The 55,018-nt window shown below is 64.3% G+C and carries 59 protein-coding genes and 1 tRNA gene (1 of these 60 cut by a window edge); 34 read left to right on the top strand and 26 right to left on the bottom strand.

The genetic code is table 11. The features are described from left to right. The first annotated feature begins 115 nt into the window (after window positions 1-115). Together P8934_RS05865 and P8934_RS05860 are read left to right on the top strand one after the other, a co-directional pair. A complete protein-coding gene (locus tag P8934_RS05865; RefSeq protein WP_278033353.1) occupies window positions 116-1,447 on the top strand; it encodes a sulfite oxidase in 1,332 nt (443 codons plus the stop codon). 9 nt (window positions 1,448-1,456) lie between these two features. Next, a complete protein-coding gene (locus P8934_RS05860; protein WP_278033352.1) occupies window positions 1,457-1,837 on the top strand; it encodes a hypothetical protein in 381 nt (126 codons plus the stop codon). Between the two features lie 79 nt (window positions 1,838-1,916). On the opposite strand, the gene P8934_RS05855 is transcribed toward P8934_RS05860, so the two are convergent. From P8934_RS05855 to P8934_RS05820, 8 genes are all read right to left on the bottom strand, one after another. Next, window positions 1,917-2,915: a zinc-dependent alcohol dehydrogenase family protein gene (locus P8934_RS05855; protein WP_278033351.1), complete on the bottom strand. Its 999-nt coding sequence runs from the start codon at window positions 2,913-2,915 to the stop codon at window positions 1,917-1,919. A gap of 52 nt (window positions 2,916-2,967) precedes the next feature. Further along, window positions 2,968-3,819 (bottom strand): DUF2797 domain-containing protein, encoded by an 852-nt coding sequence (locus P8934_RS05850; RefSeq protein WP_278033350.1) that lies wholly within the window; start codon window positions 3,817-3,819, stop codon window positions 2,968-2,970. Beyond that, window positions 3,803-4,087, bottom strand: a complete 285-nt coding sequence (locus P8934_RS05845; RefSeq protein ID WP_133636146.1) for a DUF1315 family protein — start codon at window positions 4,085-4,087, stop codon at window positions 3,803-3,805. The genes P8934_RS05850 and P8934_RS05845 overlap by 17 nt, the downstream gene beginning before the upstream one ends. Window positions 4,088-4,098: 11 nt before the next feature. Next, window positions 4,099-4,950, bottom strand: coding sequence for a rhomboid family intramembrane serine protease (locus P8934_RS05840; protein ID WP_278033349.1), 852 nt, complete (start codon window positions 4,948-4,950; stop codon window positions 4,099-4,101). Window positions 4,951-5,128: 178 nt separating this feature from the next. Then, window positions 5,129-6,127 (bottom strand): metallophosphoesterase, encoded by a 999-nt coding sequence (locus P8934_RS05835; protein WP_278033348.1) that lies wholly within the window; start codon window positions 6,125-6,127, stop codon window positions 5,129-5,131. Window positions 6,128-6,146: 19 nt separating this feature from the next. Continuing rightward, window positions 6,147-7,028: an NAD(+) kinase gene (locus P8934_RS05830; protein ID WP_106229054.1), complete on the bottom strand. Its 882-nt coding sequence runs from the start codon at window positions 7,026-7,028 to the stop codon at window positions 6,147-6,149. Window positions 7,029-7,091: 63 nt separating this feature from the next. Next, the gene (locus P8934_RS05825; protein WP_278033347.1) at window positions 7,092-7,961 is read right to left on the bottom strand and encodes a DMT family transporter; all 870 of its coding nucleotides are present in this window, start codon (window positions 7,959-7,961) and stop codon (window positions 7,092-7,094) included. A gap of 84 nt (window positions 7,962-8,045) precedes the next feature. Continuing rightward, entirely contained in the window at window positions 8,046-8,573 is a 528-nt protein-coding gene (locus P8934_RS05820; RefSeq protein ID WP_278033346.1) for a YqaE/Pmp3 family membrane protein, read from the bottom strand. 271 nt (window positions 8,574-8,844) lie between these two features. Between P8934_RS05820 and P8934_RS05815 the strand changes: the two genes are divergently transcribed. The 6 genes from P8934_RS05815 to rnhA all read left to right on the top strand — a co-directional run bounded on the left by P8934_RS05815 (window position 8,845) and on the right by rnhA (window position 14,713). Continuing rightward, window positions 8,845-9,252, top strand: coding sequence for a CBS domain-containing protein (locus tag P8934_RS05815; RefSeq protein ID WP_133636152.1), 408 nt, complete (start codon window positions 8,845-8,847; stop codon window positions 9,250-9,252). A gap of 367 nt (window positions 9,253-9,619) precedes the next feature. Further along, window positions 9,620-9,693, top strand: a tRNA-Gly gene (locus P8934_RS05810). A gap of 150 nt (window positions 9,694-9,843) precedes the next feature. Further along, a complete protein-coding gene (locus P8934_RS05805) occupies window positions 9,844-11,169 on the top strand; it encodes a tyrosine-type recombinase/integrase (protein WP_278033345.1) in 1,326 nt (441 codons plus the stop codon). A 52-nt stretch (window positions 11,170-11,221) separates the two neighbouring features. Beyond that, window positions 11,222-11,809 carry a hypothetical protein gene (locus P8934_RS05800; RefSeq protein WP_278033344.1) on the top strand — a complete coding sequence of 196 codons (588 nt, stop codon included), beginning with the start codon at window positions 11,222-11,224 and terminating at the stop codon, window positions 11,807-11,809. Between the two features lie 1,036 nt (window positions 11,810-12,845). Further along, complete coding sequence (locus P8934_RS05795) at window positions 12,846-13,598, top strand: hypothetical protein (RefSeq protein WP_278033343.1); 753 nt, start codon at window positions 12,846-12,848, stop codon at window positions 13,596-13,598. Between the two features lie 521 nt (window positions 13,599-14,119). Then, on the top strand, window positions 14,120-14,713 hold the full coding sequence (rnhA, locus tag P8934_RS05790; protein ID WP_347403453.1) for a ribonuclease HI: 594 nt from the start codon (window positions 14,120-14,122) through the stop codon (window positions 14,711-14,713). A gap of 651 nt (window positions 14,714-15,364) precedes the next feature. Here the strand turns inward: rnhA and P8934_RS05785 are convergent. Next, window positions 15,365-15,982 carry a recombinase family protein gene (locus P8934_RS05785; protein ID WP_278033342.1) on the bottom strand — a complete coding sequence of 206 codons (618 nt, stop codon included), beginning with the start codon at window positions 15,980-15,982 and terminating at the stop codon, window positions 15,365-15,367. A gap of 326 nt (window positions 15,983-16,308) precedes the next feature. Here P8934_RS05785 and P8934_RS05780 point away from each other — a divergent pair, with 326 nt between their 5' ends. Then, entirely contained in the window at window positions 16,309-17,025 is a 717-nt protein-coding gene (locus P8934_RS05780) for a hypothetical protein (protein ID WP_278033341.1), read from the top strand. A 354-nt stretch (window positions 17,026-17,379) separates the two neighbouring features. Here P8934_RS05780 and P8934_RS05775 read toward each other — a convergent pair whose 3' ends face one another. Then, entirely contained in the window at window positions 17,380-17,835 is a 456-nt protein-coding gene (locus P8934_RS05775; protein ID WP_278033340.1) for a hypothetical protein, read from the bottom strand. Between the two features lie 659 nt (window positions 17,836-18,494). Between P8934_RS05775 and P8934_RS05770 the strand changes: the two genes are divergently transcribed. From P8934_RS05770 to putP, 7 genes are all read left to right on the top strand, one after another. After that, the gene (locus tag P8934_RS05770) at window positions 18,495-18,935 is read left to right on the top strand and encodes a TIR domain-containing protein (RefSeq protein ID WP_347403452.1); all 441 of its coding nucleotides are present in this window, start codon (window positions 18,495-18,497) and stop codon (window positions 18,933-18,935) included. Beyond that, window positions 18,932-19,807, top strand: a complete 876-nt coding sequence (locus P8934_RS05765) for a DUF4231 domain-containing protein (RefSeq protein WP_278033338.1) — start codon at window positions 18,932-18,934, stop codon at window positions 19,805-19,807. Before P8934_RS05770 ends, P8934_RS05765 begins: the two co-directional genes overlap by 4 nt. 624 nt (window positions 19,808-20,431) lie before the next feature. Next, the gene (locus tag P8934_RS05760) at window positions 20,432-20,797 is read left to right on the top strand and encodes a hypothetical protein (protein ID WP_133636153.1); all 366 of its coding nucleotides are present in this window, start codon (window positions 20,432-20,434) and stop codon (window positions 20,795-20,797) included. A gap of 74 nt (window positions 20,798-20,871) precedes the next feature. After that, window positions 20,872-21,672 (top strand): AraC family transcriptional regulator, encoded by an 801-nt coding sequence (locus P8934_RS05755; protein WP_278033337.1) that lies wholly within the window; start codon window positions 20,872-20,874, stop codon window positions 21,670-21,672. Window positions 21,673-21,859: 187 nt separating this feature from the next. After that, on the top strand, window positions 21,860-25,051 hold the full coding sequence (gene putA / locus P8934_RS05750) for a bifunctional proline dehydrogenase/L-glutamate gamma-semialdehyde dehydrogenase PutA (protein WP_278033336.1): 3,192 nt from the start codon (window positions 21,860-21,862) through the stop codon (window positions 25,049-25,051). A 40-nt stretch (window positions 25,052-25,091) separates the two neighbouring features. Then, a complete protein-coding gene (locus P8934_RS05745) occupies window positions 25,092-25,214 on the top strand; it encodes a hypothetical protein (protein WP_278033335.1) in 123 nt (40 codons plus the stop codon). A gap of 15 nt (window positions 25,215-25,229) precedes the next feature. Next, entirely contained in the window at window positions 25,230-26,720 is a 1,491-nt protein-coding gene (gene putP, locus P8934_RS05740) for a sodium/proline symporter PutP (RefSeq protein WP_278033334.1), read from the top strand. Between the two features lie 179 nt (window positions 26,721-26,899). Here putP and P8934_RS05735 read toward each other — a convergent pair whose 3' ends face one another. Continuing rightward, a complete protein-coding gene (locus tag P8934_RS05735) occupies window positions 26,900-27,193 on the bottom strand; it encodes a hypothetical protein (RefSeq protein ID WP_278033333.1) in 294 nt (97 codons plus the stop codon). A gap of 300 nt (window positions 27,194-27,493) precedes the next feature. Between P8934_RS05735 and P8934_RS05730 the strand changes: the two genes are divergently transcribed. Further along, window positions 27,494-28,102, top strand: a complete 609-nt coding sequence (locus P8934_RS05730) for an OmpW family outer membrane protein (RefSeq protein ID WP_278033332.1) — start codon at window positions 27,494-27,496, stop codon at window positions 28,100-28,102. Between the two features lie 184 nt (window positions 28,103-28,286). Continuing rightward, window positions 28,287-28,919, top strand: coding sequence for an OmpW family outer membrane protein (locus tag P8934_RS05725; protein ID WP_278033331.1), 633 nt, complete (start codon window positions 28,287-28,289; stop codon window positions 28,917-28,919). Between the two features lie 66 nt (window positions 28,920-28,985). On the opposite strand, the gene P8934_RS05720 is transcribed toward P8934_RS05725, so the two are convergent. Both P8934_RS05720 and P8934_RS05715 read right to left on the bottom strand, forming a co-directional pair. Further along, window positions 28,986-29,486: a gamma-glutamylcyclotransferase family protein gene (locus P8934_RS05720; RefSeq protein ID WP_278033330.1), complete on the bottom strand. Its 501-nt coding sequence runs from the start codon at window positions 29,484-29,486 to the stop codon at window positions 28,986-28,988. Window positions 29,487-29,504: 18 nt separating this feature from the next. After that, window positions 29,505-29,837 (bottom strand): YqcC family protein, encoded by a 333-nt coding sequence (locus tag P8934_RS05715; RefSeq protein ID WP_278033329.1) that lies wholly within the window; start codon window positions 29,835-29,837, stop codon window positions 29,505-29,507. Between the two features lie 286 nt (window positions 29,838-30,123). Between P8934_RS05715 and P8934_RS05710 the strand changes: the two genes are divergently transcribed. The 4 genes from P8934_RS05710 (at window position 30,124) to P8934_RS05695 (ending at window position 33,107) form a co-directional block, all read left to right on the top strand. Continuing rightward, window positions 30,124-31,149, top strand: a complete 1,026-nt coding sequence (locus tag P8934_RS05710; protein ID WP_278033328.1) for a DUF3549 family protein — start codon at window positions 30,124-30,126, stop codon at window positions 31,147-31,149. Window positions 31,150-31,174: 25 nt separating this feature from the next. Further along, a complete protein-coding gene (locus P8934_RS05705) occupies window positions 31,175-31,612 on the top strand; it encodes a RimK/LysX family protein (protein WP_106229338.1) in 438 nt (145 codons plus the stop codon). A 31-nt stretch (window positions 31,613-31,643) separates the two neighbouring features. Then, window positions 31,644-32,552, top strand: a complete 909-nt coding sequence (gene rimK / locus P8934_RS05700) for a 30S ribosomal protein S6--L-glutamate ligase (RefSeq protein WP_133636163.1) — start codon at window positions 31,644-31,646, stop codon at window positions 32,550-32,552. A gap of 108 nt (window positions 32,553-32,660) precedes the next feature. After that, a complete protein-coding gene (locus tag P8934_RS05695; RefSeq protein WP_133636164.1) occupies window positions 32,661-33,107 on the top strand; it encodes a hypothetical protein in 447 nt (148 codons plus the stop codon). On the opposite strand, the gene P8934_RS05690 is transcribed toward P8934_RS05695, so the two are convergent. The 7 genes from P8934_RS05690 to P8934_RS05660 form a co-directional block, all read right to left on the bottom strand. Beyond that, on the bottom strand, window positions 33,028-33,810 hold the full coding sequence (locus P8934_RS05690) for an ElyC/SanA/YdcF family protein (protein WP_278033327.1): 783 nt from the start codon (window positions 33,808-33,810) through the stop codon (window positions 33,028-33,030). The two genes, P8934_RS05695 and P8934_RS05690, sit on opposite strands and share 80 nt — an antisense overlap. A gap of 20 nt (window positions 33,811-33,830) precedes the next feature. Beyond that, entirely contained in the window at window positions 33,831-34,403 is a 573-nt protein-coding gene (gene sufT, locus P8934_RS05685) for a putative Fe-S cluster assembly protein SufT (RefSeq protein ID WP_133636165.1), read from the bottom strand. Window positions 34,404-34,421: 18 nt separating this feature from the next. Beyond that, on the bottom strand, window positions 34,422-35,663 hold the full coding sequence (locus P8934_RS05680) for a cysteine desulfurase (protein ID WP_278033326.1): 1,242 nt from the start codon (window positions 35,661-35,663) through the stop codon (window positions 34,422-34,424). 3 nt (window positions 35,664-35,666) lie between these two features. Continuing rightward, on the bottom strand, window positions 35,667-37,028 hold the full coding sequence (sufD, locus tag P8934_RS05675) for a Fe-S cluster assembly protein SufD (protein ID WP_278033325.1): 1,362 nt from the start codon (window positions 37,026-37,028) through the stop codon (window positions 35,667-35,669). Then, complete coding sequence (gene sufC / locus P8934_RS05670; protein ID WP_133636168.1) at window positions 37,025-37,777, bottom strand: Fe-S cluster assembly ATPase SufC; 753 nt, start codon at window positions 37,775-37,777, stop codon at window positions 37,025-37,027. The genes sufD and sufC overlap by 4 nt, the downstream gene beginning before the upstream one ends. Window positions 37,778-37,971: 194 nt before the next feature. Continuing rightward, on the bottom strand, window positions 37,972-39,414 hold the full coding sequence (sufB, locus tag P8934_RS05665; RefSeq protein ID WP_133636169.1) for a Fe-S cluster assembly protein SufB: 1,443 nt from the start codon (window positions 39,412-39,414) through the stop codon (window positions 37,972-37,974). Window positions 39,415-39,484: 70 nt separating this feature from the next. Next, window positions 39,485-39,946, bottom strand: a complete 462-nt coding sequence (locus tag P8934_RS05660; protein ID WP_278033324.1) for an SUF system Fe-S cluster assembly regulator — start codon at window positions 39,944-39,946, stop codon at window positions 39,485-39,487. Between the two features lie 392 nt (window positions 39,947-40,338). Here P8934_RS05660 and P8934_RS05655 point away from each other — a divergent pair, with 392 nt between their 5' ends. The 9 genes from P8934_RS05655 (at window position 40,339) to P8934_RS05615 (ending at window position 48,022) form a co-directional block, all read left to right on the top strand. Further along, complete coding sequence (locus P8934_RS05655) at window positions 40,339-41,004, top strand: ABC transporter permease (RefSeq protein ID WP_278033323.1); 666 nt, start codon at window positions 40,339-40,341, stop codon at window positions 41,002-41,004. Window positions 41,005-41,043: 39 nt separating this feature from the next. Further along, window positions 41,044-42,204, top strand: a complete 1,161-nt coding sequence (locus P8934_RS05650) for an ABC transporter ATP-binding protein (RefSeq protein WP_278033322.1) — start codon at window positions 41,044-41,046, stop codon at window positions 42,202-42,204. Window positions 42,205-42,208: 4 nt separating this feature from the next. Continuing rightward, complete coding sequence (locus tag P8934_RS05645) at window positions 42,209-42,940, top strand: ABC transporter permease (RefSeq protein WP_278033321.1); 732 nt, start codon at window positions 42,209-42,211, stop codon at window positions 42,938-42,940. A 49-nt stretch (window positions 42,941-42,989) separates the two neighbouring features. Beyond that, the gene (locus P8934_RS05640; RefSeq protein WP_278033320.1) at window positions 42,990-43,871 is read left to right on the top strand and encodes a glycine betaine ABC transporter substrate-binding protein; all 882 of its coding nucleotides are present in this window, start codon (window positions 42,990-42,992) and stop codon (window positions 43,869-43,871) included. Window positions 43,872-43,941: 70 nt separating this feature from the next. Then, window positions 43,942-44,826 carry a glycine betaine ABC transporter substrate-binding protein gene (locus P8934_RS05635; RefSeq protein ID WP_278033319.1) on the top strand — a complete coding sequence of 295 codons (885 nt, stop codon included), beginning with the start codon at window positions 43,942-43,944 and terminating at the stop codon, window positions 44,824-44,826. Between the two features lie 234 nt (window positions 44,827-45,060). Further along, window positions 45,061-45,189, top strand: coding sequence for a hypothetical protein (locus tag P8934_RS05630; protein ID WP_278033318.1), 129 nt, complete (start codon window positions 45,061-45,063; stop codon window positions 45,187-45,189). Window positions 45,190-45,215: 26 nt separating this feature from the next. Next, window positions 45,216-46,058, top strand: coding sequence for a nitrilase-related carbon-nitrogen hydrolase (locus tag P8934_RS05625; protein WP_278033317.1), 843 nt, complete (start codon window positions 45,216-45,218; stop codon window positions 46,056-46,058). Between the two features lie 22 nt (window positions 46,059-46,080). Next, complete coding sequence (locus P8934_RS05620) at window positions 46,081-46,989, top strand: complex I NDUFA9 subunit family protein (protein WP_278033316.1); 909 nt, start codon at window positions 46,081-46,083, stop codon at window positions 46,987-46,989. Window positions 46,990-47,044: 55 nt separating this feature from the next. Further along, window positions 47,045-48,022 carry a ribose-phosphate pyrophosphokinase gene (locus P8934_RS05615; protein WP_278033315.1) on the top strand — a complete coding sequence of 326 codons (978 nt, stop codon included), beginning with the start codon at window positions 47,045-47,047 and terminating at the stop codon, window positions 48,020-48,022. A gap of 50 nt (window positions 48,023-48,072) precedes the next feature. On the opposite strand, the gene P8934_RS05610 is transcribed toward P8934_RS05615, so the two are convergent. Together P8934_RS05610 and P8934_RS05605 are read right to left on the bottom strand one after the other, a co-directional pair. Next, window positions 48,073-48,987 carry a hypothetical protein gene (locus P8934_RS05610; RefSeq protein ID WP_278033314.1) on the bottom strand — a complete coding sequence of 305 codons (915 nt, stop codon included), beginning with the start codon at window positions 48,985-48,987 and terminating at the stop codon, window positions 48,073-48,075. Between the two features lie 164 nt (window positions 48,988-49,151). After that, entirely contained in the window at window positions 49,152-49,493 is a 342-nt protein-coding gene (locus P8934_RS05605; protein ID WP_278033313.1) for a zinc ribbon domain-containing protein YjdM, read from the bottom strand. Window positions 49,494-49,629: 136 nt separating this feature from the next. Here P8934_RS05605 and P8934_RS05600 point away from each other — a divergent pair, with 136 nt between their 5' ends. The 3 genes from P8934_RS05600 to P8934_RS05590 all read left to right on the top strand — a co-directional run bounded on the left by P8934_RS05600 (window position 49,630) and on the right by P8934_RS05590 (window position 52,568). Further along, on the top strand, window positions 49,630-50,571 hold the full coding sequence (locus P8934_RS05600; protein ID WP_278033312.1) for a 2-dehydropantoate 2-reductase: 942 nt from the start codon (window positions 49,630-49,632) through the stop codon (window positions 50,569-50,571). Window positions 50,572-50,676: 105 nt separating this feature from the next. Beyond that, a complete protein-coding gene (locus tag P8934_RS05595; protein WP_278033311.1) occupies window positions 50,677-51,309 on the top strand; it encodes a DsbA family protein in 633 nt (210 codons plus the stop codon). A 104-nt stretch (window positions 51,310-51,413) separates the two neighbouring features. After that, complete coding sequence (locus P8934_RS05590; protein ID WP_278033310.1) at window positions 51,414-52,568, top strand: histone deacetylase; 1,155 nt, start codon at window positions 51,414-51,416, stop codon at window positions 52,566-52,568. 11 nt (window positions 52,569-52,579) lie between these two features. On the opposite strand, the gene P8934_RS05585 is transcribed toward P8934_RS05590, so the two are convergent. The 4 genes from P8934_RS05585 to P8934_RS05570 form a co-directional block, all read right to left on the bottom strand. After that, a complete protein-coding gene (locus tag P8934_RS05585; RefSeq protein WP_278033309.1) occupies window positions 52,580-53,683 on the bottom strand; it encodes a CapA family protein in 1,104 nt (367 codons plus the stop codon). 39 nt (window positions 53,684-53,722) lie between these two features. After that, window positions 53,723-54,187, bottom strand: a complete 465-nt coding sequence (locus P8934_RS05580; RefSeq protein ID WP_278033308.1) for a host attachment protein — start codon at window positions 54,185-54,187, stop codon at window positions 53,723-53,725. Window positions 54,188-54,252: 65 nt separating this feature from the next. Then, a complete protein-coding gene (locus P8934_RS05575) occupies window positions 54,253-54,765 on the bottom strand; it encodes an Hsp20/alpha crystallin family protein (protein WP_278033307.1) in 513 nt (170 codons plus the stop codon). A 184-nt stretch (window positions 54,766-54,949) separates the two neighbouring features. Continuing rightward, window positions 54,950-55,018, bottom strand: partial view of a nucleoside deaminase gene (locus tag P8934_RS05570; RefSeq protein ID WP_133636188.1) — the end only. Its footprint extends 369 nt past the window's final position; 69 of the gene's 438 nt are visible here — the last part of the coding sequence; its start codon lies beyond the right edge, outside the window — the gene reads right to left on this strand; its stop codon occupies window positions 54,950-54,952.

Below are 55,018 nucleotides of genomic sequence, written 5' to 3'. Positions count from 1 at the left end.
AATATCGTAAGGCCTGGAGTGATGGAGCACTCCCCACAAGACAATCACAACACCGGCCCGGCATGCGCACAGGACGCCCCGCCCCCGCATGCCAGAGGCCGCCAGGAGTCCCGCCATGACACGACAACCCCCCGATACCAGGACACGCGGCATCCATGAGCTCTATGCCGAGGATCCCGAGACCGCGGATCGCAAGCTCTGGGGCCGCGAGGTCGACCCCGTCACCCGACGCGGCTTCCTGAAGCGCTCCAGCCTGCTCGCCATGGCCGCCGCCGTGGGGGGCTCCATCCCCTTCGCCGACCGCATGCCGGGCGGGCTCATCCCCGCGGCGCTGGCCCAGAGCGACGAACCCTTCACCCTGGAGGGCAAGGAGGGGCTGACCGTCCTCAACGACCGGCCCATCAACGCCGAGACCCCCCCGCACCTGCTGGACGACGACGTCACCCCCGGCAAGGTCATGTTCGTGCGCAACAACGGCATACCGCCGGCGATGGAGGAGATCGACGTCGATGCCTGGCAGCTGGAGGTCGCCGGGGAGTCCTGCGAGAACCCCCAGAGCTTCTCGATCGCCGACCTCAAGGAGCGCTTCGAGCACCACACCTATCAGCTCCAGGTGGAGTGCGGCGGCAATGGCCGCAGCGAGTACGTTCCCTCGGCCAGCGGCAACCAGTGGACCACCGGCGCGGTAGCCTGCCCGACCTTCACCGGCGTGCGACTGCGCGACGTGCTGGAGGCCTGCGGGATCAAGGACGACGCCGTCTACATCGGCTATTACGGGGCCGATGCCCATGCCAGCGGCGATCCCAACAAGGACCCGATCTCCCGTGGCGTGCCCATGGAGAAGGCCCTGGAGGACGAGTCGCTGATCGCCTGGGCGATGAACGGCGAGGACATCCCCTACCTCAATGGCCACCCGCTGCGCGTGGTGTGTGGGGGCTGGCCGGGGTCGGTGTCCGGCAAGTGGCTGCAGCGCATCGTGATCCGCAACCAGAAGCATGACGGCACCAAGATGGGCGCCCCCTCCTACAGCGTGCCCAAGCACCCGGTGGCGCCGGGCAGCAACGTGCCCGAGGAGGACTTCGTCACCATCCAGTCGATGCCGGTGAAGTCGCTGGTCACCTTCCCGAAATCCGGCATCGACCATGCCCTCGGCGAGGCCATGGAGGTTCGCGGCCATGCCTGGGCCGGCGACCTGGCCGTGAAGGAGATGCACGTCTCCATCGACTTCGGTGCCACCTGGCAGAAGGCCGAGCTGAAGGACCCGCCCAATCGCCTGGCCTGGCAGCGCTGGACCACCACGGTGGAGTTCCCCGAGCCCGGCTACTACGAGGTCTGGGCCAAGGCCACCGACGAGGAGGGCCGCGCTCAACCCATGGTCGTCCCGGGCTGGAACCCCAAGGGTTACCTGAACAACGCCTGTCACCGCATCGCGGTCCAGGTGGCCTAGGAGGTCACCATGAAGCCTTTACACGCATTCGCCATGCCGACGCTGGGAGTGGCCCTGCTGTGTCTTCCCCTGGCGGCGGGGGCCCAGGAGACGGACCCGGACACCGGCCTGATCAAGGCCGAGGGCTGGGAGACAGTGCGCAACAACTGCACCACCTGCCATTCGGCCAAGCTGGTCACCCAGAACAGCGGCTCCCGCAACCACTGGCAGTACCTGATACGCTGGATGCAGGATACCCAGGGACTTTGGGAGTTCCAGGCCGAGACCGAGGCGACCATCCTCGACTATCTCGCCGAGCACTACGGCCCCAAGGAGGGCGCACGACGCCCGCCCCTTCCGCGCACGCTGATGCCGGACAACCCCTATCCCACGGTCGCCGGTTCCGGCTGATCTTCGACGTTGCTGTTGTCACCACAGGCCCCTCGCGAGGGGCCTGTTCTCGTTCGGAGATCACAGCCCGGAGAAGGGCTCAGGAAACCAGCACCGCGGCGCCGGAGAGTCGCCCCTCGCGCAGGTCGTCCAGCGCCTGGTTGGCCTGCTCCAGCGGATAGGCCCGGGTCTCGGTGCGGATCGGCACCTCGGGCGCGAGGGCCAGGAACTCCTCGCCATCGCGGCGGGTGAGGTTGGCCACCGAGCTCAGACGGCGCTCCTCCCAGAGCAGGCGGTAGGGAAAGGAAGGGATGTCGGACATGTGGATGCCCCCGGAGACCACCGCCCCGCCGGGGCGCACCGCGGCAAGCGCGGTGGGGATGAGCTCGCCCACCGGGGCGAAGAGCAGCGCAGCGTCCAGGCGCTCGGGCGGGGCCTCGTCGCTGCCGCCGGCCCAGACGGCGCCGAGGCGACGGGCGAAAGCCTGGGCCTCGTCGTCGCCGGGGCGGGTAAAGGCAAAGACCCGCTGGCCGCGAGCCACCGCCAACTGGGCCAGGATATGCGCCGCGGCACCGAAGCCATAGATGCCGAGCCGCCGGTTCGTTTCGCCACCGGCCAGCCGCCAGGTGCGATAGCCGATCAGGCCGGCACACAGCAGCGGGGCAGCGGCCTGGGCGTCCTCGACATCCAGCGGAAAGCAGTAGCGGGAATCGGCCACGCAGTACTCCGCGTAGCCGCCGTCGCGGGTGTAGCCGGTGAACTCGGCCCGTTCGCAGAGGTTCTCGCGGCCGGCCCGGCAGGGCTCACACTCGCCGCAGGTCCAGCCCAGCCAGGGCACCCCGACCCGCGTGCCCGGGGCCGGCGCCTGGACGCCCTCCCCCAGCGCCGTCACTTCGCCGACGATCTCGTGGCCCGGGATCAGCGGCAGGCGGGGCTCGGTGAGCTCACCATCGAGCACGTGAAGGTCGGTGCGGCAGACCCCGCAGGCCAGCACGCGCACCTCGACCTCACCGGGCCCGGGCGCGGGGCGCGGGACTCGCTCCAGTTCGAGTGGCCTGCCCGGGGCGTGCAGGCGCATGGCGCGCATGGAATCGCTCATCGGCTTTCCTCCTGCTGGTGCACACAGTCGCTGCTGCAGGATAGCCCAGGTCTCAGGCGGCGACCTTGACCTCGTACCCGGTAAACTTGCGCAGGTTGATCACGCCGCTGTCGAGCATCAGGTACTGGCCCTTGATGCCGAGCAGGGTGCCGGCCACCACGCGATGCTTGTCCAGGTTGTGGGAGACCACCTTGGCGGGAAATTCCAGCACCGGATAGTCGAAGCTCAGCGGTGCCTCGTCGAGGAGACGGATGGCGTCGGCCCCGAAGCGTTCGCGCAGGTTGGCCAGGCCGGCGTCCAGGCGCGCCAGCAGGCGGTCCCGCTCGGCCACCAGGTCAAGGGCCAGGGTGTCGCCCTTGAGCATGGCCCGCCAGTTGGTACGGTCGGAGACCTCCTCCTTGAACAGCACCTCGACGAAGCCCGACTGCTGGCGGGTATCCACCTCCAGGATCGGCAGGGCCTGCACGGCGCCCTGGTCGAGCCAGCGGGTCGGCATCTGGCTTGAGCGGGTGATGCCCACCTTCAGGCCGGAGGCATTGGCCAGGTAGACCACGTGGGGCTGGAAGCAGTGGCGCTCGGCCCAGTCGGGCTCGCGGCAGGTCCCTTCGAAGAAGTGGCAGAGCTCCGGCTTCATGATGCAGGTATCGCACTGGGCGAGCCGCTTGAAGCACGGGTAACAATGGCCCTGGGCGAAGCTCTTCCGGGTGGCCCGGCCACAGTGGGTGCAGGCGATGGCGCCGGTCCACTCCAGCCGGAAGGGCTTGCCCAGGCAGGCGTTGAGGTCGAGACGGGCCTCGCCGGCCCGCAGCAGGTAGCGGGCCGGCGAGCCCGGCTCGACGGCCATCTTGCTCAGGCAACCCTGCAGCGCCGTGGCGGCCTCGATCGACTCAGTCACGGCTGGCATCCCGGGCCAGGCCGGCCCGTTCGGGGGGCACGTCGGTGCCGCTGCTGGCGCTGCCGCAGGTGCGTCGCTGCAGGTAGCCGACCCGCTGCTCCTCGGGCACCTGGTTCTCCACCTCGTAGCGCATCACTGCCTCGAGGCACAGCTCGGTCTGCTCGGCCGTCAGCATCCGCCCATCCGGCCACTTGCGCAGTGACACGGCGCGCTTGAGGCTCTCATAGATGGACGGGGTCATCTGCTGGATCATGCGATCGAAGGACATCTCGCTCATGACGGGTTCTCTCAGGATTGACGGCGGGCACGCCCGGAATGATACCAGCCCAGCGCCAGGCCCACGACCAGCCCGCCCAGGTGCGCCTCGTTGGCCACGTTGCCGAACCCCACCATGGCCGCCATGTCGGTCATCGCGAAGACCAGCCAGCCGAGCATGAAGACCACCAGCATCTGGGGCACGAAGAAGCCGCTGCGCGGTGCGCGCCGCGACATCAGCCAGACATAGCCAAGCAGCGCGAAGTCGACGCCGGACATGCCACCGAACAGCACGGTGCCGGTGGCGTACTGGGCCAGGTTGGCGCCGATGCCGGCGACGAGCAGCAGCGTCAGCATCCGGGTGCTGCCCTGCAGCGCCTCCACCTGGCGGCCAAAGTACCAGAGCCACAGCATGTTGAAGATCAGGTGCATCCAGCCGAAGTGCAGGAAGGCCGGTGACAGCAGCCGCCATACCTGCCCCGAGGCGAGCGCCTCGCCGAGGTTGCCGAAGGCCAGGCCGCCATTGGCCACGACCACCGGCACGATGGTCAGCGCCGCGACCACGCGGTCGCCGAGCACTCCCATGGCGGCGAAGACCCCCAGGCACAGTGCCAGCGCGAGGGAGGTCACCGGTACCTGGCGAAAGGGGCCGAGCAGCTCGCCGGTCGAGCGCCTCGCGGCCGGGGCCCGCTCGGGCATCAGCGGCTCCCCCTGCCGCCAGCGCTCGAGCAGCCTGAGCATGGCGTCATGCTGCTCGGGGTCGACCAGCCACAGCACCTGCCCCTCGCTCTCCTCGGTGACGCGGTGGCCGATGCGATGGGCCCACAGGGCGCGCCGCAGCTCGCGGGTATCGACATCGTGGGGCAGCAGGATTACCCGGTACATGGCCTCTCCAGCAGGTGACGAGCCCGGCATGACGGCGCGTGCAGGCCACGCAAAGAAAAAGTCCGGCGGAGGGGGCCGCCGGACAAGAGCAAGGGATCATTCAAGGGAACACCTACTCTGATGGCGTGCATGGGCGAGAGTTCAGCGCGATGACACGACTTTCTTGTAACGAATTGTATCAATCGAAATCGATCTCCCAGGGCTGCGGTCGGGCTTCTTCCTCGCGAGGCACGCGGATCCACACGAAGTGGTTGGCATCGAGTCGCGGCTCTCCGCTCCAGCGGTAGGCCACCAGGCGGCCGAACTTGACAGCGCTGTAATCCAGGCAGGCGACGTTGGCGGCGGGCAGCGCCGGGATCCCCTCGCACCAGTAGTGGCCGATGAACAGCGGGGGCTGCTCGGGCCCATAGTAGCTCAATCGGGCGCGCTCCTCGGCGGAGAGCTCGCGACGCTCCAGATCATCGGGCAGGTTGTCCGGCTGGAAGATGACGTCGCCCCAGGTCTGCGGCTGCCGGGCCCAGAAGTGGGCACGGAAGCTGCGCCGGGTGAAGCCGTCACCCGACTGGATCTCCACCCCCTCCGGCAGGGGCAGGTGGGTGCCCCGCGTCAGGCGGTCGAGGATGCGGAATTCCAGGGTTCCCGGCATGACAGAGGCGGCCAGGAAGGCCTCATCGATGCGGCCGTCGGGATGCTCGCGGCGCAGCGCATCCACGAGTGGCTGGTCCCAGCAGGCATGCACCACCCGCAGGCCATCGAGCTCCAGGCAGAGCGGGATCTCCAGGAACCAGGCCAGCGCCTCCTCCCACTCCTGGGGATGGTCGCGGTACTGCTCCAGGGTCTCCTTGATGATGCGATTGTGGCGCGGCGTGTGCTCGCGCAGCCACTCGCGACCCAGGCCCTCGGGGGCGCGATGGCAGTAGGCCAGGGCATTGTACTCGTGGTTGCCCATGACGATGTGGGCCTCGCCCTCCTCCACCATCCGCCGGGCGATGCTGACCGCCAGGCGGATGCGCGGCCCCCGGTCGATCAGGTCGCCGAGGAAGATCACCTTGCGGCGCGGATGGCGATAGACGCCGCCACGCCGGTGGTAGCCGAGACGCTCGAGCAGTGAGCCCAGGGTCGCCCCGCAGCCGTGGACATCGCCGATCAGGTCGTAGCCCTCGAGGCCGCCTTGCATGCTCACGTCGCTCCTCACTTCAGTCCCCCAGGCGATTGCTCCAGCCCAGCTTGCTGCGCAGGACCTCGTAGAAGTTGTGGCCCAGCGGATGGACCAGCTGCACCCGCCGGGGCTTGCGGCGGATCACCAGCACATCGTCGGGCTTGGCCACCGCACGGGTCTGGCCGTCGCAGCTGATATGCGGATAGGTCTGGTTGGTCTCGCCGATATGGATGCGGATCTCGCTGGCGGCATCGATGGCGATGGGGCGGCTCGACAGGGTGTGCGGGAACATCGGCACCAGGGTGATCACATCGAGCTTGGGGTGCATGATCGGCCCGCCGCCGGAGAGCGCATAGGCGGTGGAGCCGGTGGGCGTGGCGATGATCAGGCCGTCGCTGCGCTGGCTGTAGACGAACTGGTCGTCGATGAAGAGCTCGAACTCGATCATGCGCACCGCCTTGCCGGGATGCAGCACGACCTCGTTCAGGGCATCGCCGTTGCCGACCTGAACGTCGCCCCGGTAGAGCTCGGCATCCAGCAGGAAGCGCTCCTCGAGCTCAAAGCGGCCCTCGAGCACCTCGCCGACCCGCGCCTCGATCTCGTCGGGCGAGATGTCGGTGAGAAAGCCCAGGCGCCCGCGATTGACGCCCAGCACCAGGGTGCCGCTGTGGCAGAGGGTCCGGGCGGCGCCGAGCAGGCTGCCATCACCACCGACCACGATCACCAGGTCGCAGAGCTCGCCGAGCAGGCGGCGACTGGCCTCGGGATGGCCATGGTCGAGTAGCACGGTGGCGGTCCTGTCCTCGATGATGACATGGTAGCCACCGTCGTCGAGGAAGCGGATCAGGCGCTTGAGGGTGTCGACCACCTTGGCGCTGCCCAGGCGACCGATCAGACCGATGTTCTTGAAGGTTGGCATGCGCAGGCCTCTCGCTTCGCGGCCGGTCATTATGGCGACTGGCCACGAGGCGGGCAAACGCGGTCAGGCCGCCGCGAGGCGGCGGCGCTTCAGCCACCACTCGTTGAGCAGCAGCGAGCCGACGATGATGGCACCGCCCAGCCCGAGCCGGACGAGGTCGGCATCGCGGTTCCAGATCACCAGGTTGACCAGCAGGCCCGCGGGGATCAGGGCATTGTTCATGATCGCCAGGGCACCGGCATCGACCCGGGTGGCCCCCAGGTTCCAGAGGAAGTAGCCCAGCCCCGAGGCCACCAGCCCCAACCACAGCAGCACGCCCCACTGGATCCCGGTGGAGGGCAGGCCGGCGGCATTGCCCAGCAGCGCGAAGGCCGGCACGGCCACCGCCAGGGCGCCGAGATAGAACCAGCCGAACACGCTGTGACGGGGCAGCGAGGCGGGCAGGCTCGCCGACAGGCGCCGATAGCCCACCTGCCCCAGGGCAAAGCAGAGGTTGGCCCCCTGGACCACCAGGAAGCCCGTCCAGAAACCGCTGTCGAGGCCCTGGTAACGGATCACGGCCGCACCCAGCACCGCCAGCGACGCGGTCACCAGATAGAAGGGCGTGAAGCGCCCGAAGAGGGCATCATCGAGCAGGGCGATGTAGATCGGCGTGAAGATGGTGAACAGCAGTACCTCCGGCACCGAGAGCAGCAGGAAGGACTGGTAAAAGAAGATGTACATCACCCCCAGCTGGACCGCCCCCAGCCCCATCAGCGCGAGTCGCTGGCGGCCGCGCAGCAGCGAGGGGCGCAGGAAGGGCAGGAAGACCAGCACCGCCAGTCCGATCCGCATCAGGACCGCGAAGTAGCTGTCCACCTGACCGGCCAGGTAGACGCCGATCAGCGAGAACGAGAACGCCCAGAGGACGGTGACACCGACAAGAAGGCCCAAGGTCAACTCCTGATGGCAAAAAGGGTTGACGCCGATTATACCCGTCGTGCGCGCCGAGCAAAGCCCGCCGGCGTGGTGCGACCCTCAGCGCGAGGCGTGGCGCAGCCACCAGAGCGCATGGATGGCCCCGGGCAGCCAGCCCAGCAGGGTCAGCGCCAGGTTGGCCGCTACCCGGCCCCGGCCCCCCCGCGAGAGGCCGACCGCCAGCGGCGGCAGCAGCACCGCCAGGGCATGCAGGGCAAGCCGGGGCTCGGCAGGCATCGCCCGGCCCGGCCCCTGGCTCTCGTCCTGCTCGGACGATGCCGGTGTCCGGTCGACCCGGGCCCGGTCGCCCGCCGCCGGGGTGAAGTGCTGGACGGCCTCGCTGGACTCGTGCTCGAGCGCCCGTCGATGGGCCTCGTGGTCGATCTTCTGGTCGAGCGCCTCGGCCCCTTCGGCCAGGGTCTCGTGGTAGCGCTCCCACTCCTCCCAGTCGAAGGGCGTCCCCGCACGGGGACGGTGCTCCCCGGCTTCCCGTGCCCGCGACCAGGCCTTCTCCTCCAGGGTATTGGGACGCTCCTGGTCTCGCTCACCGTCCAGCCCCTTCTTGGCCATGTACTCTCGAGCATCCATGAGGCAACTCCCTTGATGGTGGCACGCCGGCACCGAGGCCGGCCGGTGTTCCAGAGTGTGCCATATTGGAGCCGGGAACCGGGGTCGGGTTCCTGAACGCGGGCCGAGCCCCCTGGCCAGCGTCCAGCGTGGAGAAACGTTGGCGGCACGCGTACCGGCGAGTCCCGCGAGTCGGCTATGCTGGAGGCGAGACACGGCTGCGGCCCGTGCCCGGCACCGTTGACGCTGGCTGCAGCCCAGGCCATTACTGTCCGGCACAAGGAGACACGCCATGCCCAACAAGGCCCCCACCACCGTGCGCGAGATCATGTCCCGCGACTGCTACCGGGTCACCGGCAAGACCTCGGTCTCCACCCTGGCCGAAGGCCTGGCGCTGCATCGGCTGCCCGGGGTGCCCGTGGTCGACGAGCGAGACCACCTGATCGGCTTCATCTCCGAGCAGGACGTGATGGGCAAGGTGCTGGAAAGCTCCTACCTCAACGATGAACCCCCGCTGGTACGGGAACTGATGCGCAACGAGGTGCTCTCGGTGCCGCCCAACAAGAGCATCACCGACCTGGCCCAGGAGATGCTCGGCGCCAAGCCCAAGGTCTATCCGGTGGTCGAGCAGGGCCGGCTGGTGGGCATCGTCACGCGCCGCGACGTGCTCAGCGCGCTGCTGCGCATGCGCCACGCCTGAACCGCCCACCCCCTCTTCCTGGACACCCGGCCTGCGCCGGGTGTTGTCGTGTTCGGGATATGGAAAGGGGTGGCGACAAAGAAAAGCCGCCCCATGAGGCATGGGGCGGCAAGATCGAAAGTGCAAGCCGAGGCAACAGTGTTAGCGACTGCTATCGCGTTGCTGCCTACGCCCATTCAGACAGCGCCACGCAGAAAAGTTCGTCGGGGGTAAAAAAATATCGCTGCCGGGAGGCGCTGCGGGCACGACAGCGTCTTGTACCTTTCGGCAAGGCAGAGAAAAACAGGGACTTAGCATGAGGGGAGCAAAAAAGTCCCGGGACGGCTTGCAAAGGCTAACCGGTTGGTTTTACTATCGAAATCGCCTCGCGGGTGTAGCTCAATGGTAGAGCAGAAGCTTCCCAAGCTTAAGACGAGGGTTCGATTCCCTTCACCCGCTCCAGTAGCCATTCAACCTACTGATCCGAAAGATTTTTCCCGCCTTTCATGGGGTTAGATGCTACAGGAATGGCTACACAAGTGGCTACACCTGATCCCCGCTCCAGTGCTATCCTCGCCCTACTCGAACATTGGTCGAATAGGGGTGAACATCATGGCCAGAGGCAAGCCCACCGACACCCGCAGCCTTCGCCAACGCGGCACAGTCTGGTTCATCCAGAAGCGGCTTTCTCCTACCCTCGCCAAGCACCTGGGCAAGAAGATTCTCCAGCAGAGCACCCAGACGGGCGACCTCGATGAAGCCTGTCGGATACGAGACAGAGTGCTGGCCGACCTCGGTGACCTTGAAGCCCAACTGAAGGGCGAAGCCAGCCAGCTCCAGCAGCGGCGGATGTTCCTTCAAGCACGGGACCGCTACCAAAGCACAGAAGACGCTCTCGTCAGCACCGATCCCCGCGACCCAGTGAGCCTGACGGAGATCATGGACCCCGAGAAGCTTCCAGAGATCGAGCAGGACGCCTTCAGGAGCGTCTATGAGGGGGACACACCGGCCCGCTACCGCCTGACCCTGAGAGCGGCGCTGGAGGACTGGAAGGCGTCACCGCTGGTGGAGCGCAAGCCATCGACACGCTCGAAAAACGAGCTGGCGATGGAGCGGTTGCTGGCGTACTTGGGCGAGGATGACGTAGCACTGACCTCCCTAGACCGTCGACAGATCAAGGGCTTCATCACCTCGATGCTCGGCGAGGGCAAGACGAAGCAGACCGTGGCCAACTACCTCTCGGGACTGTCGGCCATCTGGCACCACGCCGAATACTCGATGGAAGAGGAACTGCCAAATGGCAATCCGTTCAAGGGTCACCAGCTCAAGCCCAAGGCTACCGTCCGCAGCTACGACCAGTTCACCCGGAGAGATGTGGAGGCCATCTTGGAGGCGACGGCAGAGAACGAGGGCATCTACTACCTCCTCCCGCGTCTGGGCTTCTACACGGGTGCTCGACTCGATGAGCTGTGCTCGCTGAAGGTGACCGACATCATCCAGCGTCAGGGCATCTGGTGTCTGGCAGTCCGTGAGGGGAAGAACCAGAACGCCACACGGGAAGTCCCGCTACACCGTGAGATCAAGCCCCTAGTCATGAACCAGCTCCGCAGAGCCAAGGCTGCTGGATGCACGTACCTGTTCCCTGAAGCCGAGGCGTCCACACGGAGCGACGGTAAGAAAGGACCAAAGTTCTCCCAGTGGTTCGCCCGACTGTCGAAGAAGGTCATCAACCGGGGAGACCGCAAGCTCGGTTTCCACTCGTTCAGGACCACCGCCATCACAGTCATGGGGGACGCTGGAGTGGGCGAATCGGTCATCGTGTGGATCACAGGGCATGAGCGAGGACTCACTTCCGCCAATAAGGTCTATAACCGGGGACCAACCTTCAACACGAGGCTGAAGGCCGTCGAGAGTATCAGGCTGGAGGCTATGCATTGAAGCCCCACGCTCTTACAGATGATGGCTTATCACGAATAATTTAGAGGTGTGCATGAGAAGATTGAGTAGGCTAGCGAAAAACCCTTTGTTTGTCTTGTCGTTTTTGGTACTGGTGGCGGCTTTAATCGCTATGTTGTTTGGGTTTTCAATTTCGGGCCTTTTCCTCGAGTTGTGTGGCGTGTCAATAACCATCCGGTCAATCATTTTTACTAGGGATTACTTTGGGGCGAAAGGTTTAATCAAAATTGTCAAAGAGAGACTCCTTGAGCTTAATGAGCTCCTGTTTTCCCTTGAGGAAAAGGGGCAGCACAAAAGCTTATCATCTGCCAAAACCCATGAGTCAGCAGGAATAGTAATACCCATCAGACAAGTGGTTATTCACAATGTTGAGGAAACCTCTTTAATGACTCTGAGAGAAGATGTTAAGAAGCTTTCCGAAAACCAACGGGTTATAATGGATATGGCAAAGGAGGACTCTGAAAGGCTTCAAAGAGAAATAAAAAAGATTCGTTCTCTTTCAGAAAAAGCTAGCAAAGATATTGAGCAAACATTTATTGACCTTCATGTGGAAGGAAGCGAGTTTTCTTTTGTTGGGGTTTTGCTGGTATTCCTTGGCGCTGTGATGGGGATATTTGCATAGCACTGTACATGTAAAGATGATTTGCAAATATTATATGAGTAACGAGGCATAGCGTATCAGTCGTGAGGTGATTTATCGAAAATGGATAGACAAGTATGGACAGCAGCCAACCAGCAAGCCCAAGACTTAGCCGACGAGATAGAGGCAGGAAATCATACTTCTAAACACATCGAGTTCAAGCGGGGTCGAGGCATCACTGGCACCTACGTCGTCAAGGAGTTGGTCTACGCATACGCTCTATACGCCTATCTAAGGGCTTCCGGTACCCACATGACCAACCCTACTGCTTCACCCTGTAGCCCAGCGCCAGCAAGCGCAAAGTGAGCTTTAGCGAATACCTCAGGGAAACTCTAACGCTCTCTCCCTTACTGTCTCCTCCATCCGTTGGCTGTTAGGCCCCTGCCTAACCTCCGCAAGGTCTAACGAGCCTCTGATAGCCCTCCCCTATCACACATCAAACTCCCGATAGCCCTGATATTAACATGCACCTCAGGGAGGAGGAGTGCTTCAAGCCCATCCAAGTAATTTCCCCTCACTTCAGGGAGAGCTACCGCCTTCGTCAAGATCGAGCCGCTTCCCACTTCCAAGTTAGTTCACCGCAGTGATTGACCCTGACCTATGGGAGGTAATCGTCCGCGGTCTCGGGTAATTAGGGTGCGCCTCAGGGAGAAACGCGACTCCTCCACCAGGCGATTACCCTGCACCCAAGGGGGGAGCCTGGTCATCTCGAATAAATACCAGACACCCAAGGAGGGGGCCATCCTCTAACCGAGTAGAGGCATTCATGCTCACCTCGGAGGGAGAAGCGTCTGCTCCTTCTTCTCCACCACTGCGTTCAAGCGAGCCAGCCTCAATGGCGTTCGCCATCCGGCACGTGAGGACGCTTTCACCACATCCACAACCAACCCTTCTTCAGTAGACCTACCGCCAGCCAACCGAAGGACTGGGCTCGTCGTGAGCCCGGTTGGTAGTCCCTCGGCGTTGGACTTGTGGTGGGTCCGGCTGATGGTGGGTCTACTCATGAGGAATACACGATATGAATATAAATGCCGCAACTGCTAGGGCCACTGACAGTCCTCCCCGGCCTGATGTTGAGATGCACAATAGAAGCGGGACACCGGGATATGAAGAAATGTTGGCCCGTGGGATGGCGCTCAAGGAACGATACGAGAGAAGCCTCCATGAGATCGAAAAGCTGCCCCGTGATGCGTGGCCGTTCGGGCTAGGCAAGGGACAAGTCTACCCGATAGAGCAGATGCCGAACCTGACGAGGCGGCTGGGAAGGGGTCGAACAGCCAAGCTCCGTGCCCAATTCAATGGTAAAGCTGTGACGCTCGAAAAGGCTTCTACCACATCCCACAAGGGAAGCAATCGGGAGAAGCGCATCGAGAATAGTGTACAGTCAGCCATGCGAGGACGGGTGGTCGGTGATTCAGGCTGTCCTGTCTCAGATATTCTGTCTGGAATAGCGAATCTTGATCACCACAACCAGAAAGAGAGGAACATACCGCTCAACAAGGTCAGCCTGTACGTCATCCTCCAAGAGCTTGACGTGATCACCACTAGGGAAGTTAAGGAACTTCTCGATGTTGGAGACCGTCAGGCGCGTAAGTACGTCAAAGCTTGTGAGATTGCACTACCATTCCTGGCACGATCCTTGATGACGGAGGATGCACAACCAGACGAAGGCGGCCAAGACGATCTGGTAGAACCACCGGGGGAAACGACAGAGCCCCTTGAAGCAACCCTGGAAGCTCACCTTGATGACTGGGCTCAAACAGGATGCTAACTAAAAAACCCACCATATCATAGGGTTATAGGATTTTTCTAACGGACGCAGTATTAGGGGAATCCATAGATTAATCCTCAAGAAGAACCTAAAAAAAGCGGAACACCACGATAACCTTAATGTAACCTCTCGGCTTGATCGGTATGAGTGAATATAGTGAGTAAAGTACCACCATCACCACTTATCAGGCCATCGGTGGGGTGGAGCGTCAAGGAAATCCACTGGCTGATGCTGTGAAGGACCGAAGTCTAGCCCAGTGGGTATCTTGAAGTAGTCTCACCGAGGGAACCAGTAAGCTCGCTATCGCTCGGGGCGGACAACATTGATTCATTGGCTCCGCAGACAACTTACACTTCTTGTCAGTCAGAGCATCTACTGGCTCACCCCCTGAGCCAATCAGAAGAATTCAAACCAAGCAGCACATTCGCGAAGACAGTCAGTCAGGCTGGCGGTATCGTCCGTCTGCTGGTCCGTCCGTCTGAGGGGGAACCGACTGTCTCCGACAATGAGGACGAATCACTATGCCCACACCGAATCCGACACTTCCACTGACCCACACGCCCACCGATACGGCTGATGGTCTGCACGAGAGTTCCCGTCCAGGGACGAGCCACGAGACTCCATCACCGGATCATCCAGTAGAGTCTCCCATCGTCCACATCTGGACAGATGGCGCCTGTAGCAGCAACGGACAGAGTAACCCTCAGGGAGGTTGGGGGGCTGTCCTGTTGAGTCCATCGGCAGGGAAACGCCTGAAGATCGCCGGTAAGCTCCAGGGGGAGCCGGTGACCAACAATCGAGCCGAGTTGACCGCTGTCATTGAAGCTCTGTCCGCACTGAAGAAGGCTACATCTGTGGACCTGACCACCGACAGCGAGTACGTCATGAAGGGAGCCACGGAATGGCTTCACGGTTGGAAGCGGAAAGGCTGGAAGACGGCCAGCAAGAAGCCCGTCAAGAATGCCGACCTGTGGCAGCAGCTCGAACAACTGCTGGAGGTTCACTCCGTCCGTTTCCACTGGGTCCGTGGCCACTGTGGACACCCAGAAAATGAACTGGCGGATGCCTTGGCGGTGGCTGGCGCTGAGGGTGAGTCAGTGAAGGAGTATGGCTAGTCGTTCCCGACCGTCCCTGGTCAGGAGCCATCGTCCTGATGGTGGAAACTCCAGAGCGACTGCCTGAAAGACTCCGGGTTCCCGGTCCTTGGCCATGACGCATGTTCCGTACTTCCCATGCTGGGCGTAGATTTCAACTGGCGCCATACCCTGAGCCTAGCCGAGCCTGTGAGGGATTCCGTGCGAGATCGTTTCGGTGGTTTGTAAGACATCGCTGACACGGCTTCGGCGATATTCAATGCAGTGCTTGATCGAGCTTGCGGTAAGTAGCTCGTGCTACGCACTCACCGAGAGTCGATCACGGTGGCAGGAAATGCGGACACACAAGGATTCAATCTGCATGTGATCCACCGGCTTGGTGGGGGGCTACGTGCCTGACTCCGTGTGGACGCTACAGCGACAGAGGAACGGGACTCCTACCCTCGATGACCTTCCGACGACGTCTGACTGAGTCTCGGACCTACTGGCCCCGGCCATTTTGTGGCGCATATCTGAGCCGGTATTGATGTATATAGAGCAGCGCGATTCCCCCACGGAGACCCTACCGTTGGCGTATGGGTGGCCAGGGGATCGACCTTTTTGATACCCATGGGGGATGACCGGCTGGCTGCTCAAAAGCTATCCGATAGCCCTATCTGCTAGTCGCTGTCGCTAGCTGGCTCGCTTCGCTGCTCTCTGGACTGTGCTGACGCCACACCCGATGATCTCAGCAGTCTTTCGGACGCTGAAGCCTTGCTCTCGAAGCTCCATGATCCTCCGATGTAGACTTTCATTCACCGGACGTCCTTTGTAGCGTCCCTGCTCCTTGGCTTTCTCGATGCCTTCAGCCTGACGTCGACGCCTGTCCTCGTAGTCCTTCCTAGCGACGGCCGCCAGCATGTCGAGAAGCATGGCATTGACTGCATCGAGCATCCGTCCTGTGAAGTCATCAATGGCATTGACGGTCAGTGCTGTGTGGCTTGTCGGTAGATCGAGAGAGACCACACGAAGACCTGCACTCTGGATCGCAGCCTTGAGCCTGTCCCAATCGCTCTTCGTCAGGCGGGTCAGTCGGTCTACCTGTTCAACAAGGAGAACGTCACCCGGCTGTGCGTCATCAATGAGCCGTGCCAGCTCTGTCCGGTCAGCCTTGGTGCCGCTGGCATTCTCCACATACCACGAAGCAACCCTAGCGCCCTTCTCCTGTGCAAAGCTGGTGAGCGCCTCACGGGCACGGCTGGCGTTCTGGTCATCGGTGGAGGCTCTGAGGTAAGCACGGATGAAGCTCATGATGCGGCTGCTCCTTTGGCCATGTGTTCTTTTGGGTATGTTCACAATATATGTACCCTTTAGGGTTGTCAAGGAACGTATATGAACACGGATGAGCACGGGTCTGAGGCGTAGTCGCTGAGGTACACCCTAGTAAAAACACGATATGTCGATAAGGATAAGAATCATTCATGATTTTAAAGTGGCGTCGCACCCTGACATATTCTATGAAACTGCTACAATCACCCGAATGACCCCTGTAATGCTAAATGCTGGGTGTCATTGGTTGCGAAGAGTAGCTTGGCGCTAAGAACCAAGTGCCTCAGATATAGCAGGGAGTCACAATAATGAAGTCTAGCACCTTATTTGTAGCGGTAGCAGTGATGTCTCTGACCGCTTGCTCCTCTCTTAAATATGAGCGTAGAGTTGCAAACCTGACGGAAAATCGACAGGACATGAGCAACTGGAGCCTGTACCAAGTGCGTGCATGGCCGAAAGGCACTATGCCTGAAGACTTCAGCTCGCCATCAGAATTTTACACTAAGAAAGTTGAAGCGAAATGCTTAGCGAGTTTCTCCGATGGGGCTAGGAATGTTCAGGCACAACTGAAAAATCCGGGAAACGGACTTGATTACAAGCACTACAAGTCAGCTCAAGCTGAAGCTAAGGTGGTCATGGACTATGCTGAACAGTGTGCTAATGATTTAGGTGCTGATGCCCATTTCAGGCTCGTCCACAAAGAAAAGAATTCTTGGTACGATCTTGAAGGGTGGGTAAAGACCAGTCGTTACTATGACAAGCATAGCAAACTAGCTGCTAAAGATTTGGTTAAGGCAAAAGAGCGGGACCGGAAAACCACAGCTACTGTACTGGGGGTTATGGCTGTTGGCGCAGCAGCCATGGCGGCTGGTTACAGCGCCGGCGCAGGGGGTGGAAGTAGCTACGTAAACCCGAATCAGCATTGGGTCTCTGGCTACTATCGTTCAGATGGCACATATGTTCCTGGTCACTGGAGAACCGACCCTAACAGCGTTTGTTACGACAATATTAATGGCTGCCGGTGAGTCACAGCTTCAGCATCAACCCTGTGGAGACTTTCGTTGTCAATTTTATGACCTTGCAAGTGACCTATTTGGTTCAATACAACCAGCCCTTATTATTGCCGCGTATTTGCTAGGGGATGATTTTTTATTCTTTACTGATGTAAGACAAGGGCAAGATATACCCAAAGCACAGAAAATAGGCATGATGTCCTAATACATCTGAGAAATACTTAAATATTCGATTATTGCGTCAGGGGAATCTGTGTATTTTAGACACCCCTAATTTTTTACTCACAAAAAAATAGGCTAATACGTCTTAATGGTATTGTCGAAAAGTACGTTTATCAATGGCACCCATCAACGTAAAGCTGAGCATCAGGGATGCTTTCCCTCCTTCTCTTTTTCCCAGAACTCTTGCATCGCCTGATAGGCTTCACGTTCTGCATCGATAGCTCTCGTTAATTCGGCGTAATTAGGTAGTGGCCGGAAGGAGGAAGCTATTTGCTCAACCTCTCTTCGAGCAGATAACCAAGCCTTTAGAAGTGGCTGCCACTGGCGGTCCCAGTAGGTGAATGGGCGAGAATCCGGGGACGACACCTTACGGATGATGGAACCATCGCTTTTGAAGACAATGCTAGATTCGGCCCTTTCGGGATCATCCCAACGGACTAGTATGCGCCACTGTTCCTGTTGAGCATTCCGGTGTGCTCGCGTAAACCTATAATCCTCGACTCTGACTGAGGAAATCGGCTCACCAACAACAGTACCGAAACCGAACAATTTGTGATCAACTCGATCGCCCTCTTCAACCGGGCATGAAATCTGACTCATTGTGGCTCCCTTGGCTTTCCAGCGATGTGGCTATAGTTAATCACGTTCAAGCATACAGGGAAACATTCAGTTAGATCAAAATGTGCACCTCGTGATCCATTCTGAGCTGGTGCCTATGGTGCTGATTACTTTTGATATTCAATGATCTATACCCAATGAGCCTCAGTGCATGAGCAACCGACATGACAGCCACCATCGCTTACGTCCGGGTAAGTACTGATAATCAGTCCACCGACACCCAGCGAGGAACGCCATAAGGTCTACCGCTGGTTTGTCGATGAGGCGACCTCGGGAGACATCAAGCGGGCTAAGGCTAAGGGGAAGGCCCTCAGCAGGGAGAAGGTCATCGTTGACGGTGACGTTGCTCTGTGGCCCCGGGAGAACGGACCCAGCATCAAGGCCACGGCGGAACACTTCGACATTTCTTCGGCAACCGTGAAGCGAACTTGTTGTACAGCCAAGAATAACGCCAGAGCCTAATCACCAAAAACCATCAACCAAGGGTTATCAATAGCATTTTACTATAATCTTCACTTCTTCCACGGGGCTTGTTTTTGCGTTTACACCACACTCTTATCAGCATAGAGCCTCACATAACCACATGAATAAAAAGAACTTTTATCAAAAAACCATCATGGCGTTTCTTTATCACATCAAGCATGGTAGATTCTACTTATATATCATCAATAAAGTGGAAGCCATGCATGTCTAAGCGATTATTTATAAGCCACTCCTGGTCTTACAGTGAAAGATACAACTCGATGGTCAACCTGCTTAACAACAGGCTCTTTTTCACTTGGACAAACTACTCAGTCCCGGTATCAAAAGCTTTTGGCTCAATGGCAAACTATCGAATGAAAGAAGAGCTACGCGGACAAATCCGCCCTGTCCAGTGCGTTGTTATTATTGGAGGAATGTGGACAAACCATAGTGATTGGATTCAGTTTGAGATGGACTTCGCAAAAGAAATCGGCAAGCCGATATTAGGGGTAAGACCACGCGGAGCAAAGGTTATGCCAATTGCTGTCATCAACAAAGCTGACAAAGTTGTTAACTGGAATTCTGATTCCATCGTATCAGGCATTCGTGAAATCTCATGACTCTTCCAACCCTTCAATACCCAGGCCTATATGAAGGTGCGGATACCGGGTCAAACTCTGCTCAGCGCTTATTTTTGTGGACTATCCGCATTGAATACCTTCTACTATTCTGTGTAAGCGTAGCAAGTGCATTACGCGGCATCACAGGCAACAACAGTGTTCTGATAACCATCCTACTTGTATTCCTTGCAGGTTTGTTTGTTTTCAAAATCGTAAAAAAGCTTGAGCAGAACTGGTATCAATGCAGAGCTCTTGCCGAGTCTGTAAAAACATCCACATGGCGCTTCTCTATGAGAGCGCATCCTTTTCAAGATGCTTCTTCTATTGAGATACCAAAATCTGAGCTTCGCAACATGTTGAGAGACATATTGAAGTCGAATCGGCATATTGCGGAAAATCTAAATAACCCAGAAAGCGATCAGGTAACGGACTCGATGCTAAGCATCCGAAAACTGTCTTTGAACGACCGCAGAGATTTTTACATAACAAACAGGATTGATAATCAAAGAAACTGGTATGCTAAAAAATCGGCTGATAACAAGAAGGCTCAGAGAATATGGCTCTTTATTACCATATCCGTCTACTCCCTTGCAGCGATTAGCGTTAACTCAGAGCACTTTGGAGTAGTGTGGGCTGCGTATGCATTTGACCCACTGATAGTTGTTGTCACTTCAGCTATCGGTTGGATTCAGATGAAAAGGCATGGAGAGCTAGTTGCAAGTTATAACCTCACAGCGCATGAAATAGGAATCATCCGCAGCAACTCGGACGACATAACCTCGGAAGAAGACCTTTCAGAATTTGTGAATGAGGCAGAACTAGCATTCTCCCGAGAGCATACTCAATGGGTTGCGCGGAGAGATGCCGTGTAGTTACCCCACTTACTTACAAGAAAAATCGCAGTATCAAGCTGCAATGAATGTGCTGTGCACTCCATTCATCTGCCCATGGAAAGGTATATAGCTACTTCAGCACGCCCAGAGATGTGCGGCCTCAGCCCAGTTCACCATAGCTTCACAAAGGCATAGGCTGTACAATCCATCTGATTGTTTGGCTACGTGAATGGCTACAGTAGCGGCTACAGATGGCTACTTCATTAACGTAACCTATTGGTTTTACTGACATCTACGGAGAAAGGGGCGATTCCCTTCACCCGCTCCAGCGCGGCCTCATCAAGCGTCAACGAACGACCGCCCTCCTCCGCAAGCACCTGATTCACTTCAAAAGCCTGTCGCACAGCGTCAAGAGACGTCATCGTGCATGGCTGGGATTCGTGTACGGCATCATGTATGTTTCGACCACGACTTGGCCTTCTCGCGGGGATGCAGCGAATCTCCATCGAGCGCCGACGTCGTCTTGCGATCGTCCATTAGCCGAGAGCATCTCAGGTCTGTTGGCGCCGATGGCCGCCACACCTCCATCAGCCCTGGGCTCTGACATATCCTGCATCACCGGGCCTCGCGGCGATCGGGCCCGGCCATCCGGAGTCGCGATCCATGGCCCTGTTCCTGCTGGTCCTCGTCGTCTGCCTGGCCATCTTCGGCGGCATGATCGCCCTGCTGATGCTGTCCGGCACCCCGCGCTATCGCACCGAGCCCGAACACCTGCTGGAGCTGTTCGACAAGGCCCTGGAAAGTCGCGTCGGCGAGACCGAATGGAACGCCATCATCGGCTATCCGATCCGCCATGACGACTACCTGGACGGGATCCGGCGCCGCGCCCAGCGCCTGATGGACGAGCACGGGCGCCATGGCCGCGTGACCCGCGGCAAGGCGCTGCTCGACGCCACCGGTCAAGAGGAGCTCGCGGCGCTGCGCGATCACCTGGCGGCACATACCTCGCTGCAGCGCCGCCAGGACTGAGCAAGCCTAGCGTTGATGCACCGTCCGGCAGAGTGTGGTGTCATGTCTTCGACATGCCCAGCCGGAGGCCGTCCATGACCAGTGCCATCCGCCAGATCCCCCTCGACACCGCGATCCACCATCATGCCCACGATTTCCACCAGATCGTGATCGGCCTGCGCGGCGAGGCGGAGTTCGAGATCGAGGGGCTGGGGGGCTCCATCTCGGCCTTTTCGGGATGCATCGTGCCGGCCAACCACATGCACTACTACGCCGGGACCGGCGACAACCGCCAGCTGATCCTCGACCTGCCCTGCGATGCCTTCGCGGTCACCGGGCATCACCACGAACTGGTGCGCCTGTTCGATGCCCCGCGCTTCTTCGCGCTCGACACTTCGCTGCGCCATTACCTGGACTTCCTGCTCCATGAGCTGAGCCTGCTCTCTCGCCAGGCGCCTGCCCCCCCCATCCACCACGAACGCCTGGCCGGCACCCTGCTGGGCTCCCTGCATGCCCGGCTGGCCAGCGAGCCACCGGCACCGGGCCGCCCGCTCGACCTGGCCGCCCTCGACCGCTTCATCGACCGCCACCTGGGCAGCCGACTGCGGGTGGCCGACCTGGCCGCCGAGGCCTGCCTGAGCGAGGCGCACTTCAGGGAGCGCTTCCGTCAACGCACGGGGCTCTCGCCCTGGCAGTACGTCATGCGCCGCCGGCTCGACTGCGCCCGGCAGATGCTGCAGCAGAGCCACCTGCCGCTCTCCGAGATCGCCGCCCTGACAGGCTTCACCAGTCAGAGCGCCCTGTCCCGGGCCTGCCGTCAGGCCTTCGGGCACCCCCCCAGCCAGCTGCGAGGCGCCCGGGGCCAACGGCTCGCCTCGCAGGCTCCATGCCGTTAGACGAAGGTCGAAATTTCAACCCTCGCGCGGCCAAAAACCGTGGAAACGTGAAATCGGGCCGGGAAATCGACAAGCAGGACACCGCGTGCGGCCCTACCCTCAGGGAATGCCCCGCGACCGCCTGCGACCCTTCGCCGCAGCGGCCGGGCCCTGCCCTCTGACGACGGGTGACAACCGGGGGACCTAGATGCTCAACGCCCACACCATGCTCGACGCCAGCACCTGGCGTCAGGAACTCGACACCCTCTTCGCGCGCATCAGTGACCACTATGTCGCCGACGAGAATGCCTTCGTCGGCGAACTGGTCAAGGTCCTCGATGCCAACAGCGAGGACTTCCGGCGCATCGCCGGCAACACCGCCGAGCTGGTGCGCGAGGTCCGCGAGATGGACACCGCCGTCGACACCATCGACGAGCTGCTTCAGCAGTACAGCCTGGACACCCACGAGGGGCTGATGCTGATGTGCCTGGCCGAGGCCATGTTGCGCATTCCCGACAAGGCCACTGCCGATGCCCTGATCGAGGACAAGCTGGGCCCGGCCGACTGGAAGGCCCACATCGGCAAGAGCGAGTCCTGGATGGTCAACGCCTCCACCTGGGGCCTGCTGATGACCGGGCGCGTGGTGACCATGGACAAGCCCCGCGAGGGCAGGCCCTCGACCTTCATCAACAAGATGGTCAACCGCATGGGCGAGCCGGTGATCCGCCGCGCCATGGTTGAGGCCATGAAGATCATGGGCAAGCAGTTCGTGCTCGGCCGTGACATCGACGAGGCGCTGAAGCGCTCCAGGCCGCTGTTCGACAAGGGCTACACCTACTCCTACGACATGCTGGGCGAGGCCGCCCGCACCCGGGCCGATGCCAGGCGCTATTTCGACGACTATGCCCGCGCCATCGAGCAGGTCGGCAAGACCAGCAGGGCGCTGTCGTCGAAGACGCCTTCGCCCTCGATCTCCATCAAGCTCTCGGCCCTGCACCCGCGCTACGAGTTCGGCCGCCGCGAGCAGGTGCTGCGCGAGCTGGTCGGCAGCGTGCGCGAGCTCGCCGCCATCGCCCGCGAGCGTGACGTCGCGGTGACCATCGATGCCGAGGAGGTCGACCGCCTCGAGATCTCCCTGGAGGTGTTCCGCGCCGTCTACGAGAGCGAGACCTGCAGGGGCTGGGGCCACTTCGGCCTGGTGGTCCAGGCCTACTCCAAGCGCGCCCTGCCGGTGCTGCACTACCTCAACCGCCTGGCCGAGTCCCAGGGCGACGAGATCCCGCTGCGCCTGGTCAAGGGCGCCTACTGGGACACCGAGATCAAGGAGTCCCAGCAGCTCGGCGTCGATGGCTATCCGGTCTTCACCCGCAAGGCCTCCACCGACGTCGCCTACCTGGTCTGCGCCCGCTTCCTGCTCTCCGACGCGACCCGCGGGCGCATCTTCCCGCAGTTCGCCACCCACAACGCCCATACCATCAGCACCATCCTCGAGCAGGCCAACGAGGCCACCCGGGCCTTCGAGTTCCAGCGCCTGCACGGCATGGGCGAGGCGCTCTATGATGCCGCCCTCAAGCGCGCCCCGGAGGGCACCTACTGCCGCATCTATGCGCCGGTGGGGGCCCACAAGGACCTGCTGCCCTACCTGGTACGTCGCCTGCTGGAGAACGGCGCCAACTCCTCCTTCGTGCACCAGCTGGTGGATCCCAAGGTGCCGGTGGAGTCGCTCTGCGTGCACCCGGTGGACACCCTGCGCCAGTACGCAAGATACGCGAACCCGCAGATTCCCCTGCCGGCCGACATCTATGGCCCCGGGCGTCGCAACTCCCGTGGCTTCGACCTCAACATCCGCAGCCAGTACCAGCCGCTGATGGATGCCATGGCGAAGACCATGGACAAGACCTGGCAGGCCGGCCCCCTGCTGGCCTTCGAGGTGAAGGCCGACCCGACCAATACCCATGAGGTCACCTGCCCCTACGACCGTCGTCGCCAGGTCGGTACCATCCAGTGGACCACCCGGGAGCAGGCCGGCAAGGCCCTCGACGCCGCCTGGGCCGCCTTCCCGCGCTGGGAGGCGACGCCGGCGGCCGAGCGCGCCGCCATCGTGCGCCGCCTCGGCGACCTGATGGAAACGCACATGGCCGAGCTGATGACGCTCTGCTCCCGGGAGGGTGGCAAGCTGCTCACCGACGGCATCGACGAGGTGCGCGAGGCGGTGGACTTCTGTCGCTACTACGCCATGAAGGCCGAGGAACTCTTCGCCGAGCCGACCCGCCTCCCGGGGCCGACCGGCGAATCCAATGACCTGATGATGGGCGGCAAGGGCGTGTTCGCCGCCATCAGCCCCTGGAACTTCCCGGTGGCGATCTTCTGCGGCCAGGTGGTCGCCGCCGCCGTGGCCGGCAACACCGTGCTCGCCAAGCCCGCCGAACAGACCTCGCTGATCGCCCATCGGGTGATCGAGCTGCTGTACGAGGCCGGCATGCCCCGCGACGTAGTGCAGTTGCTGCCCGGCGACGGCCCCACCGTGGGCAGCGTGCTGACCAGCGACCCGCGCATCACAGGGGTCGTGTTCACCGGCGGTACCGACACCGCCCAGATCATCAACCGCGCCCTGGCCGCGCGCGACAATGCCCCGCTGCCCACGCTGGTCGCCGAGACCGGTGGCATGAACGCCATGATCGTCGACTCCACCGCCCTGCCCGAGCAGGTGGTGGTGGACGCGGTCCGTTCGGCCTTCCAGAGTGCCGGCCAGCGCTGCTCTGCCCTGCGGGTGCTCTACCTCCAGGAGGACGTGGCCGACCGGGTCATCGAGATCCTCAAGGGCGCCATGGACGAGTTGCAGGTCGGCGACCCCCGCGACCTGGGGACGGACGTGGGCCCGGTGATCGACGAGGACGCCCGCCAGGGACTCACCGCCCATATCGAAAAGCTCAAGGGCGAGGGTCGCCTGGTGGCCGAGACACGGCTCGATCCGGCACGGACGGCCGACGGCACCTTCGTCGCGCCGGTGGCCTTCGAGATCGACGGCATCGAGGCGCTGGAGCGCGAGCAGTTCGGCCCTGTACTGCACATCGTGCGCTACAAGGCCAGCGAGATCGACCGGGTGGTCGACGCCATCAACGGGCGAGGCTATGGCCTGACCTTCGGCGTGCACAGCCGCAATGAATCCTTCGCCGAGGAGATCGCCCGGAAGGTGCGTGTTGGCAATGTCTACGTCAACCGCAATATCATCGGTGCCGTGGTCGGCGTTCAGCCATTCGGCGGCCAGGGGCTCTCCGGCACCGGGCCCAAGGCCGGCGGGCCGCACTACCTGCTGCGATTCGCCACCGAGAAGACAGTGACCATCAATACCGCCGCCCTGGGTGGCAATGCGTCACTGCTTGCGCTGGGAGACGAGTGAACCTCACTCATCATCAACAAGAAACTGAAGGAACCCCCTCATGATTGAACACGATGCCACCAACGGCCTCACGCTAGCGCCCGACCCGATCGTGGTGCTCGCCACCAGTGTTCTGGCCGGCCTGCCTACCAACAAGATGTCGGAGCTACATCCGGCCCAATAAACGGGAGAAGTTTCTATGGCTACTGGCGTTTGGATCAGTCTCTTCGCTTACTTTGCGCTCATGATCGCCATCGGCTTTTATGCCATGCGCAAGTCCACGTCCACCTCTGAGGATTACATGCTGGGGGGCCGACAGCTCAGCCCGCAGGTGGCGGCCCTCTCGGCCGGCGCTTCGGACATGAGCGGCTGGTTGCTGCTCGGTCTCCCCGGGGCGATGTTCGTATCGGGGCTGGGGTCTGCCTGGATCGGTATCGGCCTGCTCGTGGGTGCGTTCTTCAACTGGACGCTGGTCGCACCTCGCCTTCGCGAGCAGACGCTTCACTATAATGATGCGATAACCATTCCGGAATTCCTGGGCAACCGGTTCCCGACTCAGGCCATTCCGCTGAGAACGGTATCCGCTATCGTCATCGTGATCTTCTTCGCGGTGTACACGGCCTCAGGCCTGGTGGCAGGCGGCAAGCTGTTCGAAAGCGCGTTTGCTGGCGTTCTCAACATCGGTGGCATGAGCGACTACGCCTCGGGCGTCGTCATCACCCTGGGCGTGGTGCTTGTGTACACGGTGGTGGGCGGCTTTTTGGCCGTGAGCATGACGGACTTCGTTCAGGGCTGCATCATGATGCTGGCCCTGGTGATCATGCCGGCGGTGGTGCTCTTTGGCGAGGGTGGCGGCGGTTTCTCCCAGGCCTCACAGACCCTGAATGAGGTCGATCCTACGCTCCTCTCGTGGACCGAGGGGCTGACCATCGTCGGCTGGCTCTCTGCGGTGACCTGGGGGCTGGGGTACTTCGGGCAGCCGCACATCATCGTGCGCTTCATGGCCATCCGCTCCCAGAAGGATGTGCCCATTGCCCGTAACATCGGCATGAGCTGGATGCTCATCTCCCTGATCGGCGCGGTCTCGCTGGGTATCTTCGGGCGTGCCTATGCCGTCCGCAACGGCATGAATGTCGAGGATCCGGAAACGATCTTCATCATCCTGGCGGACCTGCTGTTCCACCCGCTGGTGACCGGCTTCCTCTATGCGGCACTGCTTGCTGCGATCATGAGCACCATTTCCAGTCAGCTGCTGGTGTCGTCCTCCTCACTGACCGAGGACTTCTACCGCCTGTTCCTGCGCAAGGAGGCTTCGGAAAAGGAGGTCGTCGCCGTTGGCCGGGGCAGCGTCGTTGTGGTGGGTCTGGTTGCCGCCGTCATTGCATCCGATCCGACCTCTCAGGTTCTGGGGCTGGTCAGTAACGCCTGGGCAGGGTTTGGTGCGGCGTTCGGCCCGCTGATCATCCTGTCGCTGATGTGGCCGCGCACCAACGGCGCTGGCGCCCTCGCGGGCATGGTGGTGGGTGCGGTCACCGTCATGCTCTGGATCTCGCTGGGCTGGAACGGCTCGTTCATGGGAGGACCCGGTGTGTACGAGATCATTCCTGGCTTCATCGCTGCCTTCATCGCCATCCTGGTGGTGAGCAGCGTGACTGCCGACGCCGGTGAGTACCAGCAGATCAGTCGCTGACAGAGCGCAAGAGCGCGTCTAGCGCACTGATGGTAAAGAAAGGGCTCCTGCGGGAGCCCTTGCTGTTATCGGGGCGCCGGTCCGCGACTGGCTGGTGCACACGCAGGAAAGCCGCCCTTGGGCGGCTTTCCTCATTTGCGGCTGTCCTCGAGTTGCCGGCGGCACCCTGCGCTGACCGGTCAGGCGATGGCCGCCCGTACCAGCAGCACCAGGGTGAAGGCGCCGAGCGCCGCCAGGCTCCAGGGGGGCGTGGTCATCCGCCGCAGCCAGGGCCGACGCGCCTCCAGCCCCATGGCCGCCATGAAGGCCGCGCCCAGCGCCCAGATCCCCAGTCCGATCAGCGGCAGGCGCAGGCTCATCGGCAGCGTGCTGATCAGGGCGGGCTGCCACAGCAGCCACAGCGCGAGCGCCGCCGCCAGCAGCATCGCCCCCAGGGTCACGCCGGGCAGGCGTCGACGTGTGTTGGTCTCCATCTCGGCTCTCCTTGTCGCCTGCCCCCAGTCAAGACGATTCACGGCAAGGACGCGAGCCCCAGGCACGGCATGCCGGCAATTTCTTGTACAGGTGTTGCATGATGCAGACGGCAGTGTCGCCCACTCGCGACAGAATTATGCTGATAAAGCCTCATCTTAGCGGCTATCGAGGCCATGACAATTTTTTACAAGACTTGTAGAAACGCCGTTTCCTATAATCAAGCTCGAAACAGGCCATCCGGCACTGCGCTCCTTTCAGGACTTAAGGCGCAGGACACCAGGAAAGGGAGGATTCATCCCATGCGCACGACACGACTGATCCCCGCCATCGCCCTCGCCGCCGGCTGCACCTTCGCCAGCCAGGCGGCCCTGGCCTATGGTGCCGGCGACATCTTTGTCCGCGGCGGCATCGCCAAGACGGAACCCGAGGGCTCCGACAACGGCAACCTCGGCGGCAGTGAACTGACCATCGAGAGCGAACGCGGCTTCACCTATGGGTTCGGCTACCTGTTCACCGACAGGCTCGGCGTCGAGCTCAATGGCAGCGAAAAGTTCGAGCATGGCCTGACCCAGGGCGGCGCATCGGTAGGCAGCGTCGATCGCATGCCCGTCAATCTGATGGCCAACTACTACCCGCTGGGTGGCCTCGACTCCCCCGTCCAGCCCTATGCCGGCGTGGGCGTCAACTACACCCGCTTCTCGGGTGAACCCAGCGGCGTCGATGTCGAGAGCACCTACGGCGCCGTCGGCCAGCTTGGCGTCGACCTCGCCGTGACTCGCAACCTGATGCTCAACGGCTTCGCCAACTACGCCGACGTCAGCGCCGACATCGAGTCGGGAGGCACACAGATCGGCGAGGCCGAGGTCGACCCGGTGACCGTCGGGGGCGGCGTGACCTACCGCTTCTGAGCCACGAGTCCGATGCCACACAGCAGGACGCCGGGCCATGGCCCGGCGTCCTGCTGTCAGCTCCTTCATGGCAATGGCGCCCAACCCTTGCGCTGGATCAATAATGCCCCGGCGCGCCCGCGGTAGACTGCTTGCATGTTCCATTGCGGCAAGAGGCCGCACCCTCGTGACCAGGAGTCGACCCATGCGCAACACCGCCCTCCCCACCCTGCTCGCCGCCGGCATCGCGGCGGCCGCCTTCACCGCCAGCACCCAGGCCTTCGCCTACGGCGCCGGCGACTTCTTCACCCGCGTGGGCGTGGCCAAGGTCGAGCCCAAGAGCGACAACGGAGAACTCACCGCTGACAATCTGAAAATCGACGTCGAGGACGACAGCGCCTTTGCCTTTACCCTGGGCTATCGCTTTACCGACAAGCTGGGCGTGGAACTGCTGGCCGCCGAGCCCTTCGACCACAACTTCAGCATCGCCGACGGGACTCTGACTGGCTCCACCGACCATCTGCCGCCGACCCTGACCCTGCAGTACTACCCGCTGGGCGGCACCGACGCCCGCGTCCAGCCCTATGCCGGTGTCGGCATCAACTACACCACCTTCTCCGATGAAGAGATCAGTAATGGTGCCGACCTGGAGCTGGACGACTCCTGGGGCGCCGCCGGCCAACTGGGCGTCGACCTGCTGATCGACGACCACTGGGCGCTCAACGCCGCCGCCTGGTACCTGGATATCGATACCGATGCCAGTCTGAACGGGAACGACATCGGCACGGTCGAGATCGACCCGGTGGTGGTGATGGCGGGCCTCAGCTTCCGCTTCTGATCGCCCCGCCGACACCACGAGGCCCGCCAATCGGCGGGCCTCGTCGCGTTTTGCGCCGGCAGGCGGCTAGCGGGGCGAGTGGCGCGAGAGCCCCAGCGCCGCCAGGGTCACCTCGTCGAGCCCGTTGACGGCCTCCACCGCCGAGAGCCGCGCATGGTAGGCGGCACTGAGGAAAGGCTCCCCGGCCAGCAGGTGCTCGAGATACTCCCGCGCCGGGCGCAGTGCCTCGGCGGTGGTGCCCGGCGCGGCGATATAGACCCAGGCCTCGATGGCCCCTTCGCGGGTCGCCACCGGAAGGCGGTGACGATCGTACTCGTTCGGATAGCCCTCGAAGGGATCCATGCGCCGGATCTGCCCGGGATCGTCGAGCTCGAACAGCGCCCCCTCCACGCGCTCGCCCTGCCGGGGCACCACGTTGGCGTGGGCGATGCCCGCCACCCGGGAGGCCTTGTCGAAGCGCAGCGCATGGTCATGCAGCACGCCGGCCAGCACCCGGCGGGTGGCGCCGATGCGGGCCGCAACCCGCGCGGGGTTCATGTTGCTGCCATAGGCAAAGTAGTAGGGCATCTCGGGATTCCGGTGGCATCAGTTCTCGGTAACCAGGCGGTCGATCTCCTCGACCACCTTGCCCATCAGCAGCCGGTCGCTGGCCCGCGCGCCCTCTTGCTGCAGCCAGGCGTCCACCGCGGGGGCGACGTCGCAGGTCTCAGGCATCGGCGAGCGCGACTCGACCAGGGCCTCCAGGCGCACGATGAACACGAAGCGCAGCCACTGGGGCAGCGTCATGGTATCGATGCAGAACGGCTGGACGCTGCGGAAGGCGTCCGGCTCGGGTCGCTCCATGCGCCACAGGCTGGCGGCCTTCATGGTGGCCTCGAGCTCGCGCAGGGCGCTGCCGAGTTCGTCGTGAACGGTCATGAGCAGTCTCTTCGGTGCATGTGCGCCCATTATCCCCGCTCGGCCCCGCCGCTGGCCACCCCGCGGGGCCTTCCACTGCCTGACCCGCCCTGTTGTGCACAGTGCACAGATATCCTGAACGGGCCTGTGGATAAACACTGGAAAGGTCTCCCCTGGCCGCTTCCCATGGGCCATGGGGCAGACTGGTCAACAACTGACCAGCGGCGGATCGTGACGAGGCCCCTCTCGGCGGCTGACAGCACCCCGACACCGCGGTAGAGTGCACGGTTCCTGACCCGGAGACAGCATGCAACCGATCCACAGCCTTCACGACTTCTTCCTGCGCAGCGGTGCCGAGGTGAGGCTCTACCACCTGGGACGCCGGGTCGAGCCCTGCTCGCTCGACACCCTGGCCGCCTTCGAGGCCGGCGAGCTGGCGTGGCCGGCCCCCTGGCAGGGCACGGCGCGCCTCGCCATGGTGTTCCGCCTGGGCGACCTGGAGGACCCGCTGATCTGGTTCCTGGCCCTGCCGCTGGACGAGCAGGGCCACCTCGACCCGGCCCCGCGTGACGCCTTCGTGCAGCGCCTGCTGGAGACCCTGGGCCATGGCGTGCGGGGCCTGGGGCGCACGGAGAGCGCCGGGATCGACAACCTGATGAAGGACAACCCTCTGGCCTTCACCCCCGCACTGCCCTTCCAGGCCGTGTTGCATGCGCGTGCCAGCCTGGATGCGGGCCTGCCCGCCAGCCAGCACCTCGAGCCGGTCGAGGCCTACCTGACCGGGCAGCAGGCGATCGACTGGCGCGCCCTGGGCCTGCAGGGCCTGGCCGACTTCGCGGTGCGCCTGGATAGGGAATCGAGCCGGATGCTGGCCGCACGCCTGGACACCCTGCCCGGCGAGGTGCTGACCTCGCTGTGCTACTGTCTGGAGCATGTGGCGATTGCCGACGAGCTGGCCCATGCCCTGCGCCGTCGCGGGGAGACCGCGGGCCGCGCCGGGGACATCGAGACCTTCTGCGCCTGCGTGCGGGCCATGGGCGGCGCCTCGACCGAGCTGGCCGGCGCCTGGTTCGACGCCCTGCTCGATGACCCGGACGCCTGCGGCCCCGACCTGCTGGCGGCCATCGCCGGGCGCGGCTGGCGCCACCTGGAGGATGCCGAGCGCCTGCCCCGCTTCCTCGCCCGCCTGGCCGAGACCCCCGGGGCCGACTTCACGGCCGTGGCTCGCGACCTGGCGCTGATCCCGCGACTGCGCCTGCCGCTGCTGATGACGCTGCGCGAGGCCGAGGCGGACTCCGCCATCGGCCGCCGCCTGGCCGGCCTGTCACGCTGAGTGCAGAGACCTGGGAGCGAAGATGATGAAAGAACTGCCCTACACGCCCAAGGCGGTGATCGGCCGCCGCGAGATGGTCACCCTGCCGGAACTGCACCTGACGCTCTGCGCCAAGGCCGATACCGGCGCGCGGACCTCGGCCCTGCATGCCGAGGACATCGAGTCCTATGAAGAGGACGGCCACCTCTGGGTCAGCTTCACGACCCGCAGCGGCGGCCCCGGCACGCCGGCCCACGTCCACCGCATGCATTTGCATGACCGCCGGCGGGTGACCAGCTCCAACGGCCAGGCCGAGTGGCGCTACGTGATCCGTACGACGATGCAGCTGGGCAGCCTGGTGTTCCCGGTGGAACTGAGCCTGACCGACCGCCGCGACATGCGCCACCCCATGCTGCTGGGCCGCCGCGCCCTGCGCCGCCTGCTGGTGGCGCCCGGCGTGGCCTTCCTGCATGGCGAACCCTGAGCCTCCCCGGCCATCGACCCTGGAGCCCCGAATGCATATCGCGCTGCTGTCCCGCAACCGCAACCTCTACTCCACGCGGCGCCTGATCGAGGCGGCCGAACTGCGCGGGCATACCGCGCGGGTGGTCGACACCCTGCGCTGCTACATGAGCATCGCCTCGCACCACCCCTCGATCCACTACAAGGGCGAGGAGCTCGAGCCCTTCGACGCGGTGATTCCGCGCATCGGCTCCTCGATCACCTTCTACGGCTGTGCGGTGCTGCGCCAGTTCGAGATGATGGGCACCTACGTGCTCAACGACAACGTCTCCATCACCCGCTCCCGGGACAAGCTGCGCTCGCTGCAGCTGCTGTCGCGCAAGGGGCTCGGACTGCCGATCACCGGCTTTGCCCACTCCCCCGACGACATTCCCGACCTGATCACCATGGTCCGGGGTGCCCCGCTGGTGATCAAGCTGCTGGAGGGCACCCAGGGCATCGGCGTGGTGCTCGCCGAGACCAACCAGGCCGCCGAGAGCGTGATCCAGGCCTTCATGGGCATGAAGGCCAACATCATGGTGCAGGAGTACATCAAGGAGGCGAAGGGCGCCGACATCCGCTGCTTCGTGATCGGCGACAAGGTGGTGGCCTCGATGAAGCGCCAGGCCGCCGAGGGCGAGTTCCGTTCCAACCTGCATCGCGGGGGCAGCGCCAGCGTGATCCGCATCACCCCGGAGGAGCGCTCCACGGCGATCCGCGCCGCCAAGGCCATGGGGCTGCGGGTGGCAGGCGTCGACCTGCTGCGCTCCAACCATGGCCCGGTGATCATGGAGGTCAACTCCTCGCCGGGGCTGCAGGGCATCGAGACGGCCACCGGCAAGGACATCGCCGGGCTGGTCATCGAGCACCTGGAGAAGAACGCCGCCCCGCGGCACAAGGTCCCGCCTCGCCCCAAGGGCTGAATCCTCCGCCCAAAGGCTAACGGGGAAGCGGCAAATTATTGATCCCCGGGGGTGGCAAATGGGCGTCGACAGCCCCACAATCTGCGTCACCGGAGGAGGTGACCGCTCATGTTTCTCGACAATCGCCAGGTGGCGATGGACAGTGCCCTCGAGGCGATGGCCGACAGCATCGACTACTTTCAGGACAACCTGGAGCGCCTGCGTCCCTCGCTGCGCGACAGTCTGAAGCCCCACTACGAGGCGCGGGCGAAGTCGATGCACGAGCTCCAGGAGCTGTCGCGCAAGCACCTCAACCTGCTGCCCCGCGATGCCGATGTCGAGCGTGACGACTACATGTGGCTGTGGAGCCGGCTGAAGAGCTTCGTCGGCAACGAGAGCCAGGTGGTGATCGGCGAGCTGCTGGAACAGGAACGGGTACTAATGCAGGCCCTCTCGACGCTATTCACCCATCCCCTGCCCGAGCCGATGGAACCGGTCATCGAGGAGTGCTGGAAGGGTTGCCGGGCGCTGATCCGCGAGCTGTATCGCCTCCAGAAGCAGCGTCCGAAGCGTTGAGCACCCCCGGCGGGAGCAGCAGGCGGTCACGCTCCCGCGGCATGATCTTCAGGGGCTCGAGCGGCCCCAGGAAGTGCGGCTCGCGCTCCCACAGGTAGAGATCCCCCAGGGTGGCCACCCGCGCCACCCACTCGCGCAGCTTGAGTCGCCAGAGCCCGTCCGAGGCGCGCTCGGGCGCCGCACAGCCGCTCACCTCTAGCCCCAGCGCCTCGCCGATGAACAGCGCCCGCGGCAGGTGCCAGTCCTGGGTGATCAGCAGCGCCCGCTCCACGCCGAACACGTCTCGCGCCCGGGCCAGGGTGTCGAAGGTGCTGAAGCCGGCATAGTCCAGCGTCATGTCCTCGTCGCGCACGTCGCGGCCGCGCAGGTCACGCCACATGGTCACCGGCTCGTTGTAGTAGCGGGTGCTGTTGTCGCCGGAGATCAGCAGGTGGTCGACCCGTCCGAGATGGATCAGGTGGGCCGCGGCGCCCATGCGCCCCTCGAAGTGCGGATTGCGCGCCCCGCTGCGCGTCCAGTGAGAGGTGCCGAAGACGATGCCCACGGGCTCGCTGCCGCACTGCGCCAGTTCGCCCTCGATCTTCCCCTGAGTGCGCCCCAGCACGTAGAAATTGGCCAGCGCGAACAGACATGCCGCCAGGAGCGCAAGCGCCCCCAGCGACATCAGAACCGCCTTGAAGACCTTCCAGAATGGCCGGTGCATCGTGCTCCCCGGAGCAGGCGCTAGAACATCCCGAGTTCCAGCTTGGCCTCGTCGCTCATCATCTCACGACTCCAGGGGGGATCGAAGACGATCTCGGTGTGCACCTTGCTGATCTGCGGGGCACCGAGGATCTTGTTGCGGGCATCGGCGGCGATCACGTCGCCCATGCCGCAGCCCGGTGCCGTCAGGGTCATGCGGATGGTGACGATGCGCTCGCCGGTGATCAGCCGCTCGATGCGGCAGCCATAGACCAGCCCCAGATCGACGATATTCACCGGGATCTCGGGATCGAAGCAGGTCCGCAGCTGATCCCACACGAACTGCTCGATCTCGTCCTCCGAGGCATCCTCGGGCAGGGTCGGCCGCGGCAGCGCCTCGAGGCCCAGGGCATCCAGGTTGGCCCCCTCGACCAGGTAGAGGCGCCCCTCGAAGCCCACGCTGACCGTGCTGCCCTTGGCCTGCATCACGCTGACGACGCTGTCCTCCGGCAGGGTCACGGTCTTGCCGAAGGGAATGGAGATCGCCTCCACGTCCCGCTGCAGGGGCAGCTCCTGGCCCTTGTGGAGGGTGGCAATCTGCTCGATATCGCTCATGTCGCTCCTTGATAGCCTTCAGCGCAGCATGCCGACGACGCGCTCGAGCCCCTCGACGAAGACGTCGATCTCCTCGGGCGTGTTGTAGGCGGCGAAGGATGCCCGGCAGGTGGCGTCCACCCCGAACTGGGCCAGCAGCGGCTGGGCGCAGTGATGGCCGGTGCGGATCGCCACCCCGAGCTGGTCGATCAGCAGCCCGATATCCTGGGAGTGCGCGCCGTCGACCACGAACGAGAGCACGCCCGCCTTGTCCGGCGCGGTCCCCAGGATGCGCAGTCCCTCAATGCCCCTAACGCCCTCGGTGGCATGCTCGAGCAGCCTGGCCTCCCAGGCGCCGATCAGCTCGAGGCCGATCTGCTGGACCCACTGCAGGGCGCGCCCCAGGGCGATTACCTCGGCGATGGCCGGGGTCCCGGCCTCGAACTTGTGGGGGATGTCGGCGAAGGTGGTGGGCGCCTCGAAGGAGACCGTCTTGATCATCTCGCCGCCCCCCTGCCAGGGCGACATCGCCTCGAGCAGCTCGGCCTTGCCGTAGAGCACGCCTACCCCGGTGGGGCCATAGACCTTGTGGCCCGAGAAGGCATAGAAGTCGGCATCGATATCCCGCACGTCGATGGCCTGGTGGGGCGCGGCCTGGGCGCCGTCGACCAGGATCCGCGCGCCGTGCTCGTGGGCCACCCGCGCCATCTCGCGCACCGGGTTGACGGTGCCGAAGGCGTTGGAGATATGGTTCACCGCCACCAGTCGGGTGCGCTCGGTGAACAGGTCGCGGTAGGCCGCCATGTCCAGCACGCCGCGCTCGTCCACCGGGATCACCTTGATGGTGAATCCGAGCTCCCCGGCCAGCAGCTGCCAGGGCACGATGTTGGAGTGGTGCTCGAGGCGCGAGATCAGCACCTCGTCACCGGGACCGAGGTTGGCGCGCCCCCAGCTGTTGGCCACCAGGTTGATCGCCTCGGTGGTGCCGCGGGTAAAGACGATCTCGCGGGTCTCGGCAGCGTTCAGGAAGGCACGCACCGTCTCCCGGGTCCCCTCGAACGCCGCCGTGGCCTCGTCGGCCAGGGTGTGCAGCCCGCGATGGATGTTGGCGTTGTAGCGACCGTAGTAGTCGTCGAACATCGCGATCACCTGACGCGGGGTCTGGCTGGTCGCAGCGTTGTCCAGGTAGACCAGCGGCTTGCCATGGACTTCCCGGTCGAGGATCGGGAAGTCGCGTCGCACCTTCACCACGTCCAGAGTCAGGTCGCTGAAGTCAGCCATGGCTCACTCCTCGTTCAGGGCGGCGGCGGTTTCCACCAGGCCGGCGAGGTTGAAGCGCTCGGGAAGCTTGCCCGCCACGGCCAGTTCGACCCGCTCGGCGATGGCGTCGAGGTCGACCTGCTCCAGCACCTCGCCGGCGAAGGCCAGGGTCAGCAGGCCGCGGGCCGTCTGCTCGTCGATGCCGCGGGTGCGCAGGGCGAACACCGCCTCCTCGTCGAGCTGGCCGGTGGTGCTGCCGTGGGAGCACTTGACGTCATCGGCGTAGATCTCGAGCTCGGGCTTGGTGTCGATCTCGGCACGGTCGGAGAGCAGCAGGTTGGCGTTGCTCTGGAAGCCCTCGATCTGCTGGCTGTCGCGCTTGACGATCACCTTGCCGTTGAACACGCCGTGGGCGCGGTCGTCGAGGATGCCCTTGTAGTTCTCGTTGGAGAAGGTCCGCGGCGCGTTGTGGTTGACCAGGGTGTGGTTGTCCACGTGCTGGCGTCCCTGGCCATAGAAGAGGCCGTTGAAGTTGGCCTCGGCGCCCTGGCCGTTGAGCTCGGCCACCAGGTCATTGCGCACCAGGCCGCCGCCCAGGTTCAGGTTGAAGGAGGTGTAGCGGCTATCACGGGCCTGCTCTATGTGGATGCTGGCCACGTGCAGGTCGGCCAGCGGCGCCTCCTGCAGCTTGTAGTGGGTGAGGATCGCGCCACGGTCGAGGATGATCTCCTCCACCAGGTTGGTGAAGTTGGCGGCCTGCTCCTCGCCCACGTGATGCTCGATCACGGTGGCCTCGCTGCGGCCGCCCGCCTCGATCAGGATGCGCGGGTGGCTCATCACCGCCTGCTCACCGGCCCGGGAGAGGAACTGCAGGATGATCGGCTTCTCCACCACGGTGCCCGGGGCCAGGCGCAGCACGACCCCCTCCTCCATGAAGGCGGTATTGAGCGCCGCGAAAGAGGAGAACTCGACCCCGGTGAGCCGGCCCAGCGGGCCGCCCACCGCCTCGTGGTTTTCCGCCAGGGCCGCCGAGAGCGGCACCAGCTGCGCGCCCGCGGGCAGGTCATCGAGCCGCGACAGGGCCGGGGCGAAGACACCATCGACGAAGGTCAGCCGGTGGGCCTCCATCGGCAGGGTCAGCCGCGCCGCCGTGGCCGGGGAGAAGTCGGCCTCCGTGGCCAGGGCGAAGTCGCCGCGGGCAATGGCCCGCACATCGGTGTACTTCCACGCCTCGACACGGCGGTGGGGAAAGCCCAGCGCCTCGAAGCGGGCGGCCCCCGCCTGGCGCCGCGCGGCGATCCAGGTCGGCTCGGCGCCGCGGCCGGCGCGGTACTCGCTAAGCCGGTCGAGGAAGCGTTGCACGTCGCTCTGCACTGCGTCATTCATGCGGCGGTCTCCTCCTGCACCCAGTCATAGCCGCGGCTCTCGAGTTCGCGGGCCAGCTCGGCATCGCCGCTCTTGACGATGCGGCCATCGACCAGCACGTGCACGCGATCCGGCACGATGTAGTCGAGCAGGCGCTGGTAGTGGGTCACCAGCAGAATGGCCCGATCCTCGGCGCGCAGGGAGTTGACGCCGTCGGCGACTACCTTCATGGCGTCGATGTCCAGGCCCGAGTCGATCTCGTCGAGCATTGCGAGCTTCGGCTGCAGCACCAGCATCTGCAGGATCTCGTTGCGCTTCTTCTCGCCACCGGAGAAGCCCTCGTTGACGGCACGCTGCAGGAAGCTGGTGTCCATCTTCATGGAGGCCACCTTCTCCTTGATCAGCTTCATGAACTCCGGTGCCGGGATCTCGCCCAGGCCCTGCGCCTCACGCTGGGCGTTCAGCGCCGCCTTGAGCAGGTAGATGTTCTTCACCCCCGGGATCTCCACCGGGTACTGGAAGCCCAGCAGCAGGCCGGCGCGGGCCCGCTCCTCGATCTCCATCTCCAGCACGTCCTGGCCCTCGAAGGTGATCGAGCCCTTCGTCACCTCGTAGCCGTCCTTGCCGGCGATCACCGCCGAGAGGGTCGACTTGCCGGCCCCGTTGGGGCCCATGATGGCGTGGACTTCACCGGCGTTGATGGTCAGGGTGAGGCCCTTGAGGATCTCGGAACCCTCGACCGTGACGTGCAGATCCTTGACTTCGAGCATGTTGACTACCTTTTCGATTCTGGCGAGCCGCCACCGCGACTACTTGAATGTTTTGACCTTCTCGCGAATCCGGAGAAACGCGCGAGCGGCGCCTGAACAAGGCGGAAGCAGGTGAGAGAGGCGGAGTTTACGACCGTAAATGAGCATTCTCGACCCTGTTTCCAACGCCGTGCAGGCGTCGCGCAGCCGTTTCCTCAACCAACAGCGCCTTCGAGGGTGACGTTCAGCAGCGCCTCGGCCTCCACGGCGAACTCCATGGGCAGCTCCTGGAAGACGTCCTTGCAGAAGCCGTTGACGATCATGCTCACCGCATCCTCCTCGGAAATGCCGCGGCTCTGGCAGTAGAACAGCTGGTCCTCGCCGATCTTGGAGGTAGTCGCCTCATGCTCGACGGTGGCCGTGCTGTTGCCGATCTCCTGATAGGGAAAGGTATGGGCGCCACACTGGTCGCCGATCAGCAGCGAGTCACACTGGGTGAAGTTGCGCGCGCCCTTGGCCCGCGGACCCACCTTCACCAGGCCACGGTAGGACTGGTTGCTGCGCCCGGCCGAGATGCCCTTGGAGATGATGCTCGAGCGAGTACCCTCACCGATGTGGATCATCTTGGTGCCGGTATCGGCCTGCTGGCGGCCGTTGGTCACCGCCACGGAGTAGAACTCGCCGATGCTGTCCTTGCCGCGCAGCACGCAGGAGGGGTACTTCCAGGTGATCGCCGAGCCGGTCTCGACCTGGGTCCAGCTGATGCGCGAGCGGTCGCCGCGGCAGTCGCCACGCTTGGTGACGAAGTTGTAGATGCCGCCCTTGCCGTCCTCGTCGCCGGGGTACCAGTTCTGCACGGTGGAGTACTTGATGTAGGCATCCTCGAGCGCCACCAGCTCCACCACCGCCGCATGCAGCTGGTTCTCGTCGCGCATCGGCGCGGTACAACCTTCCAGATACGACACTTGGGCGCGGCTCTCGCAGATGATCAGGGTGCGCTCGAACTGCCCGGTGTTCTCGGCGTTGATGCGGAAGTAGGTGGAGAGCTCCATGGGGCAGGTCACGCCCTCCGGGACGAAGACGAAGGAACCATCAGTGAACACCGCGGAGTTCAGCGCCGCGAAGTAGTTGTCGCCCTGGGGCACCACGCTGCCCAGGTACTGCTTGATCAGTTCCGGGTAGTCGCGAATCGCCTCGGAGATGGAGCAGAAGATCACGCCCGCCTCGTGGAGCTTCTCCTTGAAGGTGGTGGTCACCGACACGGAATCGAAGACGGCATCCACCGCCACGCCGGCCAGGGCCGCCCGCTCGTGCAGGGGAATGCCCAGCTTCTCGTAGGTCTCGAGCAGCTTGGGGTCCACCTCGTCGAGGCTCTGGGGCTTGTCCTCGTCACGCTTGGGCGCGCTGTAGTAGGAGATCGCCTGGTAGTCGATGGGCGGATAGTCCAGATGCGCCCAGGAGGGCGGCGTCATCTTCAGCCACTGGTGGTAGGCCTTGAGGCGCCACTCCAGCATCCACTCCGGCTCGCCCTTCTTGTTCGAGATGAAGGCGATGGTGCTCTCGTCCAGGCCGGGCGGTACCGTGTCGCTCTCGATGTCGGTCACGAAGCCTTCCTTGTACTCGCGACGGACAAGCTGTTCCATTTCCTGACTTGCCATGATGAATCCCCTCCCGGGCGGTTGGGTCGGCGAGCGCGGCTCGCCTCGGGTAGTGAAATGCTCGGTTGCGTCAGGCCTCGGCGGCCAGACTCACGCTCTGAATGGGCAGCTGCACCGGCAGCTTGATGGGACTGGTGTCGGCCAGGTGGGCCAGGGTCACGCTGTCGAGCAGGGTGCGGATGGCCAGCGAGACCCGCTGCCAGTTGTCCGCGACGCCGCAGGTGGCGGCCAGGTCGCAGTCGCCGCCGGCCTGGCTGCACTCGGTCATCGCCACCGGCCCCTCGATCGCCGAGATGATGTCGCTGGCGGTGATGCGGGAGGCGGGGCGTGCCAGGGAATACCCTCCCTGGGCGCCGCGGCGTGACTCGAGCAACCCCGCCTTGACCAGCATCTTCAGGGTCTTGCTGACCGTGGGATGGGGCAGCTGTACCGCCTCGGCAAGCTCCGCGGCCGCCTGGGGCTGGTCCGGGTGACGGGCAATCTGCGCCATCACCACGGCGGCGTAGTCGGTCAGCCGTGAAAGCTTGAGCAAGGCCTGACTCCCCGGGGGCATCTCCCCCTCATGTTCGATTGGGGACCATTTTAGTCCTGTATCATTTTGATGTGAAGCCCCGGGCGTCCAATCGCGTGGATCGCGGCACGTTCACGGACGTTACCGACAATAACGATAATCGATCGCATTTGAACACCCATAGGAAGGAGTCCACCTGCCCGGGAGGCATCAGCACTGCCAATTCGTGCCATTGCGCATCCTCATCCACGGAAAAACAAATAGATAGGGTGCTCTGCTATGCTGTGATGCCTCGCATGGGGCATTTCGTCGCCCCCTCGCCCCTGCCCACGACATCGTCACACCTCGGCACCGCAGGGCCGTCGCCCGGCGGCTATGCTTGCCAAGGGACAGGGCTCGCAAGGAGAAACGACTTGGAACTGATTCAGTACGCACTGGACAACATCGACCTCTTGGCCACGCGCACCCTGGAGCACATCTCGCTGGTGGGGGTTGCCGTCGGCATCGCCACCCTGACCGGGGTGCCGATCGGCATCGCCATCACCAAGAACGAGCGCCTGGCCCAGGCCGTGCTCTACGCCGCCTCGATTATCGTGACCATCCCCTCGATCGCGCTGTTCGGGATCATGATCCCGGTGCTCTCGCTGATCGGCCAGGGCATCGGCTACTTGCCGGCGGTTATCGCGGTGCTGCTCTACTCCCAGCTACCGATCATCCGCAACACCTACACGGCGATCAACAACGTCGACCCGGCCTTGCGCGAGGCGGCCCGGGGGATCGGCATGAGCCCCAACCAGCGTCTGCGCCTGGTGGAGATTCCCCTGGCGGTGCCGGTGATCATGGCCGGCGTGCGCACCGCCGTGGTGCTCAACATCGGCGTGATGGCGATCGCCGCCTACATCGGCGCCGGTGGCCTCGGCACCTTCATCAGCCGCGGCATCTCCCAGTCCGACCCGCGCCAGCTGATCGTCGGCGCCGTGGCGGTGAGCCTGCTGGCCGTCATCGTCGACTACACCCTGCTCTACGTGCAGAAGCGCCTGACGCCCCGCGGCATGGAGCTCGACGCCTCCACCGCCTGACGGCGAGCCCCTGACGACCGAGACGACAAGGACCCCCGAATGATCCAACTCGATAACCTGACCAAGGTCTTCGACACGCCCGAGGGCGCCGTGGTCGCCGCCGACCACATCAACATGAAGGTGCCCAGCGGCGAGATCTGCATCCTGCTCGGCCCCTCGGGCTGCGGCAAGACCACCACCCTGAAGATGATCAACCGCATCGTGAAGCCGACCTCCGGCAAGGTGTTCATCAACGGGGAGGACACCACCGACCTGAACACCCAGGACCTGCGCCGCAACATCGGCTATGTGATCCAGCAGATCGGGCTCTTCCCCAACATGACTATCGAGGAGAACATTACGGTGGTGCCCAAGCTGCTGGGCTGGAACAAGGCCCGCTACAAGGAGCGGGCCCGGGAGCTGATGGCGATGATCTCCATGGAGCCCGACGCCTTTCTCAAGCGCTTCCCCAGCGAGCTCTCCGGCGGTCAGCAGCAGCGCATCGGCGTGGCCCGGGCGCTCGCCGCCGACCCGCCGGTGATGCTGATGGACGAGCCCTTCGGCGCCATCGACCCCATCAACCGGGCGGTGATCCAGGACGAGTTCCTCAAGATGCAGCAGGAACTGAAGAAGACCATCATGTTCGTCAGTCACGACATCGACGAGGCGATCAAGATGGGCGACCGGGTGGCCATCTTCCGCGAGGGCAAGCTGGTGCAGTACTCCTCGCCCGACGACCTGCTGGCCGCACCCAAGAACGCCTTCGTCGAGTCCTTCCTCGGCGAGGACCGCGCGCTCAAGCGCCTCAACCTGGTCAAGGTCGAGGAAGTCGTCTCCGACGAGATCGCCACCGTGAGTCCCGGCGACACCCTGGAGACGGCATTGGCCCGCATTGATGACTACGGCTACCAGAACGCCATCCTGATGGTGAACGACCAGCGCCAGCCGGTGGGCCTGATCACAAGGTCCAAGGCGCGCACCACCAAGGGCTACTGTCGCGACCACTTCGAGAGCGTCCCGGCCACGGTGACCCTGGAGGACGACCTGCGCAAGGTCGCCTCGCTGATGTTCGCCAAGGACGCCACCTGGCTGCCCTGCGTGGATGACGAGGGGCGCGTCTGTGGCCAGATCACCCAGCGCGCCATGACGCACCACCTCGGGTCACGCTTCCGTGCCCGCGAGGCTGCCAGCCGGAATCCCGCCAGCGCCGTCAAGGAGTGAGCCGATGCCGATTCAGAGCCTGAAAGGGGCCCTGCGTGCACTCCTGCTGGTGGCGATCTTCTTCGCCGGGGTATGGAGCCAGTCGAGCGGGGTCATCGATGACTTCCTGTGGTACCTGCCCGACGTGCAGTACCTGGCCGCCCAGCACCTGTGGCTGACCGCGATCTCCGGCGGCCTGGCGATCCTGGTGGCCATCCCGCTGGGCATCGTGCTGTCGCGCCCGAGCATGACCCGCTGGGCGGAATCGCTGATGCAGGTGCTCAACGTCGGTACCACTATCCCGACGCTCGCGGTCCTGGCGCTCTCCATGAGCTTTTTGGGCATCGGCACCGTACCGGCCGTGTTCGGCCTGTTCGTCGCCACCCTGCTGCCGATCACCCGCAACACCTATGCCGGGCTCAAGGGCGTCGATCCGGCGCTGATGGAGGCCGCCGCCGGCATCGGCATGTCGGCGACCCAGCGGTTGCTGCGGGTGGAATTGCCCAACGCCCTCTACGTGATCTTCGCCGGCATGCGCACCGCCCTGACCATCAACGTGGGCACCGTGCCGCTGGCCTTCCTGATCGGCGCCGGGGGGCTGGGCGAGCTGATCTTCACCGGCATCGACCTGTACGACCCGGTGATGATGCTCTCGGGCGCCATTCCCACCGCCCTGCTGGCGATCGTCGTCGATGCCTTGGTCGCCACCGTTGCCTTCCTGGTGGTGCCGCGCGGGGTCAACCCGTCGCGCGCCTGATCGTTCGAACCGTGCTAGACCATCTGAAACCACATAAGGAGAAAGACTCATGAAACGCCTGATGACCACCCTGTCCGGCCTGGCCCTGGCCGGCGCCATGACCACCGCCGGCGCCGCCGAGATCACCGTCGGCGGCAAGAACTTCACCGAGCAGCAGATCCTCTCCAGCATGACCACCCAGTACCTGGAGGGTCTCGGCTACGACGTGGAGAACCGCTCCGGCATGGGCTCCGCCGTGCTGCGCCAGGCCCAGGAGAACGGCCAGATCGACCTCTACTGGGAGTACACCGGCACCTCGCTGATCAACTACAACGACGTCACCGAGCGCCTGGGGCCGGAGGAGACCTATGAGCGCGTCAAGGAACTCGACGCCGAGAAGGGCCTGGTGTGGCTGGAGCCCTCCGCGGCCAACAACACCTACGCCCTGGCCATGCGCGAGGCAGACGCCGAGGAGCGCGGCATCGCCTCCCTCTCCGACCTGGCCCAGGCGGTCAATGACGGCGAGGAGCTCACCTTCGCCCTGAACGCGGAGTTCTATGCCCGCGAGGATGGCTGGCGGCCGCTGCAGCAGGCCTACGACTTCCGCGTCAGCCGCGACGATGTCAAGCGCATGGATTCCGGCCTGGTCTATCCGGCCCTGCGCGACGGCGACGTCGAGGTGGGGCTGGTCTTCGCCACCGACGGCCGCATCCCGGCCTTCGACTTCCGCGTGCTCGAGGACGACAAGGGCTATTTCCCGGCCTATGCCCTGACCCCGGTGGTGCGCGAGGAGACCCTGGAGGCCAATCCCGAGCTGGCCGAGCAGATGAACGCGCTCTCCAGCCTGCTCGACGACGAGACCATGGCCGAGCTCAACGCCCGGGTCGACGTCGAGCGCGAGACCATCGAGGACGTGGCCCAATCCTTCCTCGAGGAGAACGAGCTGCTGTAACCAGGACGATACGCTCCATAGGCCCGCTCCAGAGGGGCGGGCATTTTTTAACAAGAGCTAATGAGATTCTATGCAACACACCTTGAAAACAGTCATGACCGGCACCGTGATGGCTGCCACATCAGTGATGGCGCAAGCCGAGACAATTACCGTAGGCGGCAAGAACTTCACCGAACAGCTGATCCTGGCCGACATGACGGTCCAGTACCTTGAGGCCAAAGGCCACGATGTCGATGAGCGCTCGGGAATGGGGACCTCTGTGCTTCGCCAGGCGCAGGAAAGCGGGCAGGTAGACCTTTATTGGGAGTACACCGGCACCTCACTGATCAGCTACAACAAGGTGACCGAGAAGTTGACACCTGAAGAAGCATATCAGCGCGTCAAGGAGCTCGATGCCGAAAAGGGCCTGGTGTGGCTGGAGCCTTCCGAGGCCAACAACACCTACGCGCTGGCCATGCGCGAGGACCATGCGCAAGAGCTTGGCATCACCTCTATTTCTGACCTTGCTGAAGCCATCAATTCAGGAAATGAATTGGTACTAGCCTCGAATGCGACGTTCTATTCCCGTGATGATGGACTTCGCCCGATGCAGGAGACCTACGGATTCGAGTTCGGCAGACGCAATGTCAAGCGTATGGATCAAGGGCTCACTCTTCCTGCACTTGACCAGGGAGAAGTAGACGTAGCCATGACCACCGCAACAAATGGCCGAATCCCGGCACTGGACTTGACGGTGCTGAAGGATGATCGTCAGTTCTTCCCTGACTATGCCCTGACCCCGGTGGTACGCCAGGAGACGCTGGAGGCAAATCCCGACCTCGCAGAGCAGATGAATGCGCTGTCGTCACTACTCGACGACGAGACCATGGCAAGACTTAATGCCAAAGTCGATGTCAAGAAAGAAAGTGTTGAGGACGTGGCCCAGTCCTTCCTCGAGGAGAGCGAGCTGCTGTGACCGCCAGGCAATGCCGCCATACGCATCGAGGCCGCCCCCGGGCGGCCTTCGTGTATCCGCCCCAGAATCGGTATCGAGCTTCCGATGCCCTCCGGCCATGCTCCCGTGGACTGGCCGCCTTTGACCCTGCCCTGCTTGGGCCGCCCGGCAGGGAATGACCCGAGACGGTGGCGGGGCATCGACGCCCGGCCACCGTCTCGCTAGCATGACGCCACACCACCGGAGACCGCTGCGATGACGACTTCCTTCCTGCTGATGATGGGCGGAGCCCTGGCCGTGCTGGCGGTGCTGCACTGGCTGCTGTTCCGGCTGGTCAAGCGGGCGATGGCTCGCTCCGCCGACAACGACCGATCCACGGACTGATATCCCCTCCACCATGAGCCCCGATCATGCACTATCAAGACCGCCTGCGAGTGGGCGCCGCCCAGATCAACGCCACCCTCGGCGAGGTGGATGCCAACCTGGCACAGCATCTCGACACCATTCAGGAGGCCTGCGACCAGGGCGTCGAGCTGCTGGTCTTTCCCGAGCTCTCGCTGACCGGCTACGGCCTGGGTAGCCGGGTGATGCAGGTGGCGATGCCACTGGAGGATCCGCGCCTGCGCGAGCTGGCCCTGGCCTGCCGCGAGATGCAGACGGTGGTGGGCTTCGTCGAGGAAGCGAGTCCCGGCGAGTATTACAACGCCCTGGCCATCCTCCAGGACGGCGAGATCGCCGCGGTGCACCGCAAGCTCAACCTGCCCACCTACGGCGGCCTCGAGGAGGGCAAGTGGTTCACCCACGGCAGCGAGCTCACCCATACCCCGGTGCGCCCCGGCTGGTCGGCGACCCAGCTGATCTGCGCCGACCTGTGGAACCCGGCACTGGTGCACGCCGCCCTGCTGCGCCGTCCCACCGTGCTCTGCGCGCCGATCAACTCGGCCTCGGGCATCGTCAGCGACGACTTCTCCAACGAGCAGAACTGGGCCCTCAACGTACGCTTCTACGCCATGACCTACGGCACGCCGGTGATCATGGCCAACCGCTTCGGCCCCGAGGGCCAGAGCCACTTCTGGGGTGGGTCGCGCATCCTCGGCCCGCGCGGCGAGCTGCTCGCCGAGGCCGAGGAGCGCGAGACGCTGATCACCGCCGAACTGTCACGCACCGCCATCGCCCGGGCCCGCTTCGAGCTGCCCACCCATCGCGATGCCGACACGCCGCTGGTGCGCGAGCTGATGGCCGGCTTCCGTTGAGCGGCCACAAGGGAGAGCGATGATGCGCGAGGGTCCGGTCACGGTCTTCGGTGGCACCGGCTTTCTCGGCGACGCCATCGTCCGCGAGCTGGTCGAGGCCGGCCGCGGGGTGCGTATCGCTGCTCGCCATCCGGCCCTGCCCGCCTGGCTGGAGGACGGGGACCCGGTGGAACTCGCCACCGCCGACCTGCGCGACGAGGCAAGCATCGAGGCGGCCCTCGCGGGCGCCAGCGCCGTGGTCAATGCCGTCAGCCTCTATGTTGAGACCCGCGATACCAGCTTCGAGGCCATCCATGTCACGGGGGCCGGGCGGCTGGCAAGCCAGGCCCGGGCGGCAGGCATCGAGCGGCTGGTGCTGGTCTCGGGGATCGGCGCCCGCCACGATTCGGCCTCGGCCTACGTGCGGGCCCGCGCCCGGGGCGAGGATGCGGTGCTCCAGGCCATGCCCCGGGCGATCCTCGTGCGGCCGAGCGTGCTGTTCGGCCCCGGGGACGCCTTCCTCAGCGGCCTGGAGGGCCTCACCCGGCTTCCGCTGATCCCGCTGTTTGGCCGCGGCACGACCCGGCTGCAGCCAGTTCACGTGGTCGACGTGGCACGAGCCATCGTCCGGCTCACCGGCCACCCCGCCACCGAGCGGCGCCTCTTCGAATTGGGCGGCCCCGAGGTCCTGAGCTACCGCGAGATCCTCGAGACGCTGCTCGCCCACCTGCAGCGCGAGCGACCGCTGGTGCCGCTCCCCTTCCTCGCCTGGCGGCTACTGGCGGCCCTGGCCGCCTGGCTGCCAGGCCCGCCGCTGACCCGCGACCAGGTGATCCTGATGCAGGCGAACAACGTCGCCGACGAGGACGTCGGCGGCTTTGGCGACCTGGACATCCTGCCCCGCTCACTGCGCGAGAGCCTGCCCAACTGCCTGACGCCTTCCGGCCCCTGACCCCCGCAGGACATTCTGGTCGTCAGACGCGGGCCCCAGCGTCTATGCTGCAGGCATGAAACTCTTCTCCCTCAATCCCAGCAGAGCCTTCGGCGAGAAGGTGGCCCAGTCGCTTGGCATCTCGCTTGCAGAACACGAGGAACGCGACTTCGAGGACGGCGAGCACAAGGCGCGGCCGCTGGAAAGCGTGCGCGGCGAGGATGTCTACGTCCTGCAAAGCCTCAATGGCGACCCGGCCCAAGGGGTCAACGAACGGCTCTGCCGACTGCTGTTCTTCCTGGGCACCGTCCGCGATGCGGGAGCCGCACGGGTGACTGCCGTGATCCCCTATATGGCCTATGCACGCAAGGACCGCCGGACCAAGCCCCGCGACCCGCTCACCTCCCGCTATCTGGCCATGCTGCTGGAGGCCATGGGCATCGACGCCGTCATGACGCTCGATGTACATAATCCCGCGGCGTTCCAGAACGCCTTCCGCTGCCCTACCCACACCCTCGATACGCGTCGCCTGTTCGCCGACCACATGCGGGAGCGATGCGGCGACGGACCGGTGGTGGTGGCCTCCCCTGACCCGGGCGGCGTGAAGCGAGCGCAGGGCTTCAGGGAAATGCTCGAACCCATGCTGGGTCGCGAGATTGGGTCGGCCTTCATGGAGAAGCGCCGCAGCGAGGGCAAGGTCAGCGGCACACTGCTGACCGGCGAGGTCGAAGGCGCCAAGGTGCTGGTCGTGGATGACCTGATCAGCTCGGGTGGCACCCTGCTGCGCGCCGCCCGGGCCTGCCTCGACCGGGGCGCAAGCGAGGTATATGGCCTGGCGGCACACGGCCTGTTCGTCGGTGACGCGGACAGGGTGGTCAGCGACCCGCAGCTGACCAAGCTTGTCGTGACCGATACCGTCCCGCCGACCCGCCTCGATGCCGAGGTGGCACGCCAGCATCTGGAGGTGGTCAGCGCCGCTCCGCTCTTTGCCGAGGCCATCCGCCGCGTTCATGAGAATGGCTCGCTCACCGATCTGCTCGAGGGTCCTGCATAACGGCAGCTCCCTCCTTGCCCCGATGGCCAGGGATCCGTGCCAGGTCCAGGCTAGTCCAGTTCACGACAGGCCCGCAGCCCCAACGCCAGGTACTCCCTGGCCTGCGGCTCCCACTTGTCCGGGGTGCGCGGGTCCGGTTCGAGCAGGTGGGAGAGGGACAGGCGTGCCCTGAGACAGGCACGATAGGCCGTATAGAAGGCCAGCAACCGCTTGTCTGGCCGGTCCTGGAGCGTCCGGGCGCATTCGCCGACCAGTCGCTCGAGAATCCAGGCAGCCCCGAGTCGCTCGCACTCGAGGCCCAGGAAACACAGTTCGTCAAAGGGGTCCACCAGCCGCAGGGGACGGCTGAATTCGAGGCAATCGATGACAACGGGAGGATCGGAGAGGCAGACATGCTCGGGGCGCAGGTCACCATGCCCCTCGACGATCCGCCCCCGGCGGGGGCGATCCCCCAGCAGGCCAGGCTCTTCCTCGAGCAGGCGGTCGAGACGGTCGAGCATGAGCCGCACCCCGTCGCTGGCGACGGAGAATCGCGTATCCGTGATGACCTCGCGGTTACGATCGAGCTCGAGCTGGAAACGGTCCAGGTAGGTTTCTGCTGGCATGTCGACCGGCTCGAGCCCCCGGTAGAAGGCGGCGAGCCTCCGGGCGACCCGGGTCACCATGGTCCCGGTGACGTTGTCCCGAGATAGTGCGACATCCAGCATGAGGTGCTCGGGCAGACGCTTCATCACGACCAGCCAGTCGACCACTTCGCCCTCGCCATCGAGCACCAGCCTGCCCGTGAGATCGAGCCGCAAGGCTGCCACCCCGAGGTAGACCTGCGGCGCCAGGCGACGATTGAGCCGCACCTCCTCGTGGCAGAGCACCTCGCGGTCGCGCAGGAAGTGGCAATCACGGTGCCTGTACTCGACGGGTTTCTTGAGCTTGTAGACGCAATCCCCCGCCAGGAAGACCCAGGCCATATGGGTTTCCCGGACATCGACCTCCCCTTCGAACCCAGAGTACGCCCGGGTACTCGACAGGAACGCGACCTTGTACCGGAGTGACACATCGTTGACAGCCGCAGCAGCCTTGTGGGATGAATCCTCGGCCATGGGGGTACTCCTCCCGTCGTGGCCAGAGGGTATCACACCTTCTTGACGAACTCGGACTTGAGCTTCATGGCCCCGATGCCCTCGATCCGGCAGTCGATGTCGTGGTCGCCGTCGACCAGGCGGATGTTCTTGACCCGGGTCCCGACCTTCACCACCGAAGAGCTGCCCTTGACCCGGAGGTCCTTGATCACCGTGACGGTGTCGCCGTCGGCCAGGGGGTTGCCGTTGGCATCGCGGACCCCCGCCTCCTCCACGGCCGGCTCGGCACCGGCATCCCTCGACCACTCGTGGCCACACTCCGGGCAGACGAGCTGAAGGCCGTCGTCGTAGGTGAACTCGGAGCCGCACTCGGGGCAGTTGGGCAGGTCGCTCATGATCGGGTCCTGTGCTGTGAAAGACAGGGCGGCAAGCCTACACCGACCGGCATCGCCGCTCCAGTCCGGCCATCGCCGCGGCGCGCCCATGGCGGTATGCTCGAGAGCGCCATCACCGACAGCACAAGGAGAGAGAATGAAGGTCGCGATCATGGGCAGCGGCGGCGTGGGAGGCTACTTCGGTGCCCGCCTGGCACAGGCCGGCGAGGAGGTCACCTTCATCGCCAGGGGCGAGCACCTGGCGGCGATCCGCCACCACGGCCTCGCGGTATCCAGCATCGAGGGCGACGTGACCCTCGCCCCGGCCAGGGCCACCGACGACCCGGCCGAGGTCGGCAGCGTGGACGCGGTGATCGTAGCGGTGAAGGCCTGGCAGGTCCGCGAGGCCGCCGAGGCGATCAGGCCGATGGTCGGCTCCGGGACCCTGGTGCTGCCGCTGGAGAACGGCGTCGAGGCGGCCGACACCCTGGCCAGCGTGCTCGGCGAGGCGCCGGTGCTCGACGGCCTGTGCGGCATCCTCGCCTGGCGTGAGGGGCCGGGGCGCATCCGCCACGCGGGCGTCTCGCCCTTCGTGCGCCTGGGCATCCGGCACCCCGGTCAGGAAGACGGGGCCCGGCAGCTGCGCGACACCCTGGACCGCGCCCCGGGCGTCAGCGCCGAGATGCCCGACGACATCCAGGCCGCGGTATGGAGCAAGTTCCTGTTCATCTGCGCGATGAGCGGCATCGGGGCCGTCACCCGGGCGCCCATCGGCGTGACCCGCACGCTCCCCGAGACCCGCTCGCTGACCGAGCGCCTGCTCGCCGAGATCGAGACGGTGGCCCGGGCCCGGGGGGTGGCGCTGCCGAAGGACGCGGTGACGCGCGCCATGAAGTTCATCGACTCGCTGCCGGCCGAGAGCACTGCCTCCATGCAGCGCGACATCATGGCGGGGCGCCCCTCCGAACTGGAGGCCCAGAACGGCGCGGTGGTACGCCTGGGCCAGGAGGCCGGCGTCGACACCCCGGTCAACGCCATGATCCATGCCGCCCTGCTGCCCCAGGAGCGGGCGGCACGCGAGGACGGTGCTTTCGGGTAACGAGGCTCAGTCGCCAAGGGCGGCTGAGACACCTGCCGCCATGTCCTGCGGGGCGACGCGCTGTTACCCTCCCGGGGTCTGCCGCATCGCCACAGGAGGCACCCGATGACCCGCCCACGCATTACCCTCGATGTCTTCAGCGACTTCGTCTGCCCCTTCTGCTACCTGGAGGTCCCGGAGCTCGCCGCCCTGGAAGAGCGCTTCGGCGACGTCGTGGCGATCCGCTGGCGCGCCTTCGAGCTGCGCCCCGAGCCCGAGCCGACCCTCGACCCTGACGGCGACTACCTGCACGACACCTGGGAACGGGCGGTCTATCCCATGGCCGCGGAGCGCGGCATGACCCTGCGCCTGCCCCGCCGCCAGCCCCGTTCGCGGCTGGCCCACGAGGCCAGTGCCTGGGCCCGGACCCAGGAGGCCCTCCGGGCCGAGGGCGCCATGCGCACGGCGCTGTTCCGCGGCTTCTTCGAGGAGAGCCTCGACCTGGCCGACCCCGAGGCACTCGTCCAGGTGGCGCAGACACTCGACCTGGATGGCCAGGCCTTGCGCCAGGTCCTGGCGCAGGGCGATTTCCTCCAGCAGGTGCGGGCCGACCAGCAGACCGCCCGGGAGCTCGGCATCGGCGGCGTGCCGGGCCTTCGCTTCTCGCTGGACGGCGAGCATGCCGGCGTGCTCGAGGGCGCCCAGCCGCGCCGCCAGCTGTTCCTGGCGGTGGAGCGACTGCTCGACGCCATGCGCTGATGTCACGGGCCGTCCTCCCCCCCTGATGCCAGCCCCCTGATATGCTGTAGCCAGAAGCATGATTCGTCTCGCCCATATGTTGCGCACAACAGGGAGCCTTCACCGTGGCCGAACAGAACAGCGTGATCGCCTTCTATGACGAGCGGATGCTGGCCCATGAACCGGATATCGAGGTGCCCTTCCTGCCGGGGCGCATGGACAAGCGAGTCCGCTCACTGCTGTCGGGGCTGGGGGTGCCCTGGAAGTATCCCGAACACCCCGCCCGGCTCTCCGCCATCCGACACCTGCTGGACCTCGAACCGGTCCCCGGGGTGACCTTCGAGGCCGGCAAGCCGGCCACTCGCGAGCAGTTGGGGCACGTCCATACCAACTCCTACCTGGACAGCATCTACCAGCTGCGCGGCAAGAGCGCCTGGCTGGACGTGGATACCACGGCCGTCTCCCCCGGCAGCGTCGATGCCGCCGAGGTGGCCGCCGGCACGGCGATCGCCGCCGTCGAGGCGGTGGTAGAGGGGCGGGCCGAGAGCAGCTTCGCGCTGGTAAGGCCCCCCGGTCATCATGCCGAACCGGTACGCGCCCGCGGCTTCTGCCTGTTCAACAACGTGGCCGTGGCGGCCGCCCATGCCCAGGCGGCGCTGGGCTGTCAGCGGGTGATGATCGTCGATTGGGATGCCCATCACGGCAACGGTACGCAGGACATCTTCTGGGCCGACCCGGATGTGCTGTTCTTCGATATCCACCGTGCCTCTCCCTTCTATCCTGGCACGGGAAGTCTCGAGGAGGTCGGGGTGGGCCTCGGGGAAGGCACCATCGTCAATGTCCCCCTGCCTGCCGATGCCGGCGACGCCGCCTATCTCAAGGCCTTCCGTGAGATCCTGATACCGGCGGCCGAGTGGTTCCGCCCCGACCTGATCCTGGTCTCGACAGGATTCGATCCCCACAGCCATGACCTGGCGCTGAATGTCTCCTATGACGGTTTTGCCGCCATGACCGGCATCCTGCAGAGCCTGGCCCGCCGGCAGTGCGGGGGAAGGCTGGTCTTCGTGCTGGAAGGCGGCTATAACCTGATATCGCTGGCGCGCGGCGTCAGGTCGGTGCTCCAGGTGCTGGCCGGCGATGAGCCACCGGAACCCGGCCTGCGCGGCCTTGCCGAGGTGGAAGCCGCGGCGGCCTTCCATCGCAGTGCCTTCGTCGCCGAAGAGGATACGCCGAGCACTCCAACCGACGCCGGTCCGGACGGGCTATCAGGCACCCCATAAGTTGAGCGACATCACTGCTCGGCTTGCCACTCGAGCACCAGCCGGTCTGGGCCATCGCGGCGTACCCGGGTGCCGAGCGGATGTCCCTCGCGGTTCAGCATCCGGCACAGCCACTCGGCCTCATCGCGAGGGGCTCGATCGAGACGGAAATGGCGGCGCTGCAGGGGCACCATGACCAGCCGTTCCAGGCGGCCGTCCGTCGGGCAGAGGGTCGGGAAGTAGAGCAGCGCCAGGTCGTCACGGAACGCCTCATGGCCGGCGATGCCCTCGTAGTCGTTGATCAGGTCGCCGCAGCCATAGAGGATCAGCCTGCCACGATACACCTCGATGCCCAGCGGATGGTGAGAGGAGTGGCCCCAGACCAGGTCCACACCGGCCTCGTCGATCAGCCGGTGGGCGAACTCTCGATGCTCGGCGGGGATCGCGTAGCCCCAGTTGCCGCCCCAGTGCAGCGAGACCAGGGCCAGTTCTCGGGGTTCGCGTCCCCGGGCGACGTCTGCGGCAATGGTCGACACGGTGGCGGTCGAGAGGTCGGTCAGTACATTGACCCCGGGTCGGGCGTCACCGGCCGCCCAGTCGAGGGGCACGCCGCTGCTGGGCAGCCCGAAGGCCAGCAGCCGCAGGTGCCCGCCCGGAACCTGGAAACGTGCCGGGACCCTCACCTGATGCCGGTCAAGGCCGGCACCAGCCGTGGCGTAGCCGGCCTCCCCGAGCACCTTCAGCGTCTCGTATAGCCCGCGTCGTCCCCAGTCCAGCACATGGTTGTTGGCCAGCACGCAGGCATCCACTCCCGCCGCGGCAAGCACCGGCAGGTTGGCGGGATGCATGCGGTACTGGATGCCCTTGGGCTCGGCATCGTCGCTGGTAGTGACCGCCGTCTCGAGGTTGATCAGGCGCAGGTCGGGAGCCTGGCGCTCAAGCGACGTCAGGGCGTCGCCCCAGACGTAGGGGAAGTCGACGGGATGCGAAATGGAGCCGGTCACGCGCTCGGCCAGCCGGACGTAGTCGATGGCCGAGGTCATGTACGACTCGAAGATCCGGGGATCGCCGGGATGCGGCAGAATCTGGTCGATACCACGCCCGGTCATCACATCCCCGGTCAGCCAGAGGGTCACGCCGACCATCGCCGTACCCCGGTTCCGGCCAACTGCCCCCTACCCCTCAGAGGAAAGGGGCGGCCGGGGCAGCCGGTCGGGCAGATGGGCCCGGAGCTCCTCTGCGCTCAGTGCCGTGAGGTCCTTGTGCAGTTCGAGCACGATGCACTTCGCGACAGCCTCGGGCAGCGTCTCGCGCAGCAGCCCCAGGAAGCGCGGCGTGGCGCTGATGATCAGGTGCCGGAAGGCGCCATCGTGCAAGCCGGCGGCCAGGCGCTCCCCCACCTCATGGGCGAAGCGGATCGCCTCCTGCTCCTTGGGCGAATGGTGCTTGCCCATGGCATGGCGCCCCTCGCCCATGGAGTCGAAGGCGCGTCCCGGGCTGTCGGCATTCAGGTCCCGGTCATGCAGGCGGCCCTCGGGGTTGGCCAGGTCCTCCAACTCCTCCAGCGGCCCTCTCTGGTCCGACGCCGAGAAGAGCCGTGCCCGTGCCTGGTCGGCGACTACCACCCAGGTGGTGTCCATGTCGTTTCCTCACGCCAGGGAAGCCCCCAGGCCGGATTAGCCGGCCTGGCGGTCATTCCGAATGGTTACTTGACCTCGACCTTGCGGCGGTTGGCCTGCTTGAGCTTGGGCAGCGTCAGCTCGAGGACACCGTTCTTGAAGCTGGCCTCGGCCTTGTCGGCATCGATCTCGCTGGGCAGGGCCACCGTCCGGGTGAAGGAGCCACGTGAGATCTCGGAGTGGAAGTATTCCCCCTCCTCCTCCTTGCTCTCCTCGCGGTGGTCGCCCTTGATGGTCACCGCGCCGTCGGTCACCGAGACGTCGAGCTCCTCGCGCTCGAAGCCCGGGACCTCGGCGCGCACCACCACCTCGACATCCCGGTCGATGACGTCGACCTTCGGCATGCCCTTCTCGAAGGCGGCGAAGCGCTGCCAGAGGGGATGCTCCCAGCGGGAGGGCATCCCGCCGCGATCGAAGAAGGTATCGAGCATGCGATCGAACTCGCGGAACGGGCTCATCGCCCTCGACTCGGTCTGCGGTGCAGACTTCCCGGACGAGACCGGGACATCCTGGGTCTCCTTTGACGCTTTCTTGGCCATGACGATGACTCCTTGAATGCAGATCACGAATGGCGTAGCCGATGGGTACTCGAGGTGCCGGATACCGGCAAGCACCGTGTGTCGTTCCTCTGGCAGGCCCGCCTCATCCCAAAGGTAGTCCAGCGCGGCCCGAGCGACTTGACCCAGATCAGTAGGGTTTTCATCATGCCCTTACGAGCAGGCGCTACTCGCCGATGTCCTCGTGCCACAGTTCGGGCGAGGCGGCGATGAAGCCCTCCATCATCGCGATGCA

This window comes from Halomonas sp. CKK8, from assembly GCF_029625235.1.
Classification (GTDB): Bacteria; Pseudomonadota; Gammaproteobacteria; order Pseudomonadales; family Halomonadaceae; genus Halomonas; species Halomonas ventosae.
Note: the sequence above shows the minus strand (reverse complement) of the source record. Positions and strands in the feature narration are given on the sequence as shown.

Excerpts from the sequence above, each read along its gene's own strand:
- P8934_RS05865 (WP_278033353.1), top strand. The coding sequence starts at position 116 with ATGACACGACAACCCCCCGATACCAGGACACGCGGCATCCATGAGCTC.
- P8934_RS05695 (WP_133636164.1), top strand. The coding sequence starts at position 32,661 with ATGTTTCTCGACAATCGCCAGGTGGCGATGGACAGTGCCCTCGAGGCG.
- P8934_RS05755 (WP_278033337.1), top strand. The coding sequence starts at position 20,872 with ATGACCAGTGCCATCCGCCAGATCCCCCTCGACACCGCGATCCACCAT.
- P8934_RS05710 (WP_278033328.1), top strand. The coding sequence starts at position 30,124 with ATGCAACCGATCCACAGCCTTCACGACTTCTTCCTGCGCAGCGGTGCC.
- P8934_RS05640 (WP_278033320.1), top strand. The coding sequence starts at position 42,990 with ATGAAACGCCTGATGACCACCCTGTCCGGCCTGGCCCTGGCCGGCGCC.
- P8934_RS05765 (WP_278033338.1), top strand. The coding sequence starts at position 18,932 with ATGACTCTTCCAACCCTTCAATACCCAGGCCTATATGAAGGTGCGGAT.
- P8934_RS05620 (WP_278033316.1), top strand. The coding sequence starts at position 46,081 with ATGCGCGAGGGTCCGGTCACGGTCTTCGGTGGCACCGGCTTTCTCGGC.
- P8934_RS05725 (WP_278033331.1), top strand. The coding sequence starts at position 28,287 with ATGCGCAACACCGCCCTCCCCACCCTGCTCGCCGCCGGCATCGCGGCG.
- P8934_RS05610 (WP_278033314.1), bottom strand. The coding sequence starts at position 48,987 with ATGGCCTGGGTCTTCCTGGCGGGGGATTGCGTCTACAAGCTCAAGAAA.
- P8934_RS05845 (WP_133636146.1), bottom strand. The coding sequence starts at position 4,087 with ATGAGCGAGATGTCCTTCGATCGCATGATCCAGCAGATGACCCCGTCC.
- P8934_RS05775 (WP_278033340.1), bottom strand. The coding sequence starts at position 17,835 with ATGAGTCAGATTTCATGCCCGGTTGAAGAGGGCGATCGAGTTGATCAC.
- P8934_RS05595 (WP_278033311.1), top strand. The coding sequence starts at position 50,677 with ATGACCCGCCCACGCATTACCCTCGATGTCTTCAGCGACTTCGTCTGC.
- rimK (WP_133636163.1), top strand. The coding sequence starts at position 31,644 with ATGCATATCGCGCTGCTGTCCCGCAACCGCAACCTCTACTCCACGCGG.
- P8934_RS05625 (WP_278033317.1), top strand. The coding sequence starts at position 45,216 with ATGCACTATCAAGACCGCCTGCGAGTGGGCGCCGCCCAGATCAACGCC.
- sufT (WP_133636165.1), bottom strand. The coding sequence starts at position 34,403 with ATGAGCGATATCGAGCAGATTGCCACCCTCCACAAGGGCCAGGAGCTG.
- P8934_RS05715 (WP_278033329.1), bottom strand. The coding sequence starts at position 29,837 with ATGACCGTTCACGACGAACTCGGCAGCGCCCTGCGCGAGCTCGAGGCC.
- P8934_RS05770 (WP_347403452.1), top strand. The coding sequence starts at position 18,495 with ATGGTAGATTCTACTTATATATCATCAATAAAGTGGAAGCCATGCATG.
- P8934_RS05735 (WP_278033333.1), bottom strand. The coding sequence starts at position 27,193 with ATGGAGACCAACACACGTCGACGCCTGCCCGGCGTGACCCTGGGGGCG.
- P8934_RS05645 (WP_278033321.1), top strand. The coding sequence starts at position 42,209 with ATGCCGATTCAGAGCCTGAAAGGGGCCCTGCGTGCACTCCTGCTGGTG.
- P8934_RS05780 (WP_278033341.1), top strand. The coding sequence starts at position 16,309 with ATGAAGTCTAGCACCTTATTTGTAGCGGTAGCAGTGATGTCTCTGACC.
- P8934_RS05605 (WP_278033313.1), bottom strand. The coding sequence starts at position 49,493 with ATGAGCGACCTGCCCAACTGCCCCGAGTGCGGCTCCGAGTTCACCTAC.
- putA (WP_278033336.1), top strand. The coding sequence starts at position 21,860 with ATGCTCAACGCCCACACCATGCTCGACGCCAGCACCTGGCGTCAGGAA.
- P8934_RS05705 (WP_106229338.1), top strand. The coding sequence starts at position 31,175 with ATGAAAGAACTGCCCTACACGCCCAAGGCGGTGATCGGCCGCCGCGAG.
- P8934_RS05830 (WP_106229054.1), bottom strand. The coding sequence starts at position 7,028 with ATGCCAACCTTCAAGAACATCGGTCTGATCGGTCGCCTGGGCAGCGCC.
- P8934_RS05680 (WP_278033326.1), bottom strand. The coding sequence starts at position 35,663 with ATGGCTGACTTCAGCGACCTGACTCTGGACGTGGTGAAGGTGCGACGC.
- P8934_RS05850 (WP_278033350.1), bottom strand. The coding sequence starts at position 3,819 with ATGCCAGCCGTGACTGAGTCGATCGAGGCCGCCACGGCGCTGCAGGGT.
- P8934_RS05580 (WP_278033308.1), bottom strand. The coding sequence starts at position 54,187 with ATGGACACCACCTGGGTGGTAGTCGCCGACCAGGCACGGGCACGGCTC.
- P8934_RS05840 (WP_278033349.1), bottom strand. The coding sequence starts at position 4,950 with ATGTACCGGGTAATCCTGCTGCCCCACGATGTCGATACCCGCGAGCTG.
- P8934_RS05630 (WP_278033318.1), top strand. The coding sequence starts at position 45,061 with ATGACGACTTCCTTCCTGCTGATGATGGGCGGAGCCCTGGCCGTGCTG.
- P8934_RS05785 (WP_278033342.1), bottom strand. The coding sequence starts at position 15,982 with ATGAGCTTCATCCGTGCTTACCTCAGAGCCTCCACCGATGACCAGAAC.
- P8934_RS05820 (WP_278033346.1), bottom strand. The coding sequence starts at position 8,573 with ATGGATGCTCGAGAGTACATGGCCAAGAAGGGGCTGGACGGTGAGCGA.
- P8934_RS05600 (WP_278033312.1), top strand. The coding sequence starts at position 49,630 with ATGAAGGTCGCGATCATGGGCAGCGGCGGCGTGGGAGGCTACTTCGGT.
- P8934_RS05815 (WP_133636152.1), top strand. The coding sequence starts at position 8,845 with ATGCCCAACAAGGCCCCCACCACCGTGCGCGAGATCATGTCCCGCGAC.
- P8934_RS05835 (WP_278033348.1), bottom strand. The coding sequence starts at position 6,127 with ATGCAAGGCGGCCTCGAGGGCTACGACCTGATCGGCGATGTCCACGGC.
- P8934_RS05745 (WP_278033335.1), top strand. The coding sequence starts at position 25,092 with ATGATTGAACACGATGCCACCAACGGCCTCACGCTAGCGCCCGACCCG.
- sufC (WP_133636168.1), bottom strand. The coding sequence starts at position 37,777 with ATGCTCGAAGTCAAGGATCTGCACGTCACGGTCGAGGGTTCCGAGATC.
- P8934_RS05720 (WP_278033330.1), bottom strand. The coding sequence starts at position 29,486 with ATGCCCTACTACTTTGCCTATGGCAGCAACATGAACCCCGCGCGGGTT.
- sufB (WP_133636169.1), bottom strand. The coding sequence starts at position 39,414 with ATGGCAAGTCAGGAAATGGAACAGCTTGTCCGTCGCGAGTACAAGGAA.
- P8934_RS05575 (WP_278033307.1), bottom strand. The coding sequence starts at position 54,765 with ATGGCCAAGAAAGCGTCAAAGGAGACCCAGGATGTCCCGGTCTCGTCC.
- P8934_RS05690 (WP_278033327.1), bottom strand. The coding sequence starts at position 33,810 with ATGCACCGGCCATTCTGGAAGGTCTTCAAGGCGGTTCTGATGTCGCTG.
- sufD (WP_278033325.1), bottom strand. The coding sequence starts at position 37,028 with ATGAATGACGCAGTGCAGAGCGACGTGCAACGCTTCCTCGACCGGCTT.
- P8934_RS05805 (WP_278033345.1), top strand. The coding sequence starts at position 9,844 with ATGGCCAGAGGCAAGCCCACCGACACCCGCAGCCTTCGCCAACGCGGC.
- P8934_RS05615 (WP_278033315.1), top strand. The coding sequence starts at position 47,045 with ATGAAACTCTTCTCCCTCAATCCCAGCAGAGCCTTCGGCGAGAAGGTG.
- P8934_RS05760 (WP_133636153.1), top strand. The coding sequence starts at position 20,432 with ATGGCCCTGTTCCTGCTGGTCCTCGTCGTCTGCCTGGCCATCTTCGGC.
- putP (WP_278033334.1), top strand. The coding sequence starts at position 25,230 with ATGGCTACTGGCGTTTGGATCAGTCTCTTCGCTTACTTTGCGCTCATG.
- P8934_RS05730 (WP_278033332.1), top strand. The coding sequence starts at position 27,494 with ATGCGCACGACACGACTGATCCCCGCCATCGCCCTCGCCGCCGGCTGC.
- P8934_RS05795 (WP_278033343.1), top strand. The coding sequence starts at position 12,846 with ATGAATATAAATGCCGCAACTGCTAGGGCCACTGACAGTCCTCCCCGG.
- P8934_RS05855 (WP_278033351.1), bottom strand. The coding sequence starts at position 2,915 with ATGAGCGATTCCATGCGCGCCATGCGCCTGCACGCCCCGGGCAGGCCA.
- P8934_RS05635 (WP_278033319.1), top strand. The coding sequence starts at position 43,942 with ATGCAACACACCTTGAAAACAGTCATGACCGGCACCGTGATGGCTGCC.
- P8934_RS05800 (WP_278033344.1), top strand. The coding sequence starts at position 11,222 with ATGAGAAGATTGAGTAGGCTAGCGAAAAACCCTTTGTTTGTCTTGTCG.
- P8934_RS05650 (WP_278033322.1), top strand. The coding sequence starts at position 41,044 with ATGATCCAACTCGATAACCTGACCAAGGTCTTCGACACGCCCGAGGGC.
- P8934_RS05860 (WP_278033352.1), top strand. The coding sequence starts at position 1,457 with ATGAAGCCTTTACACGCATTCGCCATGCCGACGCTGGGAGTGGCCCTG.
- rnhA (WP_347403453.1), top strand. The coding sequence starts at position 14,120 with ATGCCCACACCGAATCCGACACTTCCACTGACCCACACGCCCACCGAT.